Origin of the sequence: uncultured Pseudacidovorax sp. (assembly GCF_913773995.1) — a bacterium.
Classification (GTDB): Bacteria; Pseudomonadota; Gammaproteobacteria; order Burkholderiales; family Burkholderiaceae_C; genus Xenophilus.
This window is the reverse complement of sequence record NZ_CAJYES010000113.1, coordinates 56,776-111,209: the sequence shown is the minus strand read 5'-3', so window position 1 is coordinate 111,209 and position 54,434 is coordinate 56,776. Positions and strand designations below refer to the sequence as shown.

The 54,434-nt window shown below is 67.5% G+C and carries 58 protein-coding genes, 1 tRNA gene and 1 riboswitch (2 of these 60 only partly in view); of the genes, 21 read left to right on the top strand and 38 right to left on the bottom strand.

The window, feature by feature from the left end; translation table 11 throughout:
* Positions 1 to 51, bottom strand: partial view of a transporter gene (locus QZ772_RS10450; protein ID WP_295525592.1) — the beginning only. It extends 774 nt beyond the left edge of the window; the window shows 51 of its 825 coding nt (coding positions 1-51); the start codon lies at positions 49 to 51; its stop codon lies beyond the left edge, outside the window.
* A 204-nt stretch (positions 52 to 255) separates the two neighbouring features.
* Here QZ772_RS10450 and QZ772_RS10445 point away from each other — a divergent pair, with 204 nt between their 5' ends.
* Positions 256 to 1,233, top strand: coding sequence for a tripartite tricarboxylate transporter substrate binding protein (locus tag QZ772_RS10445; protein WP_295525590.1), 978 nt, complete (start codon positions 256 to 258; stop codon positions 1,231 to 1,233).
* Positions 1,234 to 1,327: 94 nt separating this feature from the next.
* Here QZ772_RS10445 and QZ772_RS10440 read toward each other — a convergent pair whose 3' ends face one another.
* The 6 genes from QZ772_RS10440 to ruvB form a co-directional block, all read right to left on the bottom strand.
* A complete protein-coding gene (locus QZ772_RS10440) occupies positions 1,328 to 2,770 on the bottom strand; it encodes an NAD-dependent succinate-semialdehyde dehydrogenase (protein ID WP_295525588.1) in 1,443 nt (480 codons plus the stop codon).
* 120 nt (positions 2,771 to 2,890) lie between these two features.
* A complete protein-coding gene (locus tag QZ772_RS10435) occupies positions 2,891 to 3,700 on the bottom strand; it encodes an HAD-IIB family hydrolase (protein WP_295525715.1) in 810 nt (269 codons plus the stop codon).
* Positions 3,701 to 3,714: 14 nt separating this feature from the next.
* A complete protein-coding gene (locus QZ772_RS10430) occupies positions 3,715 to 5,349 on the bottom strand; it encodes a peptide chain release factor 3 (RefSeq protein ID WP_295525585.1) in 1,635 nt (544 codons plus the stop codon).
* Positions 5,350 to 5,440: 91 nt separating this feature from the next.
* Entirely contained in the window at positions 5,441 to 6,316 is an 876-nt protein-coding gene (locus QZ772_RS10425; RefSeq protein ID WP_295525583.1) for a UDP-2,3-diacylglucosamine diphosphatase, read from the bottom strand.
* 138 nt (positions 6,317 to 6,454) lie between these two features.
* Positions 6,455 to 7,435, bottom strand: a complete 981-nt coding sequence (gene dmeF / locus QZ772_RS10420) for a CDF family Co(II)/Ni(II) efflux transporter DmeF (protein WP_295525581.1) — start codon at positions 7,433 to 7,435, stop codon at positions 6,455 to 6,457.
* A gap of 36 nt (positions 7,436 to 7,471) precedes the next feature.
* On the bottom strand, positions 7,472 to 8,536 hold the full coding sequence (gene ruvB / locus QZ772_RS10415; protein ID WP_295525579.1) for a Holliday junction branch migration DNA helicase RuvB: 1,065 nt from the start codon (positions 8,534 to 8,536) through the stop codon (positions 7,472 to 7,474).
* 109 nt (positions 8,537 to 8,645) lie between these two features.
* Between ruvB and QZ772_RS10410 the strand changes: the two genes are divergently transcribed.
* Genes QZ772_RS10410 through QZ772_RS10385 form a run of 6 tightly spaced genes read left to right on the top strand, consistent with a single transcriptional unit; the run spans position 8,646 to position 14,509 of the window.
* On the top strand, positions 8,646 to 9,254 hold the full coding sequence (locus QZ772_RS10410; RefSeq protein WP_295525576.1) for a CDP-alcohol phosphatidyltransferase family protein: 609 nt from the start codon (positions 8,646 to 8,648) through the stop codon (positions 9,252 to 9,254).
* A 45-nt stretch (positions 9,255 to 9,299) separates the two neighbouring features.
* Positions 9,300 to 11,057: a bifunctional alpha/beta hydrolase/class I SAM-dependent methyltransferase gene (locus QZ772_RS10405; RefSeq protein WP_295525574.1), complete on the top strand. Its 1,758-nt coding sequence runs from the start codon at positions 9,300 to 9,302 to the stop codon at positions 11,055 to 11,057.
* Entirely contained in the window at positions 11,054 to 12,382 is a 1,329-nt protein-coding gene (locus QZ772_RS10400) for a phosphatase PAP2/dual specificity phosphatase family protein (RefSeq protein WP_295525571.1), read from the top strand. Before QZ772_RS10405 ends, QZ772_RS10400 begins: the two co-directional genes overlap by 4 nt.
* Positions 12,379 to 12,864 carry a hypothetical protein gene (locus QZ772_RS10395; RefSeq protein ID WP_295525568.1) on the top strand — a complete coding sequence of 162 codons (486 nt, stop codon included), beginning with the start codon at positions 12,379 to 12,381 and terminating at the stop codon, positions 12,862 to 12,864. The genes QZ772_RS10400 and QZ772_RS10395 overlap by 4 nt, the downstream gene beginning before the upstream one ends.
* Positions 12,861 to 13,565: a 1-acyl-sn-glycerol-3-phosphate acyltransferase gene (locus tag QZ772_RS10390; protein WP_295525565.1), complete on the top strand. Its 705-nt coding sequence runs from the start codon at positions 12,861 to 12,863 to the stop codon at positions 13,563 to 13,565. Before QZ772_RS10395 ends, QZ772_RS10390 begins: the two co-directional genes overlap by 4 nt.
* Positions 13,562 to 14,509, top strand: a complete 948-nt coding sequence (locus QZ772_RS10385; RefSeq protein ID WP_295525562.1) for a phosphatidate cytidylyltransferase — start codon at positions 13,562 to 13,564, stop codon at positions 14,507 to 14,509. Before QZ772_RS10390 ends, QZ772_RS10385 begins: the two co-directional genes overlap by 4 nt.
* Before the next feature lie 16 nt (positions 14,510 to 14,525).
* Here the strand turns inward: QZ772_RS10385 and ruvA are convergent, their stop codons facing one another.
* Positions 14,526 to 15,107 carry a Holliday junction branch migration protein RuvA gene (gene ruvA, locus QZ772_RS10380; RefSeq protein WP_017761470.1) on the bottom strand — a complete coding sequence of 194 codons (582 nt, stop codon included), beginning with the start codon at positions 15,105 to 15,107 and terminating at the stop codon, positions 14,526 to 14,528.
* A 48-nt stretch (positions 15,108 to 15,155) separates the two neighbouring features.
* On the opposite strand from ruvA, the gene QZ772_RS10375 reads away from it, so the two are divergent.
* Positions 15,156 to 16,112, top strand: a complete 957-nt coding sequence (locus QZ772_RS10375; protein WP_295525558.1) for a PhoH family protein — start codon at positions 15,156 to 15,158, stop codon at positions 16,110 to 16,112.
* On the top strand, positions 16,112 to 16,573 hold the full coding sequence (gene ybeY, locus QZ772_RS10370) for an rRNA maturation RNase YbeY (protein WP_295525555.1): 462 nt from the start codon (positions 16,112 to 16,114) through the stop codon (positions 16,571 to 16,573). Before QZ772_RS10375 ends, ybeY begins: the two co-directional genes overlap by 1 nt.
* 187 nt (positions 16,574 to 16,760) lie before the next feature.
* Here ybeY and dtd read toward each other — a convergent pair whose 3' ends face one another.
* Positions 16,761 to 17,201 (bottom strand): D-aminoacyl-tRNA deacylase, encoded by a 441-nt coding sequence (gene dtd / locus QZ772_RS10365; protein ID WP_295525552.1) that lies wholly within the window; start codon positions 17,199 to 17,201, stop codon positions 16,761 to 16,763.
* Entirely contained in the window at positions 17,198 to 18,160 is a 963-nt protein-coding gene (locus QZ772_RS10360; protein WP_295525550.1) for a cation diffusion facilitator family transporter, read from the bottom strand. The genes dtd and QZ772_RS10360 overlap by 4 nt, the downstream gene beginning before the upstream one ends.
* Before the next feature lie 91 nt (positions 18,161 to 18,251).
* On the opposite strand from QZ772_RS10360, the gene QZ772_RS10355 reads away from it, so the two are divergent.
* Both QZ772_RS10355 and QZ772_RS10350 read left to right on the top strand, forming a co-directional pair.
* Positions 18,252 to 18,722, top strand: coding sequence for a FecR family protein (locus QZ772_RS10355; RefSeq protein ID WP_295525547.1), 471 nt, complete (start codon positions 18,252 to 18,254; stop codon positions 18,720 to 18,722).
* Positions 18,722 to 19,342, top strand: coding sequence for an OmpA family protein (locus QZ772_RS10350; protein ID WP_295525545.1), 621 nt, complete (start codon positions 18,722 to 18,724; stop codon positions 19,340 to 19,342). Before QZ772_RS10355 ends, QZ772_RS10350 begins: the two co-directional genes overlap by 1 nt.
* 98 nt (positions 19,343 to 19,440) lie before the next feature.
* Here QZ772_RS10350 and tyrS read toward each other — a convergent pair whose 3' ends face one another.
* Positions 19,441 to 20,673 carry a tyrosine--tRNA ligase gene (gene tyrS, locus QZ772_RS10345; protein WP_295525543.1) on the bottom strand — a complete coding sequence of 411 codons (1,233 nt, stop codon included), beginning with the start codon at positions 20,671 to 20,673 and terminating at the stop codon, positions 19,441 to 19,443.
* Between the two features lie 165 nt (positions 20,674 to 20,838).
* On the opposite strand from tyrS, the gene QZ772_RS10340 reads away from it, so the two are divergent.
* Both QZ772_RS10340 and QZ772_RS10335 read left to right on the top strand, forming a co-directional pair.
* Positions 20,839 to 22,191, top strand: coding sequence for a M23 family metallopeptidase (locus tag QZ772_RS10340; protein WP_295525713.1), 1,353 nt, complete (start codon positions 20,839 to 20,841; stop codon positions 22,189 to 22,191).
* Between the two features lie 99 nt (positions 22,192 to 22,290).
* Positions 22,291 to 23,406, top strand: coding sequence for an anhydro-N-acetylmuramic acid kinase (locus QZ772_RS10335; RefSeq protein WP_295525541.1), 1,116 nt, complete (start codon positions 22,291 to 22,293; stop codon positions 23,404 to 23,406).
* An 87-nt stretch (positions 23,407 to 23,493) separates the two neighbouring features.
* Here QZ772_RS10335 and mdtD read toward each other — a convergent pair whose 3' ends face one another.
* From mdtD to rplM, 4 genes are all read right to left on the bottom strand, one after another.
* Entirely contained in the window at positions 23,494 to 24,921 is a 1,428-nt protein-coding gene (gene mdtD, locus QZ772_RS10330; RefSeq protein WP_295525539.1) for a multidrug transporter subunit MdtD, read from the bottom strand.
* A 90-nt stretch (positions 24,922 to 25,011) separates the two neighbouring features.
* Positions 25,012 to 25,344 (bottom strand): iron-sulfur cluster insertion protein ErpA, encoded by a 333-nt coding sequence (gene erpA, locus QZ772_RS10325; RefSeq protein ID WP_114802529.1) that lies wholly within the window; start codon positions 25,342 to 25,344, stop codon positions 25,012 to 25,014.
* A 156-nt stretch (positions 25,345 to 25,500) separates the two neighbouring features.
* Positions 25,501 to 25,893, bottom strand: a complete 393-nt coding sequence (rpsI, locus tag QZ772_RS10320; RefSeq protein WP_295525537.1) for a 30S ribosomal protein S9 — start codon at positions 25,891 to 25,893, stop codon at positions 25,501 to 25,503.
* 11 nt (positions 25,894 to 25,904) lie between these two features.
* Positions 25,905 to 26,333, bottom strand: a complete 429-nt coding sequence (gene rplM / locus QZ772_RS10315) for a 50S ribosomal protein L13 (protein WP_114802320.1) — start codon at positions 26,331 to 26,333, stop codon at positions 25,905 to 25,907.
* A 197-nt stretch (positions 26,334 to 26,530) separates the two neighbouring features.
* On the opposite strand from rplM, the gene rlmJ reads away from it, so the two are divergent.
* On the top strand, positions 26,531 to 27,430 hold the full coding sequence (gene rlmJ, locus QZ772_RS10310; protein ID WP_295525535.1) for a 23S rRNA (adenine(2030)-N(6))-methyltransferase RlmJ: 900 nt from the start codon (positions 26,531 to 26,533) through the stop codon (positions 27,428 to 27,430).
* A gap of 49 nt (positions 27,431 to 27,479) precedes the next feature.
* Here the strand turns inward: rlmJ and QZ772_RS10305 are convergent, their stop codons facing one another.
* The 5 genes from QZ772_RS10305 to QZ772_RS10285 form a co-directional block, all read right to left on the bottom strand.
* Positions 27,480 to 27,968 (bottom strand): septal ring lytic transglycosylase RlpA family protein, encoded by a 489-nt coding sequence (locus tag QZ772_RS10305; protein WP_366510572.1) that lies wholly within the window; start codon positions 27,966 to 27,968, stop codon positions 27,480 to 27,482.
* 233 nt (positions 27,969 to 28,201) lie between these two features.
* The gene (gene metF, locus QZ772_RS10300; protein ID WP_295525533.1) at positions 28,202 to 29,035 is read right to left on the bottom strand and encodes a methylenetetrahydrofolate reductase [NAD(P)H]; all 834 of its coding nucleotides are present in this window, start codon (positions 29,033 to 29,035) and stop codon (positions 28,202 to 28,204) included.
* 21 nt (positions 29,036 to 29,056) lie between these two features.
* On the bottom strand, positions 29,057 to 29,830 hold the full coding sequence (locus QZ772_RS10295) for a TlyA family RNA methyltransferase (RefSeq protein ID WP_295525531.1): 774 nt from the start codon (positions 29,828 to 29,830) through the stop codon (positions 29,057 to 29,059).
* Positions 29,831 to 29,952: 122 nt separating this feature from the next.
* Positions 29,953 to 31,386 (bottom strand): adenosylhomocysteinase, encoded by a 1,434-nt coding sequence (gene ahcY / locus QZ772_RS10290; RefSeq protein ID WP_295525527.1) that lies wholly within the window; start codon positions 31,384 to 31,386, stop codon positions 29,953 to 29,955.
* Between the two features lie 77 nt (positions 31,387 to 31,463).
* Positions 31,464 to 31,533, bottom strand: a riboswitch (S-adenosyl-L-homocysteine riboswitch).
* A 9-nt stretch (positions 31,534 to 31,542) separates the two neighbouring features.
* The gene (locus QZ772_RS10285; RefSeq protein WP_295525524.1) at positions 31,543 to 33,240 is read right to left on the bottom strand and encodes an adenylate/guanylate cyclase domain-containing protein; all 1,698 of its coding nucleotides are present in this window, start codon (positions 33,238 to 33,240) and stop codon (positions 31,543 to 31,545) included.
* Between the two features lie 26 nt (positions 33,241 to 33,266).
* On the opposite strand from QZ772_RS10285, the gene QZ772_RS10280 reads away from it, so the two are divergent.
* Positions 33,267 to 33,983, top strand: coding sequence for a Crp/Fnr family transcriptional regulator (locus QZ772_RS10280; protein ID WP_295525521.1), 717 nt, complete (start codon positions 33,267 to 33,269; stop codon positions 33,981 to 33,983).
* Positions 33,984 to 34,001: 18 nt separating this feature from the next.
* On the opposite strand, the gene QZ772_RS10275 is transcribed toward QZ772_RS10280, so the two are convergent.
* From QZ772_RS10275 to petA, 8 genes are all read right to left on the bottom strand, one after another.
* Positions 34,002 to 34,442: a DoxX family protein gene (locus tag QZ772_RS10275; protein WP_295525519.1), complete on the bottom strand. Its 441-nt coding sequence runs from the start codon at positions 34,440 to 34,442 to the stop codon at positions 34,002 to 34,004.
* An 8-nt stretch (positions 34,443 to 34,450) separates the two neighbouring features.
* Positions 34,451 to 34,834: a DUF4148 domain-containing protein gene (locus QZ772_RS10270; protein WP_295525516.1), complete on the bottom strand. Its 384-nt coding sequence runs from the start codon at positions 34,832 to 34,834 to the stop codon at positions 34,451 to 34,453.
* Between the two features lie 346 nt (positions 34,835 to 35,180).
* A tRNA-Thr gene (locus QZ772_RS10265) sits at positions 35,181 to 35,256 on the bottom strand.
* Between the two features lie 34 nt (positions 35,257 to 35,290).
* Entirely contained in the window at positions 35,291 to 35,809 is a 519-nt protein-coding gene (locus QZ772_RS10260; protein WP_295525514.1) for a ClpXP protease specificity-enhancing factor, read from the bottom strand.
* A 36-nt stretch (positions 35,810 to 35,845) separates the two neighbouring features.
* Positions 35,846 to 36,457: a glutathione S-transferase N-terminal domain-containing protein gene (locus QZ772_RS10255; RefSeq protein ID WP_058640407.1), complete on the bottom strand. Its 612-nt coding sequence runs from the start codon at positions 36,455 to 36,457 to the stop codon at positions 35,846 to 35,848.
* A gap of 104 nt (positions 36,458 to 36,561) precedes the next feature.
* Complete coding sequence (locus QZ772_RS10250) at positions 36,562 to 37,317, bottom strand: cytochrome c1 (RefSeq protein ID WP_295525509.1); 756 nt, start codon at positions 37,315 to 37,317, stop codon at positions 36,562 to 36,564.
* Positions 37,318 to 37,341: 24 nt separating this feature from the next.
* Complete coding sequence (locus tag QZ772_RS10245) at positions 37,342 to 38,745, bottom strand: cytochrome bc complex cytochrome b subunit (RefSeq protein ID WP_295525507.1); 1,404 nt, start codon at positions 38,743 to 38,745, stop codon at positions 37,342 to 37,344.
* Positions 38,746 to 38,761: 16 nt separating this feature from the next.
* Complete coding sequence (petA, locus tag QZ772_RS10240) at positions 38,762 to 39,382, bottom strand: ubiquinol-cytochrome c reductase iron-sulfur subunit (protein ID WP_295525505.1); 621 nt, start codon at positions 39,380 to 39,382, stop codon at positions 38,762 to 38,764.
* A 239-nt stretch (positions 39,383 to 39,621) separates the two neighbouring features.
* On the opposite strand from petA, the gene mscL reads away from it, so the two are divergent.
* Positions 39,622 to 40,056: a large conductance mechanosensitive channel protein MscL gene (mscL, locus tag QZ772_RS10235; protein WP_295525709.1), complete on the top strand. Its 435-nt coding sequence runs from the start codon at positions 39,622 to 39,624 to the stop codon at positions 40,054 to 40,056.
* A 75-nt stretch (positions 40,057 to 40,131) separates the two neighbouring features.
* Here mscL and pdxA read toward each other — a convergent pair whose 3' ends face one another.
* The 3 genes from pdxA to QZ772_RS10220 are packed head-to-tail and all read right to left on the bottom strand — an operon-like array spanning position 40,132 to position 43,269.
* Positions 40,132 to 41,184 (bottom strand): 4-hydroxythreonine-4-phosphate dehydrogenase PdxA, encoded by a 1,053-nt coding sequence (pdxA, locus tag QZ772_RS10230; protein WP_295525503.1) that lies wholly within the window; start codon positions 41,182 to 41,184, stop codon positions 40,132 to 40,134.
* A 10-nt stretch (positions 41,185 to 41,194) separates the two neighbouring features.
* Positions 41,195 to 41,959, bottom strand: a complete 765-nt coding sequence (locus QZ772_RS10225; RefSeq protein ID WP_295525501.1) for a Nif3-like dinuclear metal center hexameric protein — start codon at positions 41,957 to 41,959, stop codon at positions 41,195 to 41,197.
* A complete protein-coding gene (locus tag QZ772_RS10220; RefSeq protein WP_295525499.1) occupies positions 41,956 to 43,269 on the bottom strand; it encodes an MFS transporter in 1,314 nt (437 codons plus the stop codon). Before QZ772_RS10220 ends, QZ772_RS10225 begins: the two co-directional genes overlap by 4 nt.
* 301 nt (positions 43,270 to 43,570) lie before the next feature.
* Between QZ772_RS10220 and QZ772_RS10215 the strand changes: the two genes are divergently transcribed.
* Positions 43,571 to 44,728, top strand: a complete 1,158-nt coding sequence (locus QZ772_RS10215; RefSeq protein ID WP_295525497.1) for a trypsin-like peptidase domain-containing protein — start codon at positions 43,571 to 43,573, stop codon at positions 44,726 to 44,728.
* A gap of 125 nt (positions 44,729 to 44,853) precedes the next feature.
* On the opposite strand, the gene tatC is transcribed toward QZ772_RS10215, so the two are convergent.
* The 7 genes from tatC to hisI all read right to left on the bottom strand — a co-directional run bounded on the left by tatC (position 44,854) and on the right by hisI (position 48,173).
* Positions 44,854 to 45,669 carry a twin-arginine translocase subunit TatC gene (gene tatC, locus QZ772_RS10210; RefSeq protein WP_295525495.1) on the bottom strand — a complete coding sequence of 272 codons (816 nt, stop codon included), beginning with the start codon at positions 45,667 to 45,669 and terminating at the stop codon, positions 44,854 to 44,856.
* A 91-nt stretch (positions 45,670 to 45,760) separates the two neighbouring features.
* On the bottom strand, positions 45,761 to 46,222 hold the full coding sequence (tatB, locus tag QZ772_RS10205) for a Sec-independent protein translocase protein TatB (RefSeq protein ID WP_295525493.1): 462 nt from the start codon (positions 46,220 to 46,222) through the stop codon (positions 45,761 to 45,763).
* Between the two features lie 35 nt (positions 46,223 to 46,257).
* Entirely contained in the window at positions 46,258 to 46,497 is a 240-nt protein-coding gene (gene tatA / locus QZ772_RS10200) for a Sec-independent protein translocase subunit TatA (protein ID WP_017761020.1), read from the bottom strand.
* Between the two features lie 43 nt (positions 46,498 to 46,540).
* Positions 46,541 to 46,897: a histidine triad nucleotide-binding protein gene (locus QZ772_RS10195; protein ID WP_295525490.1), complete on the bottom strand. Its 357-nt coding sequence runs from the start codon at positions 46,895 to 46,897 to the stop codon at positions 46,541 to 46,543.
* Positions 46,898 to 46,943: 46 nt separating this feature from the next.
* Positions 46,944 to 47,333 carry a hypothetical protein gene (locus QZ772_RS10190; protein WP_295525489.1) on the bottom strand — a complete coding sequence of 130 codons (390 nt, stop codon included), beginning with the start codon at positions 47,331 to 47,333 and terminating at the stop codon, positions 46,944 to 46,946.
* 43 nt (positions 47,334 to 47,376) lie between these two features.
* Positions 47,377 to 47,757, bottom strand: coding sequence for a phosphoribosyl-ATP diphosphatase (locus QZ772_RS10185; RefSeq protein ID WP_295525706.1), 381 nt, complete (start codon positions 47,755 to 47,757; stop codon positions 47,377 to 47,379).
* A 23-nt stretch (positions 47,758 to 47,780) separates the two neighbouring features.
* Positions 47,781 to 48,173: a phosphoribosyl-AMP cyclohydrolase gene (gene hisI / locus QZ772_RS10180; protein ID WP_295525487.1), complete on the bottom strand. Its 393-nt coding sequence runs from the start codon at positions 48,171 to 48,173 to the stop codon at positions 47,781 to 47,783.
* A gap of 492 nt (positions 48,174 to 48,665) precedes the next feature.
* On the opposite strand from hisI, the gene QZ772_RS10175 reads away from it, so the two are divergent.
* The 4 genes from QZ772_RS10175 to QZ772_RS10160 form a co-directional block, all read left to right on the top strand.
* Positions 48,666 to 49,385, top strand: a complete 720-nt coding sequence (locus QZ772_RS10175) for a YjbF family lipoprotein (protein ID WP_295525485.1) — start codon at positions 48,666 to 48,668, stop codon at positions 49,383 to 49,385.
* Positions 49,382 to 52,408, top strand: a complete 3,027-nt coding sequence (locus QZ772_RS10170; RefSeq protein ID WP_295525483.1) for a YjbH domain-containing protein — start codon at positions 49,382 to 49,384, stop codon at positions 52,406 to 52,408. The genes QZ772_RS10175 and QZ772_RS10170 overlap by 4 nt, the downstream gene beginning before the upstream one ends.
* Before the next feature lie 111 nt (positions 52,409 to 52,519).
* Positions 52,520 to 52,954: a low molecular weight protein-tyrosine-phosphatase gene (locus tag QZ772_RS10165; RefSeq protein ID WP_295525480.1), complete on the top strand. Its 435-nt coding sequence runs from the start codon at positions 52,520 to 52,522 to the stop codon at positions 52,952 to 52,954.
* A 26-nt stretch (positions 52,955 to 52,980) separates the two neighbouring features.
* Positions 52,981 to 54,434, top strand: the 5' portion of a protein-coding gene (locus QZ772_RS10160; protein ID WP_295525477.1) for a polysaccharide biosynthesis tyrosine autokinase. The gene runs 778 nt beyond the window's last position; only the first 1,454 of its 2,232 coding nucleotides appear in the window; it begins with the start codon at positions 52,981 to 52,983; its stop codon lies off the right edge, out of view.

Here is a 54,434-nt window from a genome sequence, read left to right as displayed (position 1 = left end):
GAGCGATCGCAGCGGCAAGGCCGCCAGCAGGTTCTGGGTCTTCTTCATCATGGGTCGGGACAGGCGCTGCGCATTGGACGCAGGCGCAGTGAACTCTTCATGAATCCAGCGGACGCAGCGAGTCGGCTCCGAGCTTCGGAGCGCGTCACCTTGGCTACAGCAAAGACCCTTCGCCGGGGCCTGTACCGATTGCCGCGACGCCCGGCCTCCCGCCTAATGGCCGGCCTTACGAAGCAAGATCCGGAGACCTCTTCCATGCACCGTCGCCCTCTCCTCGGCGCACTCATGCTCGCCGCCCTGGGTACCACCGCCACAGGCGCGCAGGCCCAGCAGGCCGCCCGCGCCTTTCCCGAGAAACCCATACGCCTCGTCATCGCCTTTCCGGCTGGCGGCCCGACCGACATCACCATGCGCCAGCTGGCCGAGAACGCCAGCAAGGTCCTTGGCCAGCCGGTCATCATCGACAACAAGCCCGGCGCCGGCGGCACGCTGCCGGCCCAGCAGCTTCAGACCGTGCAGCCCGACGGCTACACGCTGGCGCAGATCCCGCTGGGCGTGTTCCGGCTGGGCTACACCACCAAGATCAACTGGGACCCGATCAAGGACATCAGCTACGTGCTGAACGTCACCGGCTATGCCTTCGGCATCGTCGTGCCAGCCGACAGCCCGTTCAAGAACTGGGCCGACTTCGTGGCCTATGCGAAGGCCAATCCGGGCAAGCTCACCTATGGCTCCACCGGCACGCTCACCAGCCCTCACCTGACCACCGAACTGGTGGCGCAGCGCGCCGGCATCCAGCTGCAGCACGTGCCCTACAAGGGCAGCGCCGACCTGACCCTGGCGCTGATGAGCGGCCAGTTGATGGCCGGTGCCGACAGCACCGGCTGGGCGCCCTATGTGGAGTCCGGCAAGATGCGCGTGCTCAACACCTGGGGCGACAAGCGGCTGCAGCGCTTCCCGGACGCGCCCACGCTCAAGGAGCTGGGCTACGACATCGTGCAGAACTCGCCCTTCGGCATCGGCGCGCCGCGCGGCACGCCGCCCGAAGTGGTCAAGAAGCTGCACGACGCCTTCAAGCAGGCGATGGAAGAGCCCAGCTACCTGGCCTCGCTGGCCAAGTACGACATGGTGCCGATCTACATGGGCAGCGCCGACTACACCCGCTTTGCACGCGAGACCGTCGATCGCGAGAAAGCCGTGATCGACAAGCTGGGCCTGGCCAAGCCGCAGTGAGCTTTGTGCCGCAAGGCTGCCCGCGTTGCGCGGGCGCCGGACGCAAAAAGGGCCGCGCGATGCGGCCCTTTCTGCTGCTGAGCGGGGGTGCAGCTCAAGCTGCCATGATGGTCACGGCCTTGGTGTTGAGGTAGGCCTCCACCGCCTCCGGGCCGCCCTCGGAACCGTAGCCCGAATCCTTGACGCCGCCGAAGGGCATCTCGGGCGTGGGCGTGGCGGGCTGGTTGATCCAGACCATGCCGGCCTCGATGCGCTGCGACAGCAGGTGCGCGTTCTTGATCGAGCGCGTGTACGCATAGGAGGACAGGCCGAAGGGCAGGCGATTGGCCTCGGCGATGGCGTCTTCGAGCTTGTCGAAGCCGCGGATGGCCGCCACGGGGCCGAAGGGCTCGTCGTTGAACACCGAGGCTTCCAGCGGCACGTCGTCCAGCACGGTGGGCGCGAAGAAGTTGCCTTCGCTGCCGATGCGCTCGCCGCCGGCCACCACCTTGGCACCCTTGGCACGGGCGTCCTGAACCACGTTGGCCATGGCCGTCAGGCGGCGCGAATTGGCCAGCGGGCCCATCGACGTGCCTTCGGCGAGGCCGTCGCCGACCTTCAGGCCCTGCGCATGCTTCACCAGCGCGGCGGTGAACTCGGCCTTGATGCTGTTGTGAACCAGGAAGCGGGTGGGCGAGATGCAGACCTGGCCGGCGTTGCGGAACTTGGCGGCGCCGGCAGCCTTGACGGCCAGGGCGATGTCGGCGTCGTCGGCCACGATCACCGGCGCGTGGCCGCCCAGTTCCATGGTGGCGCGCTTCATGTGCTGACCGGCCATGGCGGCGAGTTGCTTGCCCACGGGCGTGGAGCCGGTGAAGGTGATCTTGCGGATCACCGGATGCGGGATCAGGTAGCTGGAGATCTCGGCCGGGTCGCCGAACACCAGGCCCACCACGCCGGCCGGCACGCCGGCGTCGACGAAGGCCTTGATCAGGGCGGCGGGCGAGGCGGGCGTTTCTTCCGGCGCCTTGACCAGGAAGGAGCAGCCAGCGGCCAGCGCGGCGCCCAGCTTGCGCACCACCTGGTTGATCGGGAAGTTCCAGGGCGTGAAGGCGGCGACAGGGCCGACCGGCTCCTTGATGACCAGCGACTGCGCGGCCAGGTTGCGCGAGGGCACGATGCGGCCGTACACGCGGCGGCCCTCGTCGGCGAACCACTCGATGATGTCGGCAGCGGCCAGGGTCTCGATGCGGGCTTCGGCCAGAGGCTTGCCCTGTTCCTGCGTCAGCAGCGGCGCGATCTCGTCGGCACGCTCGCGCACCAGGCCGGCGGCCTTGCGCATGAGGGCGGCGCGCTCGTGCGCCGGCGTGAAGCGCCAGGCCTCGAAGCCCTTCTGCGCGGCGGCCAGGGCGCGGTCCAGGTCCTCCTTGCCCGCATGGGCCACCTTGCCGATGGGCTGGCCGGTGGCGGGGTTGATCACGTCCAGGGTCTTGCCGCTGGCGGCGTCGACCCATTCGTTGGCGATCAGGAGCTGGGTGTTGGGATAGGAGGCGGTCATTGGTCGTCTTTCGCTGAAGAGGAAGGCTGACAGGCGGGCCGGCGACACAAGGGCGGCAGGCAAGCCGCCGCGCCGGGCGCAGCCTTCCATCCTACCGCGGCAGGGCGCCGGCTGCAGCCCTCAGCGGCGAGACGCCAGCACAGCCTGCGCCGCCTGCGCAAAACCGGCGCCGCGCTCGCCCTCGGCCACGTAGTGCGGCAGGTGCGACAGGTGTGGCACGAAGCGCGCCACGTTGGCCACGCCGATGCTGTGGTCGAAGGCCTGGAACATCAGCGCGTCGTTAGTCGAATCGCCCACGTAGGCCCAGCGGGCCATCTCGGCGTCCAGGTCGCGGCCCCAGAGTTCGCGCACGATCCAGCGGGCACCGGACAGCTTGTTGTGCTCGCCGTACCAGCCGTTGATGTGGATGCTGCTCACGGTGGCGTGCATGCCCTCGTGCCGCATGGCCATCACCACCTTGTCGATCTGCGCCTCGGACAGGTGCGTGAACTCGCTGTGGTCGATGGCGATGTCGCATTCGCGGCCCGCGCTGTCGGTGGCCCGGCGCGCGCCCGGAATGCTGGCCTCGATGTGCGCCAGCACGGCCTGCATGCGTGCGAAGTTGGCGGCGCGGGTGGCGGCGTCCTGCTGGTAACGCTTGTGCAGCGCACGCACGCCGCCGGGCTGCCAGGCGCCTTCCGGGACCAGCGCGACGGCGCCGTTCTCAGCCACGATGGCATCGAGCGGCCAGCGTGCCGCGAAGGGCTCGCTCCAGCCCACCGGCCGGCCGGTGATGGCCACCACGTGCAGGCCGGCGGCCTGCAATGCCGCAAGGGCAGCCAGTGCATTGGGCGTGATCGCGCCGTCGGTGGTCAGCGTGTCGTCGATGTCGGTGAACACGCCCACGAGGCCGCGGCGGGCGGCTTCGGGCCAGTCGGCCAGCGGCCGCATCGTCTCGTGCGCCATCAACCGGCCGTCTGCAGCGCCAGTCCGGCGTGCTCGCGCAGCGGGTGGAAGTGGATCTTGGGAAAGCGCTCCTGCGCCAGCCGCACGTCGTACGGGCTGGTGCACAGGAAGGCCAGGGTGTCGGCCGCATCGCGTGCCATCCGCATGGGATAGGCGTTTTCGAACTCGCGCAGCTCGGCCGGCGTGTCGGCGGTGATCCAGCGCGCGCCGGTGTACTGGCAGCCCTCCAGGCGGATGTCGCAGTCGTACTCGGTGTTCAGGCGGTGCTGCACCACCTCGAACTGCAGCTGGCCCACGGCACCCAGCAACATGTTGCCGCCGGCCTCGGGCTTGAAGACCTGGATGGCGCCCTCCTCGCCCAGCTGCATCAGGCCCTGCTGCAGCTGCTTGGTGCGCAGCGGGTTCTTGAGCACCACCGTCATGAACATCTCGGGCGCGAAGAAGGGCAGGCCGGTGAACTGCAGGCTGGCGCCGTCGGTGAGGGTGTCGCCCAGCTGCACGCCGCCATGGGTGGTGAAGCCCACGATGTCGCCGGCGTAGGCCTCTTCCACGGCCTCGCGGCGCTGGCTCATGAAAGTGACGACGCTGGTGGGGCGCAGCTCCTTGGCGGTGCGTTGCACCCTGAGCTTCATGCCCGGCTGGTACTTGCCCGAGGCGATGCGCACGAAGGCGATGCGGTCGCGGTGGTTGGCGTCCATGTTGGCCTGCACCTTGAAGACCACACCGGCGAAATCCTTGTCCTCGGGCTGGATCTCCTTGACCACCGGCTGGCGGTTGACCAGCGTGGTGCTGGTGCGCGGCTGCGGCGACGGTGCCAGGTCCACCAGCGCATCCAGCACTTCCATCACCCCGAAGTTGTTGACGCCGGAGCCGAAGAACACGGGCGTCTGCTTGCCGGCGAGGAAGGCCTCGTGGTCCCACTCGGGCGATGCGCCGGTGGCGAGCTCCATGCTCTCCAGGGCGCTGTCGAACTCGGCGCCGAAGCGGGCGCGCAGCTTGTCGGTGTCGGCGAGCGGGATGGTCTCGAAGTCCTGCGGACGGCGCTCGCTGCCCGACTCGAACACGGTCATGGCCTGCGTGCGCAGGTTGATGATGCCGCCGAAGCTCTTGCCCTGGCCCACGGGCCAGGTCATGGGCACGCAGGGCATGCCCAGCTCGCGCTCCACCTCGTCGAGGATGTCCAGCGGCTCGCGCACTTCGCGGTCCATCTTGTTGACGAAGGTGATGATGGGCGTGTCGCGCTGGCGGCAGACCTCGATCAGCCGGCGGGTCTGCGATTCCACGCCGTTGGCGGCGTCGATGACCATCAGGGCCGAGTCCACGGCGGTGAGCACGCGGTAGGTGTCTTCGGAGAAGTCCTTGTGGCCGGGCGTGTCGAGCAGGTTGACCACGTGCTCGCGGTAGCTCATCTGCATCACCGAGCTGGCCACCGAGATGCCGCGCTGCTTCTCGATCTCCATCCAGTCGGAGGTGGCATGCCGCGAGGCCTTGCGGGCCTTGACGGAACCGGCGATCTGGATCGCGCCCGAGAACAGCAGCAGCTTTTCCGTCAGCGTGGTCTTGCCCGCGTCGGGGTGGGAAATGATGGCGAAGGTGCGGCGGCGGCGCGTTTCGGCGGCGTAGGGAGAGGACACAGGCGGGCTCCAGGGCAACCCGCCATTTTCGCAGACGTCGGTGCGAGCGAGGTCGCGACCCGGGCTTTGCGACCGCAACCGGCGAGGGCGATCAACCCAGGGCGGGCACCGCCTGCGCGGTGCGGCGGCCCTGCTGGCGCACGCGCGGCGTCCAGTCCACCAGCTCCAGCCGGCCATCCGCATGCTCGGCCAGCGCCGTCAGGCTCTCCACCCAGTCGCCGTCGTTGCAGTAGAGGATGCCGTCGATCTCGCGCATCTCCGCATGGTGGATGTGGCCGCAGACCACGCCCTGCATGCCGCGGCGCTCGGCCTCGCGGGCCACGGCCTGCTCGAAGTCGCCCATATAGCTCACGGCGCGCTTGACCTTGTGCTTGAGGTACTTGGACAGCGACCAGTAGGGCAGGCCCAGGCGCGCGCGCAGCGAATTGAAGTGCCGGTTCAGGCGCAGCGTGAATTCGTAGAGCGAGTCGCCCACGTAGGCCAGCCACTTGGCGCACTGGATGACGCCGTCGAACAGGTCGCCGTGGATCACCCACAGCTTGCGGCCGTCGGCGGTCTCGTGTACCCATTCGTCGGCCACCTCGATGCCGCCGAAGTTGTGGTGCAGGTACTTGCGCGCGAACTCGTCGTGGTTGCCGGGGATGAAGATCACCCGCGTGCCCTTGCGCGCCTTGCGCAGCAGCTTCTGAACCACGTCGTTGTGGGCCTGCGGCCAGTACCAGTGGCGCTTGAGCTGCCAGCCGTCGACGATGTCGCCGACGAGGTAGAGCGTCTCGCACTCGGTGTTCTTCAGGAAGTCGAGCAGGGCGTTGGCCTGGCAGCCGGGCGTGCCCAAGTGCAGGTCGGAGACCCACAGCGTGCGAAAGCGCAGCACGGGGCGCTCGCCCCCGCCTCCGTCCTCGCCGGCATCGGACAGGCGGCCGGCGTTGTCTTGCCAGGCGCGCAGGAAGGCGTCGTCGCGTTGCATGGGCCGGCAGCATCGGCGGCATGCGTGACGCCGGCATGGCGTTCGCGTGAAGATGGCGTGACGACGATCGGGCCGGATGCACCGCCGCCGATTGGCGCATCCGCGCCCGCGCTTGCCGCGCCGTGCAGAGACGGCCGCTCAGGCGCTGCAGCGCTGCACTTCGACGGTGGAGTGCCGGATCTCCTCGTGCATCGAAAAGCAGGCGCGCACGCCATCCGCGTCCAGCGTGGGCGAATGCGTGACGACCGTCACCGCGCAGGCATAGGCCCCGCGCCCCACGCGCCAGACATGCAGGTCGGCCACACGCGTGTGCGAATCGGCCAGGCCGGTCTCGATGCCCTCGCGGATCTCCTCGGTGACGGGATGGTCCATCTCGCGGTCCAGCAGCACGGCGCTGGTCTGGCGCAAGAGGCTGCGCGCCCAGTTGGCCACCAGCACGGCACCGACCACGCCCATCACCGGGTCGAGCCAGGCCCAGCCCAGGAACCAGCCGCCCAGCAGCGCAGCGATGGCCAGCACCGAAGTGGCGGCATCGGCCAGCACATGCAAGTAGGCCGAGCGCAGGTTCAGGTCGTGGTGGTGGCCATGGTCGTGTCCGTGCTCGCCGTGACCGTGCCCATGCCCGCCGTGTGCATGACCATGTCCGTGCCCATGGTCATGCCCGTGCGCGCCCGCCAGCAGCCAGGCACACAGCAGGTTCACCGCCAGGCCCAGCGCGGCCACAATCACGGCCTCGCGGTAATGGATCGGCTCCGGCGACCACAGCCGCTCCAGCGAGCCGAAGACCATCAGGCCCGCCACCACCAGCAGGAAGACCGCGCTGGCGAAGCCGCCCAGCACCTCGATCTTCCAGGTGCCGAAGGCGAAGCGCCGGTCGCGCGCGAGGCGGCGTGCCGCGGCGTAGGCGAAGGCACTGACGCCGATGGCCACCGCGTGCGAGCTCATGTGCCAGCCGTCGGCCAGCAGCGCCATGGAGTTGAACCACCAGCCGGCGGCGATCTCCATGACCATCGCGACGGCGGTGATGCCGAGCACCCAGCGGGTGCTGCGCTCGGCGGCGGGATTGCCGGTGTCGAACTGGTGGCTGTGCTGCCAGGGGCTGAGGTCGTGGGTATGCATGGCGGGGGCGATTCTGGCAGCCGCCCCGCCGTCCGGCTAACTGCCGAACAAGTCCCCGTCGGCGCTGCGGCTGCTGGGCGCCGCCACGCCAAGGTGGCGGTAGGCCGCCAGCGTGGCGATGCGCCCGCGCGGCGTGCGCTGCAGGTAGCCCTGCTGGATCAGGTAGGGCTCGATCACGTCCTCGATGGTGCCGGACTCCTCGCCGATGCTGGCACCGATGTTGTCCAGGCCCACAGGACCGCCGTCGAAGCGGTGGATCACCGCTTCCAGCAGCTTGCGGTCCATCAGGTCGAAGCCTTCGGGGTCGACGTCGAGCATGGCCAGCGCCTTGTGGGCAATGAGCTGCGTGATGCGGCCATCGCCCTTCACGTCGGCATAGTCGCGCACACGGCGCAGCAGCCGGTTGGCGATGCGGGGCGTGCCGCGCGAACGACGGGCGATCTCGAAGGCGCCCTCGGGGTCGATGGGCGCGTTGAGCAGGCCGGCGCTGCGGGTGACGATGAGCGTGAGCTCTTCGGCGGTGTAGAACTCCAGCCGCGCCACGATGCCGAAGCGGTCGCGCAGCGGGTTGGTCAGCATGCCGGCGCGCGTGGTGGCACCCACCAGCGTGAAGGGCTGCAGGTCGAGCTTGATGCTGCGCGCCGCCGGCCCCTCGCCGATCATGATGTCGATCTGGTAGTCCTCGAGCGCGGGGTACAGGATTTCCTCGACGACCGGCGAGAGCCGGTGGATCTCGTCGATGAAGAGCACGTCGTTGGGCTCGAGGTTGGTCAGCAGCGCCGCCAGATCCTTGGGCTTCTCGAGCACCGGGCCGCTGGTCTGGCGCAGGTTGACGCCCAGCTCGGCCGCGACGATGTGCGACAGCGTGGTCTTGCCCAGGCCGGGCGGGCCGAAGAGCAGCACATGGTCGAGCGCCTCGCGCCGCTTGCGCGCGGCGCCGATGAAGATCTCAAGCTGCTCGCGCACCTTGGCCTGGCCCACGTATTCCTGCAGCAGCTTGGGCCGCAGGGCGCGTTCGATGGCTTCTTCGTTGGGCGAGGCGGGGGCCGCGGACACCACGCGCTGCGGTACCGGGGCGAAGTCGTCGGTGTGGATGGACATGTCGCGGGGCGAAGCGGCTGATTGTAGGCGGCGCCTGCCGCGACCGAGACGCGGTCAGCCTGCATTCAGGCGGCAGAATCGGCCGCTCCTGCCGCTCACCGTCAACACCTTGTCCATCTACCAGCTCAAGCCCCGCTTCCAGGCCCTGCTCCGCCCCCTGGTCCAACGCCTCGCCCGGGCGGGGGTCACGGCCAACCAGGTCACGATGGCGGCCTGCATCGTCTCCGTGACGCTCGGCCTGTGGCTGTTCTGGGTCGCCCCCGCTCGCGTGGCCTTCGCGCTGGTGCCGCTGTGGATGCTGGTGCGCATGGCCTTCAATGCCGTCGACGGCATGCTGGCACGCGAGCATGGCCAGCAGAGCGCGCTGGGTGCCTTCCTGAATGAACTGACCGACGTGGTGTCCGACGCGGCGCTGTATCTGCCTTTTGCGCTAGTCGCGCCCTTCTCGGGATTCTGGGTCGGTGTGGTGATCGTGCTGGCGGGCCTCTCTGAATTCGCCGGGGCGCTGGGACCGACGGTCGGGGCCAGCCGTCGCTATGACGGCCCCATGGGCAAGAGCGACCGGGCCTTCGTCTTCGGCGCGCTGGGGCTGTACGTGGCCCTGGGCTGGCCGCTGCCGGCCGCGGTCGCCTGGCTGATGCCGCTGCTGGCGCTGGCCGTGGCCTGGACGGTGGTGCGCCGCGTGCGTGCGGCACTGGCCGAACGCACCGCCCGATGAGCCAGCGCCGATGAGTTTCACAACAACCCTGGGGAGGAATCACGCATGACGGCCACACCTCGCACCCCTGCGGAACATCACTTCCAGACGCACGATGGCGAATCGCTCTTCTACCGCCACTGGCCAGCCACCGGCAGCGCGCGCCGGGGCGCGGTGCTGCTCTTCCACCGCGGCCACGAGCACGGCGCGCGCATGGCGCATCTGGTGGACGAGCTGGACCTGCCCGACTTCGAATTCTTCGCCTGGGATGCACGCGGCCATGGTCGATCGCCAGGCCAGCGCGGCCACAGCCCCAGCTTCGCGCATTCGGTGCGCGACGTGCAGACCTTCGTCGAACACATCGCCGCGCAGCACGGCGTGGCCGAGCAGGACATGCACGTCGTGGCCCAGAGCGTGGGCGCGGTGCTGATCTCGACCTGGGCGCACGACTACGCGCCCAAGGTGCGCGGCCTCACACTCGCCTCCCCGGCCTTCAAGGTCAAGCTCTACGTGCCCTTCGCGCGACCGGGCCTGGCGCTCATGCACAAGCTGCGGGGGCTGTTCTTCGTCAACAGCTACGTCAAGCCGAAGTTCCTCACGCACGATCCGACACGCATCGCCAGCTACCAGGCCGACCCGCTGATCACGCGACCCATCGCGGTCAACATCCTGCTGGACCTGTACGAGGCCGCGGAGCGCGTGGTCGATGACGCGCAGGCCATCGTGCTGCCGACGCAGTTGCTGATCTCGGGCGCCGACTGGGTGGTGCACCACGAGCCCCAGCACCGCTTCTTCGACCGGCTGGGCAGCCGCATCAAGGAGAAGCTGGAACTGCCAGGCTTCTTCCACGACACTCTGGGCGAGCGGGACCGGGCCGGGGCCGTGACCGCGGTGCGCGGCTTCATCCTGCGGCTGTTCGACGCGCCGTCGGCGCCGGTCGACCTGCGCAAGGCCGACCGCCAGGGCTTCACCGCCAACGAGGCCCGTGCGCTCGCGGCACCGCTGCCGGCGCTGTCGCTACGCGGGCTGTACTGGGCCGCCACGCGCGCCGGCCTGCGCCTGGGCGGCCGGCTGTCCCGCGGCATCGCCCTCGGTCATGCCACCGGCTTCGATTCGGGCAGCACGCTCGACTATGTCTACCGCAACGAACCGACCGGTGCGCCACTCGTGGGCCGGCTGGTGGACCGGACCTACCTCGACTCCATCGGCTGGCGAGGCATCCGCCAGCGCAAGCTGCATGTGGAAGAACTGCTGCGCGTGGCCATGGGGCGGCTGGCCCACGAAGGCCGCGAGGTGCGGCTGATGGACATCGCGGCGGGGCATGGCCGCTATGTGCTCGATGCCGCGGCTGGAAGCGCCGTGGCGCCGGCCTCGATCCTGCTGCGCGACTACAGCGAGATCAACGTGCGGGACGGGCAGCGGCTCATCGCCGAGCGGGGCCTGCAGGACATCGCGCGCTTCGTGCAGGCCGACGCCTTCGACCGCGCCAGCCTGGCGGCCGTCACGCCGCGACCCACGCTGGCGGTGGTGTCGGGTCTGTACGAGCTTTTCCCCGACAACGACATGGTGGCCCGCTCGCTGGCCGGCGTGGCCGACGCCGTGGAGGCCGGCGGCTACCTGGTCTACACCGGCCAGCCCTGGCATCCGCAGTTGGAGATGATCGCCCGGGCACTCACCAGCCATCGGCAGGGCCAGGCCTGGGTGATGCGCCGCCGCACGCAGGCCGAGATGGACCAGCTGGTGGAAGCCGCGGGCTTTCGCAAGATCGCCCAGCGCGTGGACCGCTGGGGCATCTTCACCGTCTCGCTCGCGCAGAAGGCATGACGAAGCGCCCCTGGAAGCGCGCCCTCGCCTGGCTGACCCTGCTGGGGCCCTTCTTCTACCTGAGCTACGGCCTGGCCAACTGGTGGGCCGGCACGCGGGCCCATGTGCCCTCGGTGGTGTTCGACTGGGAACGAGGCCTGCCCTTCTGGGCCTGGACCATCTTTCCCTATTGGTCGATCAATGCCTTCTACGCTCTGTCGCTGTTCTTCGGGCGCACGCAGCATCTCGTGGACCGGCATGCGGCGCGGCTGCTCACCGCGCAGGTGGTGGCCGTCAGCTGCTTCGTTCTCTGGCCGCTGGGCTTCAGCTTCGGACAGCCCGCGGTGGAAGGCGCGCCCGCCTTCCTGTTCGAGGCGCTGCGCGGCTTCGACAAGCCTTTCAACCAGGCGCCCTCGCTGCACATCGCGCTGGCCGTGATCCTGTGGGACTGGTATCGGCAGCTCATCCGCCCGCGCTGGGCGCGCGCCGTGCTACATGGCTGGGCGCTGCTGATCTGCGCCTCGGTGCTGACCACTTATCAGCACCATTTCATCGACATCCCAACCGGCGCGCTGCTGGGCCTGCTGTGCGTGTGGCTGTGGCCGCTGGAGCGGCAGGTGGCCCTGCCGCGCGCATGGCGGCTGGCGCGCGACGCCGGACGCTGGAAGCTGGCCGGGGCCTATGCGGCGGGCGCAGTGCTGTGCCTGGCCCTGGCGCTGCAGGGAGGCGGATGGGCTCTGTGGCTGGGCTGGCCGGCCGTGTCGCTGGCCTTGGTGGCGCTCAACTATGCAGGCTTCGGCGAGCGCGGCTTTCGCATGGACCGACATGGCCGGATGCACTACGCGGCACGCTGGCTGCTCGGTCCGTATCGGGCCGCCGCCGCCTTCAATGCCTGGGCCTGGACGCGCAAGCTGCCGGCCTGCGTGGAGGTGGCGCCGGGCCTGTGGCTGGGACGCCTTCCCTCGCGGGCGCAGTGGCAGGCCGCAGGCCGGCCGCGTCTGCTGAGCCTGTGCGCCGAACTGCAGCTGCCGCACGTGCCGGGTGCCCGCTGCATGCCGATGCTGGACCTGGTCACGCCTTCGCCGGCCCGGCTGCGTCGGGCCGTCGCGGTGCTGGAAGGCCAGCGGCGCTCCGGTGATGGCGCCGTGTGGGTCTGCTGCGCGCTGGGCTTTTCGCGCAGTGCTGCGACAGTCGTGGGCTGGCTGCTGCGGCACGGCGGTGCGTCCGAGCTGGCCGCCGCGGAGGCGATGGCCAGGCGCGCGCGGCCGCAGATCGTGCTGCGTGCGCCGTGGCGGGCGGCGCTGTCGGCCATGCAGAGCCACGAGCCATTGCCGCGCCATCCATGACCTTGCCGTCGCCACCCCCTGATCCGCTGGCACGCAGCCGCTGCGCCGCCGTGGCCGCGCGGCTGGCCGCGCAACAACCCGTTTCCGCCTGGAGCCTGCTGCTGTCGGGCGCCTGCGTCCTTGCCCTGGCGGCGCTCGCCTGCGGATGGGCCGTGCCGGCCAGCGGTCTGTGCCTTCTCGCCTGGGCGCTCGGCGCAATGCTCGGCCTGACCGAACGCTACCTGGCGCTGCGCCTGCGCCTGGACGAGGGCCTGTTCGCAGCCCTCGCCCAGGGCGCACTGCCCGACCTGGCCGCGCTGGACGACGCGCTGGCCTGGCTGGGCCTGCGCCCCGCGTCGCCGGGCACCCCACGCCCGCTGGACGAGCGCCTGCGCGGCACGCAGGCCCTGATGCGCCGGCATCTGGGCGTCGCGCTGCTGCAGACCCTCTGCGTCCTGATCGCCCTCATCGCCGGCCTCCACGCCGGCCTGCCTTCGCCATGAACGACATCCTCGACTCCGACACACCGCCCGCGCGCGTCCTGCTGCGGCAGGCCGGTGCCTTCGTTGCCGCCCGGTCCATCGTGCTGGTGGCCAAGCTGCTCACCGGCGTGCGCGCCATCTGGAGCGGCACCACGCCGGTGGCCGAGACCACGCTCTACTTCGCCAACCATTCCAGCCATGGCGACTTCGTGCTGGTGTGGGCCACGCTGCCGCCCGATCTGCGGGCGATCACGCGGCCTGTCGCCGGGCAGGACTACTGGCTGGCCTCGCGGCTGCGCCGCTTCATCGGCCAGGACGTGTTCAACGCGCTGATGATCCGCCGCGACGGCAGCGGTGTCGCCGGCAGCGCGGCCGCCAATCCCGTGGACCAGATGGTGCAGGCGCTGCAGGCGGGCGACTCGCTGATCATGTTCCCCGAGGGCACGCGCAACACCGGCGATGCGGTGATGCTGCCGCTCAAGAGCGGGCTCTTCCACATTGCCCGCGCCTGCCCGCAGGTGCGGCTGGTGCCGGTGTGGATCGAGAACCTCAGGCGCGTGCTGCCCAAGGGCCAGCTGGTGCCCGTGCCGCTGGCCTGCTCTGTGCGCTACGGCACGCCGATCGTGCTGGCCGAGGGCGAGGACAAGGCGTCCTTCCTCAAACGCGCCCAGCAGGCCATGCTGGACCTGCGGCCCGATCACGACAAGGCGGAGGCGCCATGACTTCATTCACGCACACCACCTTGATGCTCTTCGGCGGCGTGGCCGGGGTGCTGGTGCTCGCCTCGGCCATCGGCGCGCTGCTCAAGTGGCGCGTGGCGCACGGCGCGCCGCATGCGGTCATCGACAACCTCAACGCCCGCGTCAACGCATGGTGGGTGATGGTGGCCGTGATCGGCGTCGCCTTCGCCTTCGGCAAGCTGGGCGTGATCCTGCTGTTCTACCTGGTCTCGTTCTATGCGCTGCGCGAGTTCCTGAGCCTGACCTACACCCGGCGCGGCGACCACCTGGCCATGGCCGCAGCCTTCTACGTGGCGCTGCCCGTGCAGTACTTCCTGGTCTGGATCGAGTGGTACGGCATGTTCGCCATCTTCATCCCGGTGGAGGTGTTCCTGATTCTGCCCATCCTGTCGGCCCTGGGCGGTGACACGCAGCGCTTCCTGGAGCGCACGTCCAAGGTGCAGTGGGGGCTGATGGTGTGCGTCTTCTGCATCAGCCACGTGCCGGCGCTGCTGACGCTGCACATCCCCGGCTTCGAAGGCCGCAACCTGCTGCTGATCGCCTTCCTGGTGATCGTGGTGCAGGGCAGCGACGTGCTGCAGTACGTGTGGGGCAAGCTGATGGGCCGGCGCAAGGTGGCGCCGGAGCTGTCGCCCTCCAAGACCTGGGAAGGACTCATCGGCGGCGTGGCCAGCGCCACGCTGCTGGGCGCCGCGCTGTGGTGGGCCACGCCCTTCACGCCCTGGCAGGCCGCGCTCATGGCCTTCATGATCTGCATGATGGGCTTCTTCGGCGGGCTGGTGATGTCCGCCATCAAGCGCGACCGCGGCGTGAAGGACTGGGGCACCATGATCGAAGGCCACGGCGGCATGCTGGACCGGCTGGATTCGGTGATCTTCGCGGCGCCCATGTACTTCCACGCGCTCCACTATTGGTGGGTGCCCTGACCCACCCCCGCGCCCCTTACTTGGCCAGCGCCTTCAGCGCCATCTTGATGCCCTCGCTCACGCCCACGTCCTTGGGCAGGGCCTTGAGCGCGGCGGCGCCTTCCTTGTCGTTGTAACCCAGCGCCAGCAGGGCCTGCAGGATGTCGGCCTGGGCGTCGCTCGCGGGCTGGGCGGCAGCGCCCGCGGTGCCCACGGCATCGCCCAGCTTGCCCTTGAGTTCCAGCAAGAGCCGCTCGGCGGTCTTCTTGCCGATGCCGGGAATCTTCACCAGCCGGCCTGGCTCCTGCAGCGCGATAGCCTGCACCAGCTCGCCCACGCTCAGGCCCGACAGGATGCCCAGCGCCGTGCGCGGCCCCACGCCGGCGATCTTGATCAGCTGCCTAAAGGCCGCACGCTCTTCCGCCGAAGCGAAGCCGTAGAGAATCTGGGCATCCTCTCGCACGATGAAGTGCGTGAGCAGCGAGACCTTCGCGCCCACCTGCGGCAGGTTGTAGAAGGTGCTCATCGGCACGTCCACCTCGTAGCCCACGCCGCCGCAGTCGATCACGATCTGCGGCGGGTTGCGTTCGGCCAGGGTTCCGGTGAGTTTTCCTATCATGACTTACGTGCCGATCCTTCGATTCCATCTGCCAGAGAAAAAAGCCGCGTGATTCTCCGCCACAGCTTCACCCCCGCGAACAACACCCGCCTGGCCCATCTGTGCGGCCCCATGGACGCGCACCTGCGCCGCATCGAGGAGGCGCTGGAGGTCAAGATCGCCCACCGCCACGAGCTGTTCAAGATCGACGGTCCCAAGGCCCGCGCCGAACGCGCGTTGGAGGTGCTGCAGGCCCTGTACGAGATCGCCCGGCATCCCCTCGACGCCGCCATGGTGCAGCTCACCCTGGCCGGCGACGGCCAGATGGCCGAGGCCGAGGACGGTGCGCTCACGCTCGCCACCCGCCGCGGCAACCTGCGCGCCCGCACGCCCAACCAGAGCGTGTACCTGGACAACATCGCCAACCACGACATCACCTTCGGCATCGGCCCGGCGGGCACCGGCAAGACCTACCTGGCGGTGGCCTGCGCGGTCGACGCGCTGGAGCGCAGCAGCGTGCAGCGCATCGTGCTCACCCGCCCGGCGGTGGAGGCCGGCGAGCGCCTGGGCTTCTTGCCCGGCGACCTGACGCAGAAGGTCGACCCCTACCTGCGCCCGCTCTACGACTCGCTGTACGACCTGATGGGCTTCGAGAAGGTCACCAAGGCCTTCGAGCGCAATGCGCTGGAGATCGCGCCGTTGGCCTTCATGCGCGGGCGCACCCTCAACAACGCCTTCGTCATCCTCGACGAGGCGCAGAACACCACGCCCGAGCAGATGAAGATGTTCCTCACCCGCATCGGCTTCGGCAGCAAGTGCGTGGTGACGGGCGACATCAGCCAGATCGACCTGCCCAAGACGCAGACCAGCGGCCTGGTGGAGGCCGAGCGGGTGCTGCGCCGGGTGCAGGGCCTGGCCTTCACCCGCTTCGACACCGGCGACGTGGTGCGCCATCCGCTGGTGGCGCGCATCGTCGATGCCTACGACGCCTCCCGCAAGCGCAGCAGCAGCACGAAGGCCGACTGATGGCGATGCCGCCCCTTGCCCTGTCGCTGCAGTTCGGCCGCATCGATGCGCTGGCGCGCCACCGCGCCGCCCTGCCCCGCCATCGCGTGGCCCGCTGCATCCGCCATGCGCTGGAAGCACCCGGCGAGATCACCGTGCGCATCGTCGATGCCGAGGAAGGCCAGCAGCTCAACCGCGAATTCCGTGGCAAGGACTACGCGACCAACGTGCTCACCTTCGACTATGCGCAGTCACCGATGGTGATGGCCGACCTGGTGCTGTGCGCGCCCGTCGTGGCCCGCGAAGCGAAGGAGCTGGGCGTGACCCTGGCCGCCCATTACGCGCACCTGCTGGTGCACGGCACCCTGCACGCGCAGGGCTGGGACCATGAGACCGGCGACGAGGATGCCGAGGCGATGGAAGCGCGCGAGATCGAGATCCTGGCCGGATTGGGCGTGCGCAATCCGTACAGCCGCCGCTGACGGCGCACTACCAGTCAGTGAAGCAAGAGCCGTTCGGGCTGAGCCTGTCGAAGCCAGGGCACATCGCAGTTCGAAGCCCTTCGGCAAGCTCAGGGCAAACGGGCTCACTGGCTGGCGTTGCGCTGACAGCGCGTCTTCACAGGCCCACGCGAACAACAGCCTGAAGGCTAGAGCCCGATTTCAGCCTTCAGCGCATGTCGATCGGAATGGTCACCGGACCATCGTTGATCAGATGCACCTGCATGTCGGCCCCGAAACGCCCCGTGGCCACCTCGGGATGCAGGCTTCGGGCCTGCGCGACGAAGGCGTCGTAGAGCCGCCGCCCTTCGTCCGGCGGCGCGGCCCCGGTGAAGCTGGGCCGGTTGCCGCCGCGCACGTCCGCCGCCAGCGTGAACTGGCTGACGATCAGCAGCCCGCCACTCACGTACTGCACGCTGCGGTTCATCTTGCCGGCCTCGTCCGAAAAGATCCGCAGTTTCAGGATCTTGGCCAGCAGTCGCTCGCCCACGGCCTCGGTGTCGCCCGGCTCGGCACACACCAGCACGAGCAGGCCCGGGCCGATGGCGCCGGCCACCTCGCCGGCGATCTCCACACGCGCCTCGCGCACCCGCTGCAGCAGCGCCTTCACGGCAGCACCCGGCCGACCGGGTCGCGCTCCTGTGCCAGCGCGGCGCGCGACTCGAACTTGAGTGGCAGGAGCTGGATGGTGACGCGCAGGTTGGGCAATACGCCCATCAGCGCCCGCTCCACGTCGTCGCGCATCAGCGCGGCGCGGCGCAGCGTCCACCCGCCCGGCAGGTGCATGTGCAGGTCGGCGAAACAACGCCGGCCGGCACGGCGGGTGACGAGGTGGTCGAAGCGCAGCTCGGTGTCGGCCGGCGTCTCGGCGGCGATCCGATCGAGCACCGACTGCAGCAGCGCCTGGTCGGCCGGCGCCAGCGCCTCGTCCATCAGGCCCTGGGCCGAGCGCCAGACCAGTTGCCCCCCCTCCCAGATGATGTTGATCGCCACGCCGATGGCCAGCAGCGGATCGAGCCACAACCAGCCGGTGAAGCCCACTGCGATCACGCCGACGATCACGCCGACGGACGTCCACACGTCCGTCATCAGGTGACGGCCATCGGCCTCCAGCGCGATCGAGCTGTGCTTCTTTGCCGCGCGGAACAGCAGCCAGGCCAGCCCGCCGTTGAAGGCCGAGCTCACGGCCGAGAGCACAAGGCCCCAGCTCAACTGCTCCAGCGGCTGGGGATTGAGCAGCCGGTGCACGGCCGCGCCCGCAATGGCCAGCGCCGCACCGACGATCAGCACGCCCTCGAAGCCCGAGGAGAAATACTCGGCCTTGTGGTGGCCGTAGGGATGGTCGTCGTCCGCCGGGCGGGAGGCCACCGTCACCATGCTCAGCGCGAACACGGCGCTGGCCAGGTTCACGAAGGACTCCATCGCGTCGGAGATCAGGCCCATGGAATGGGTCACATAGCCGGCGATGCTCTTGAGCAGGATGGTGACCAGCGCGACCCCGATGGACAGCTTCAGCAGGTTGCGCGGCTGCCAAAGTGGCGAATCGTTTCCAAGAGGGAAATATTTCATGTTCTGTTTAAAAAACTCTGCTGGGCGCGCAACAGGACGCTGCGGAGCGCGTCCTATCATCCGCGGTTTGCTTTAGCGCCAGATTAAGGTCATGAGACAGAGGACGCTTCAAGGCCTTCTCGCCGCCGCCCTGTGTGCCGGCATTGTGGGCTCGGCCCAGGCGCAGGACGCCGTAAGCGGCGGACACGCCGGCTTCATCAAATCGGTCCAGGGGAAGGTGCTCATCGTGACCGCGGCCGGGCAGTCGCAGGCCGCCCAGGCAGGCAGCACGCTGCGTGCCAGCGACCGCGTCGAGACGGATGCGCAAGGCGCCGCCGGCCTCGTGCTGCGCGATGGCACCACCCTGGTCGTCGGGCCCGCCTCCCGCGTGGACCTGCGCGATTACCGCTTCGACAGCACCACGCAGGAGGGCAGCCTGCTGGTGGCCCTGCTTCAGGGTTCGCTGCGCATGATCAGCGGCCTGCTCGGCAAGGCCCATCCGGAAGCCGTGCGCGTGGAGACGCAGACGGCCACGATCGGCATCCGCGGAACGGACTTCATCGTGTCCGCCGAGGCCCCGTGATGCGCCGCCTTCTCGCCCTGCTGCGTTGGGCCGTTCCGGCCGTGGCCATGCTGCTCGCGGCCTGCGCGGCGCCACCGCCGCCGCCCTCCACCCGCGTGGTGCTACTGCCGCAGGACGACGGTGCGCCGTCCGCAGTGGTCGTGCAGACAGCCGGCGGCCAGCAGCGGCTGGACAAGCCCTACGAACGTGCCTCCGTGGTCGCCGCCAGCCAGCCGCCCGTGGTCGATACCACCGACGCGGCGACGGTTCAGGCCCGCAACCCCAGCCTCTTCTCGATGCGCCCCGCCCGGCCACAGCGCTTCGTATTGTTCTTCGACACCGGCGGCACGCGGCTGGCCGCCCAGTCGCAGCGCGACCTCGACGCCTTGCTGGGCGATGCCCTCTCCCGGCCGGGCGCCGACCTGGTCATCACCGGCCACACCGACACCCGGGGTGCGGCGGCCGCCAACGATGCGCTGTCTTTGGCCCGCGCGCAGAGGGTGCGGCAGATGCTGATCCAGCGCGGCTTCGCGCATGAGCGCATCGAAGCCGCCGGCCGCGGCGAGCGGGAACTGGCCGTGCCCACAGCCGACGAGGTGGACGAGCCACGCAACCGACGCGTCGTGGTCGATCTGCGCTGAAAGCCCAGGCGCTTCTCTACTGGGGGGCCCGCCCGCCTGACGGGCGACCGGCGCAGCCGGCGCGTTGAAGCAGGCGTGCCGCTCAGCACGCCGGACGCTCAGCCCAGCAGCACCCGCGCGAACTTGCGCTTGCCCACCTGCACCACGTAGCTGCCGGCTTCCAGCTTGAGGCCCTTGTCGCTCACCACGCTGGAATCCACGCGCACGCCGCCGCCATCGATCAGGCGGTTGCCCTCCGATGTCGACGCGGCCAGACCCGCCTGCTTGAGCAGATGGGCAATGCCCAGCGGCGCACCGCTGATCTGCACCTCGGGAATGTCGTCCGGCACGCCACCGCGACTGCGGTTGACGAAGTCCTGCTCGGCCGCGTCGGCCGCCTGGGCACTGTGGAAGCGGGCCGTGATCTCCTTGGCCAGCATCACCTTCGCTTCCTTGGGATTGCGCCCCGCCTCGACCTCGGCCTTCAGCGCAGCGATCTCCTGCAGCGAGCGGAAGCTCAGGAGCGTGAACCACTTCCACATCAACTCGTCCGAGATGGAGAGCACCTTGGCGAACATGGTGTTCGGCGCCTCGCTGATGCCGATGTAGTTGTTCTTGCTCTTGGACATCTTCTCGACGCCATCGAGCCCTTCGAGCAAAGGCATGGTCAGGACGCACTGCGGCTCCTGGCCATGTTCCTGCTGCAGGTGCCGGCCCACGAGCAGGTTGAACTTCTGGTCGGTGCCGCCGAGTTCCAGGTCGCTCTTGAGGGCCACCGAGTCGTAGCCCTGCATCAGCGGATACAGGAACTCATGCACCGAGATCGACTGACCGGCCTTGAAGCGCTTGGTGAAGTCGTCGCGCTCCATCATCCGGGCCACCGTGTATTTGGCCGCCAGTTGGATCATGCCGCGGGCGCCGAGCGGGTCGCTCCATTCGGAGTTGTAGCGGATCTCGGTGCGCGCCGGGTCGAGCACCAGGCTGGCCTGGCGGTAGTAGGTCTGCGCGTTCTCTTCGATCTGCTCGCGCGTCAGGGGGGGCCGGGTACTGTTGCGGCCGGAGGGGTCGCCGATCAGCGTGGTGAAGTCACCGATCAGGAAGATCACCTGATGGCCCAGGTCCTGCAGCTGGCGCATCTTGTTGAGCACCACCGTGTGGCCGATGTGGATGTCGGGGGCCGTGGGGTCCAGGCCCAGCTTGATGCGCAGCGGCTGGCCGGTCTTCTCGGACCGCTGCAGCTTACGGATCCACTCGTCCTGGGGAAGCAGTTCGTCGGCGCCTCGCAGCGAAATTTCGAGCGCTTGTCCTACACCATCCGATAGTGTTTGACCAATAGGAGACTGGGGATTCATTGCGATTTTGAGGGGCGGAAACAACACACGCCGCTATACTCCGCCGGGTTTTGCGCTGTGCATTCTACGCAGCGCCTCTTTTCGCCCCGCCCTGGCATCAGCGCTTACCTACAGCGCCTCAGGACGGCCGCCGAACCCGAGCCCTGGATTCCTACGTTGTCGAAATTGATCAACGGCATTCTGGCCGCCGAGGAAGCATTTGCCTCTCGTGTGGCCCTGGTCATCAGGACCCATCCCCGCCATCTCACCGCCGCCGTCGCGGCGATGCTGATGACCGCCGGCGGCGGCGCCTTCGCCGTCGCCTCGCTGGGTCCCGATGCTGCGGATCTGCCGATCCGCCAAGTCCTCGAAACCGTCACCCCCTTGGCTGTCGAAAGCCAGAGCGAAGCGCTCGACGGCTACAGCTTCACCCTGTTCCGCACCGAGTCCACCCGCGCCAGCGACACGGCAGACGCCCTGCTCGGCCGCCTCGGCGTGAACGACCCGACGGCCGCCGCCTTCGTGCGCGGCAATGGCGAGGCGCGCTCCGCCATGCTCAGCCGCGTGGGCCGCACCATCTCCGCCGAGATCGGCCAGGACGGCCGCCTGCACCGCCTGTCGGCCCGCTGGGTGCCCGACAACGCGGGCGGTTTCCAACGCATCACCATGCAGCCGGACGGCGCCAGCTTCGCCGTGCGCAGCGAGGCCGAGGCGCTGGACATCAACCAGCGCGTGGCTGGCGGCACCATCCAGAGCTCGCTCTTCGCCGCCACCGACGCCGCTGGCATTCCCGACGCCATCGCCAGCCAGCTGGCGGACATCTTCTCGGGCGACGTGGACTTCCGCCAGCTGCGCAAGGGCGACCGCTTCGCCGTGCAGTACGAAAGCCTCGAGGCCGACGGCCAGGCCATGCGCACCGGCCGCGTCCTGGCCGCCGAATTCGAAACCGGTGGCAAGGTGCACCAGGCCCTGTGGTTCGAGCCTGCTGGCCAGAAGGGCGGCTACTACCGCTTCGACGGCGAAAGCCTGCGCCGCGCCTACCTGGCCTCGCCGGTCGAGTTCACCCGCGTCTCCAGCGGTTTCGCGATGCGGCTGCACCCCATCCTGAACAGCTGGCGGCAGCACACGGGCACCGACTTCGCCGCGCCGCCCGGCACGCCGGTGCGCACGGTGGGCGACGGGACGGTCGATTTCGCCGGCTGGCAGAACGGCTACGGCAACATCGTCATCGTCAATCACCGAAATCGCCAGCAGACAGCCTATGCGCACCTGAGCCGCATCGACGTCAAGGCGGGCCAGTCGGTGAGCCAAGGGCAGCGCGTGGGCGCGGTGGGCTCCACGGGCTGGGCCACCGGCCCGCACCTGCATTTCGAGTTCCGCATCGACGGCCAGTACTTCGATCCGCAGCGCATGCTGGCCGAGCAGGATGGCGGCACGCCGATCCCCGCCTCCGCCCGCGCAGCCTTCGCCAAGGCGATGAGTGCGGCGCGCACCGAACTCGCCGCGGCCAGCGCAGTGCTGCAGGCCCGAGCAGACTGAGCTGGCGCGGCCGGCCGCGCACCCGCGGCACGGCCTGTTCCACCCTTCGCAGCGCCGGCCCTCCGGCGCTTTTTTCATGGCGAATTTCGAGACCCTCGCATGACCGCGCTTTTCATCGGCCTGATGTCCGGCACTTCCCTCGATGGCGTGGACGGCGTGCTCGCCTCCTTCGATGGCGGTGTGATGGTGCATGCCCATGCGAGCGTCGGCTTCGACGCCCACCTGCGCGCCGAACTGCTGGCGCTGAATCAGCCACAGGGTGTGGACGAACTGCACCGGGCCGCACTCGCCGCCAACGGCCTTGCGCGCCACTACGCCAAGGTTGTGCGACAACTGCTCGATCAGTCCGATCGGGCCGCAGGGTCGATTCGCGCCGTGGGCGCGCATGGCCAAACGGTGCGTCACCGGCCAGGCGCCTTCGACGGCACGGGCTACACGCTGCAGCTGAGCAACCCGGCACTGCTGGCCGAGCTGACGGGCCTGCCCGTGGCCTGCGATTTCCGCTCGCGCGACGTGGCCGCGGGGGGCCAGGGCGCCCCCCTGGTGCCGGCCTTCCATGCCGCGCTGTTCGGCCGCGCGGGCGAGGCCCGCGCGGCGCTCAACCTGGGCGGCATCGCCAACCTCAGCCTGCTGCCGGGCGATGACGGGCCGGTGCGCGGCTTCGATTGCGGCCCGGCGAACGCCCTGCTCGACCACTGGTGCCAGTTGCACCGAGGGACTGCCTTCGATTCCGGCGGGGCCTGGGCCGCTTCGGGCTCGGTCCGCCCTGCGCTGCTCCAGCGCCTGCTGGCCGAACCCTACTTCGCCCAACCCATTCCCAAGAGCACCGGGCGCGACCTGTTCCATCCGCAGTGGCTCGCGCAGCATCTGCAGGCCGACGACCTGGCGGCGAATCCATGCGATGTGCAGGCCACCCTGGCGGAACTGACCACCCGCAGTTGCGCCGAGGCGCTGCAACTGCATGCGCCGGAGGTCCGACGGCTGATCGTCTGCGGCGGTGGCGCCGCCAATGAAGACCTGATGGGTCGACTGGCGCGGCAACTGCCGGGCGTCGCCATCGACAGCTCCGCCGCGCACGGTCTGCCGCCGCAGCAGGTCGAGGCCACCGCCTTTGCCTGGCTGGCACAGCGCCTCGTGGCCGGCGAACCCGGCAATCTGCCCACGGTCACGGGCGCACGTGGCCTGAGGGTGCTGGGCGCGCTCTACCCGGCCTGAGCGCCCGCAAGAATGCACGGCGGCGCGGCCGCGAAGCGGAACAGCGGAGGGCGCCCTCCATGGCTGGAGCCGGGCGGGCACCCGGCCTCAGTGCCGGCCGGCCGCGTCCGGTTCTTCCAGCTGGGGCGAGCGCGCCTCGGGCGGCACCTGCCAGAAGATGAAGGCCGAGGCCACGGTCACCAGCCCCACCGTCACGAAGGTGGCCTGGAAGGCCGGCAGGGCGTGATCGCCGAAGGCACTGCTGAAGCCCGACAGAACGGCGCCGGCCATGGCGACCCCCAGGCTCATCGCGAGCATCTGCACCATCGAGAAGAGGCTGTTGCCGCTGCTGGCGCTGGCCCCATCCAGGTCCTTGAGGGTGAGGGTGTTCATGGCCGTGAACTGCAGCGAATTGAACGCACCGAACAGCGCGAACTGCAGCAGCCGCAGCCACAGCGGCTCGCCGGGAGAGGCCAGCGCAAAGCTGGTCATCAGCAGGCCGATGATGCAGGTGTTGGCCGTCAGCAGGTTCCGGTAGCCGAACCGCAGGATCAACTGGGCCGCAACCCGCTTCATGCCCATGCCGGCCAGCGCCGTCGGCAGCATCATCATGCCGGCCTGCATCGGCGAGTAGTCCAGCGACACCTGCAGCGACAACGGGATCAGGAAGGGCATGGCGCCACTGCCCAGCCGGCAGAACAGGTTGCCCAGCAACCCGACCGAGAGGGTCTGCACCTGGAAGAGGTGGGTGGAAAACAGCGGCGCCGGATGCCGGACGGCATGCAGCCAATAGGCCACCACGGCCGCGAAGCCGAACACCGCCAGCACCAGGGCTCCGGCGTGCCCCAGGCCCTTTGCACCTTCGATGGCGAGCGACAGGCTGGCCATGCCGAAGGCCAGCAGCACGTAACCCAGCAGGTCGAAGCGGCCGGGCGCATCGGCCCGCACGTCGGGCATGAAACGCTGGGTCGCAGCCAGGCCGATCAGCCCCACCGGCAGGTTGATCAGGAACACCCAGTGCCACGAGGCGTACTCGACCAGCCAACCGCCCAGCGTCGGACCCAGCAGAGGGCCGATCAGGCCAGGAATCGCCACGAAGCTCATGGCTTGCAGGAACTGCGCGCGGGGAAAGGTACGGAGCACAGTCAACCGACCCACCGGCAGGAGCAGCGCACCACCCAGGCCCTGGAGCACACGCGCCGCCACCAGTTCGTCCAGGTGCCGCGACGCCGCGCAGGCCAGCGAACCCAGCGTGAACAAGGCAATGGCGACCATGAACATGCGCCGCGTGCCGAAGCGGTCGGCCAGCCAACCCGAGGCGGGGATCAGCAAGGCCATCGTGAGCGAATAGGACACCACGACGGACTGCATGCGCAACGGACTTTCACCCAGCGCGCGCGCCATCGACGGCAGGGCCGTGTTGATGATGGTGGCATCCAGCGTCTGCATGAAGAAGCCGATGGCCACCAGCCACAGCAGGATGCGTTGCGAGGTGTCGGTGGCCGCTGGGGCAGCTTCGGGTCGGGAGGCGGTCAAGGGCGGGCTCGGGCGCAAAGGGAAACAAAAAGCCGCCCGAAGGCGGCTTTCATGGCGGCGACTGGCGTTGTTGTCGCACGGTGCGGCGGATCAGACCGAGAAGCTCGACCCGCAGCCGCAGGTGGTGGTGGCGTTGGGGTTCTTGATCACGAACTGGGCGCCTTGCAGATCTTCCTTGTAGTCGATCTCGGCACCGACCAGGTACTGGTAGCTCATGGCATCGATGAGCAGCGACACACCGTTCTTGGTCATGGTCGTGTCATCATCGTTGGTCACCTCGTCGAAGGTGAAACCGTATTGGAAGCCGGAGCAGCCGCCGCCCTGGACGAACACGCGCAGCTTCAGGTCGGGATTGCCTTCCTCGGCGATCAGGTCGGCCACCTTGGCGGCGGCGGAATCGGTGAACACGATCGGCTCGGGCATCGCCTGCACGGCGGGCGCGGTGGTTTCGGCAACTGCGGTCATGGGAAATCTCCGTGGAGGGCCGAGCCCGGCGGGCGCAGCCAAGGGGAAGGATGCTAACGCAGGCAAAGAAAAACCGCCCCGAGGGCGGTTTTTCTTTTGAAGCAGGAGAAACGCTCAGCGCTTCGAGAACTGCTTGCGGCGGCGTGCAGAGTGCAGACCGACCTTCTTACGCTCGACTTCACGGGCGTCGCGGGTGACGAAGCCAGCCTGGCTCAGCACCGGCTTGAGGGCCGCGTCGTAGTCGATCAACGCACGGGTGATGCCGTGACGCGTGGCGCCGGCCTGGCCGGATTCACCGCCGCCGTGCACGTTGACCTGGATGTCGAAGGTCTCCAGGTTCTCGGTCAGCGCGAGCGGTTGCTTCGCGATCATGATCGAGGTCTGGCGGCCGAAGAACTGCTCGATCGGCTTGCCATTCACCGTGATCTTGCCGCTGCCCTTCTTGAGGAACACGCGGGCGACGCTGGACTTGCGACGGCCGGTGCCGTTGTTCCAATCACCAATCATCTCGGGACTCCTCAGATTTCCAGCGGCTGCGGTTGCTGGGCGCTGTGCGGATGCTCAGCGCCGCCGTAGACCTTCAGCTTCTTGATCATGGCGTAGCCCAGAGGACCCTTGGGCAGCATGCCCTTGACGGCCTTCTCGAGCGCGCGGCCGGGGTGCTTGGCCTGCATGTCGCGGAAGTTGGTGGCGGTGATGCCACCCGGGAAGCCGGAGTGACGGTAGTAGACCTTGTCGAGGCTCTTGGTGCCGGTGACCTTGAGCTTGGACGCGTTGACGATGACGATGAAGTCACCGGTGTCGACGTGAGGCGTGTAGATGGCTTTGTGCTTGCCGCGCAGACGGAGGGCCACTTCGCTGGCGACCCGACCGAGAACCTTATCGGTTGCGTCAATCACAAACCACTCGTGCTTCACGTCAGCGGGCTTGGCGCTGAACGTAGACATGAGATTTCCTTGGGAAGGAGGTTTGGAAGAGCCCTTTTCCACGGTCGGTCCTTCTCTGGAGGAAGGCTCTTAGGTGGTAGATGCGGCAGGTACCGCGCTTCGCCGCGGGGCTCGGGGAAAACGCTGCGAAGCCCTCTATTATATGCACAGCCTACAGAGACGCGCCAATTGGACGCTCCCGCGGTTAGCATCGCCCCATGTTCAGCTACCGCCATGCCTTCCACGCCGGCAACCATGCCGACGTGCTCAAACACACGGTGCTGATCGCCGTGCTCGACTACCTGCTGGAGAAGGACACGGCCCTCACGATGGTCGACACCCATGCCGGTGCCGGCCTGTATCGCCTGGATGGTGACTATGCCGGCAAGAGCGGCGAGGCCGCCGAGGGCGTGCTGCGGCTGGCCGAGGCGGCCGCCGCGTCCGACACCCCCCTGCCCGATGCGCTCGGTCGCTACCTGGCGCTGGTGCGCGAGTTCAATCGCGGCGAGGCGCTGCGCGTGTACCCGGGCTCGCCTTTCGTCGCCCATCAGCTGCTGCGCGAGCAGGACCGCCTCAAGCTCTATGAGCTGCATCCCATCGACGGCAAGACGCTTTCCGGCAACGTGGCCCAGCTCGACGCGGGCCGCCGCATCGCCGTGCTGCGCGAGGACGGCTTCGGCAGCGCCACCAAGTTCCTGCCGCCGCCCTCGCGCCGCGCGCTCGTGCTCACCGATCCGAGCTACGAAATGAAGACCGACTACGGCCGCACCGCCGCCTACGTGGGCGAGGCGCTCAAGCGCTTCGCCACGGGCGTCTATGCGGTCTGGTATCCGATCATTCCCCGGCCGGAAGCGCACGAACTGCCGCGCCGGCTCAAGACGCTGGCGACCAAGGCCGGCAAGTCCTGGCTCAACGCCAGCCTCACGGTCAAGTCCAGCCGCATGGCTGCCGCGCTGCCGGGCGAAACCAGCCGCCGGCCTGGCCTGCCCGCCAGCGGCATGTTCATCATCAATCCGCCGCATACCCTGGCCGCGCGGCTGCGACCCAGCCTGGCCCGCATGGTGCAGCTGCTGGCACAGGACGCGAACGCCGCCTTCACGCTCGAGCACGGCGGCTGATCCACCCCGGCGGCCGGACGGGCTTCGTGCGCGCAGGCCACGCCCGCACTCAGCGCCGGCCCTTGTTGACCTTGACGACGCGCGCCGGCGCACGGCGCGTCGGTGCGGGACGCGGCACCGCCGCCACGTTGATGGACGCGAGGCCACCTTCGACCCGCTCGCCCGCGCAGCGTCCCCCCTCGTCCGGAATCACCGTCAGCGATACCTGCTTGAAGCCGATGGTGGTCAGCTGGATCTGCTCCGCCGCCGCCTGGCTCAGGTCGATGATGCGGCCCGGCGTGAAGGGACCGCGGTCATTGATGTAGACCAGCACCTCCCGCCCGTTGACCAGGCTGCGCACGCACACCTTGGTGCCGAAGGGCAGCGTCTTGTGGGCGGCGGTGAAGCTGGTCATGTCGAACAGCTCGCCGCTGGCGGTGCGCCGGCGGTGGAACTGCACGCCGTACCAGGAGCCGCCGCCCCGCTCGAATTCCTCGACCTGCAGGTCGTCGGGCGGGCCGTCCGGCGTCTCGCTCAGATCGGGAAAGATCTGGACCACGCGTGAGCGCGGCGCCTCCGCAGCCGCCGGTGCCTGCCGATCCAATGGAATCAGATGGGGCCGCGGTTTGGCGGCGGATGCTGCCGCCCCGGTAGCGCCAGTGACGGCGGCAGCGCCCGCTGGCGGCTCGGCACCCCCGGAACCTGCATCCGGCGTCGTCGGCAGTGGCGCACAGGCCACGGCCAGCAGCGTCGCGAGTGCCGCGCCAGCGGCCCGCGCCGTTGCCCAGACGCTCATTCGCCCAGGCCCAGCCGGTCCAGCAGCGCCAGCGTGGGCGCGGCCTGGTTCATCGTGTAGAAATGAAGCGCCGGGGCGCCGCCCGCCACTAGGCGCTCGCAAAGGGCGGCCACGACGTCCAGGCCGAAGGCCCTGATCGAGGCCGTGTCGTCGCCGAAGGCCTGCAGTCGCAGCCGCACCCAGCGCGGGATCTCCGCACCGCAGGCATCCGAGAAGCGCATCAGCTGCGTCGAACTGGTGATAGGCATGATGCCCGGCACGATCGGCACATCGGCACCGGCGGCGCGCGCCTCGTCGACGAAGCGGAAATAGGCCTCGGGCGTGAAGAAGTACTGCGTGATGGCCGAGTCGGCGCCCGCACGCACCTTGGTCGCGAAGGCCTGCATGTCGGCCTGGGGCGAGCGGGCCTGCGGATGCACCTCGGGATAGCAGGCCACCTCCAGATGGAAATCGCGGCCGGTCTCCGCACGGATGAAGGCCACCAGGTCGCTCGCGTACTGGAACTCGCCGCCGATGCCGTAGCCGCTGGGCAGGTCGCCGCGCAGCGCCACCAGTCGCCGCACGCCCATCGCCTTGAGCTGGCCGAGCTGATCGCGCACCGTTTCGCGCGTGGCCCCGATGCATGAGAAATGCGAGGCGGCGTCGGTGCCTTCTTCCAGGATCTCCTTCACCGTGGCGAAAGTGCCCGCCTGGGTGGAACCGCCCGCGCCGTAGGTCACCGAACAGAACTGCGGCGCGCGGGCACGCAACTGCGCCCGCACGGCCCGCAGCTTGACCGCGCCTTCGGGCGTCTTGGGCGGGAAGAACTCGAAACTGATCGGCAGCGCCATGGGGAACCCTTTTCTTGTCGTCTAGTTGTCGTGCGCGGTCGCCGAAGGCGCCGCGTGGATGAAGAACTCGCGATTGCCGTCGCCGCCGGTGATGGGGCTGTCCAGCCATTGGAGCAGCCGCATACCGGCATCGATGCAGCCCTGCCGCAGCCGGGCCTCGACCTCGGCGTACAACGCCGGATCGCGGACGATGCCGCCCTTGCCGATCTGCGCCGGCTGCAGTTCGAACTGCGGCTTGACCAGCATCAGCAGGCGCCCCGACGGGGCCATCAGCGGCACCAGCGCGGGCAGCACCAGCGTCAGCGAGATGAAGGACAGGTCGCCGACGACCAACCCGAAATCCGCGCCCCCCACCGGCGCGAACTGCGCCGGCTGCAGATGGCGCGCGTTGACCTTCTCCAGCGCCTGCACGCGAGCATCGGCCCGCAGCCGTTCGTGCAGCTGATCATGGCCCACATCCACGCCCACTACGGCGGCGACGCCGCGTTGCAGCAGGCAGTCGGTGAAGCCACCGGTCGACTGGCCCACGTCCAGACAACGCAGGCCCGCGACATCGAGCCCCGCCGCATCGAGTGCGCCTTCGAGCTTCAGGCCGCCGCGCGACACGTAGCGGGCCTCGGCAGCGTCGGCCAGTTCGAGCTCGGCCGTGGGCGGCACGTCGTCGCCATTCTTGGCGACCGCACGCCAAGGCTGGCCGGCGTGCAGCCGCCAGTGCAGGCCACTCGCGATCAGACGCGCCGCCTGCGAGCGTGAAGCAGCCAGGCCGCGTTCGACAAGCAGCTGGTCAGCGCGCATGGGAGAAAACGGGAGCAGGCCGGCTCGCCCCGTGCGAGGCGCCGCGGCCACCGGCTCCGGCGCACCGCCTTCGCGCGCCCTGCACGGGCACCCGCAGCGGCGGCACGAAGCCCGGCGCTTGCTCAGTAGCGGTAGGTGTCGGGCTTGTACGGCCCGGTCTTGGCGACGCCGATGTAGGCGGCCTGCGCGTCGGTCAGCTCGGTGAGCTGGGCCCCGACCTTCTTCAGGTGCAGGCGCGCGACCTTCTCGTCCAGCACCTTGGGCAGCACGTAGACCTTGCCGGCCTCGTAGGCGTCGGGCTTGGTGAACAGCTCGATCTGCGCGATGGTCTGGTTGGCGAAGGAGGAGGACATCACGAAGCTGGGATGGCCCGTGGCGCAGCCCAGGTTGACCAGGCGGCCCTTGGCCAGCAGGGTGATGCGCTTGCCGTCCGGGAAGATCACGTGGTCGACCTGGGGCTTGACCTCTTCCCACTGGTACTTCTCGATCGAGGCGACGTCGATCTCGTTGTCGAAGTGGCCGATGTTGCAGACGATGGATTCGTTCTTCATCGCCAGCATGTGCTCGTGGCGGATCACGTCCTTGTTGCCGGTGGTGGTCACGAAGATGTCGGCCTTGTCGGCGGCGTATTCCATGGTGACGACCTTGAAGCCTTCCATCGCGGCCTGCAGGGCATTGATGGGGTCGATCTCGGTCACCCACACCTGGGCCCGCAGGGCGGCCAGGGCCTGGGCGCAGCCCTTGCCCACATCGCCGTAGCCCGCCACCACGGCGACCTTGCCGGCGATCATCACGTCGGTGGCGCGCTTGATGCCGTCCACCAGCGATTCACGGCAGCCGTACAGGTTGTCGAACTTGCTCTTGGTGACCGAGTCATTGACGTTGATCGCGCGGAACAGCAGCGTGCCCTTGGCGGACATCTCGTTCAGGCGGTGCACGCCGGTGGTGGTCTCTTCGGTCACGCCGATGATCTCGGCCGACTTGCGGCTGTACCAGGTCGGGTCCTGGGCGATCTTGGCCTTGATGGCGGCGAAGAGGATGCGCTCTTCTTCGCTCGACGGGTTGGCGACCACCGACAGGTCCTTCTCGGCGCGCTGGCCCAGGTGCATCAGCAGCGTGGCATCGCCGCCATCGTCCAGGATCATGTTCGGGCCTTCGCCCTTCGAGCCCTTGGGGCCGAAGTCGAAGATGCGGTGGGTGTAGTCCCAGTAGTCTTCCAGCGACTCGCCCTTGACGGCGAACACCGGCGTGCCGCCCGCGGCGATGGCGGCGGCGGCATGGTCCTGCGTCGAGAAGATGTTGCACGAGGCCCAGCGCACGTCCGCGCCCAGGGCCTTGAGGGTTTCGATCAGCACCGCCGTCTGGATGGTCATGTGCAGCGAACCGGTGATGCGGGCGCCCTTCAGGGGCTGCGCTGCAGCGAATTCCTCGCGGATGGCCATGAGACCGGGCATCTCGGTCTCGGCAATCTTGATTTCCTTGCGGCCCCAGTCGGCCAGCGAGATGTCAGCGATCGCCAGGTCGGCGGACGAGTCGGCTTTGAGAACGGCGCTCATGCAATGCTCCAGAACACGGGTTTCAGGGTTTCCGCTGCACGTCGGGGGAGGGAGAGAAAGCACTCACCACGGCGCGATGCGGGTGAGCGTGGTTGCGTATGAATTCCGAGCCTCACGCCTGACGGCGCTGCAACGCTCCTCGGTTGGCCGCGGATTCTACAAAAGCGGCGATGCACCCTGGCCCTGCACGGCCACGGCCAGCGCCTCGGCCGACCAGGCGACCACCTCGATGGGCTCGCGGCGGCCCCGAACCTCGATGCGCCGCATTTCCCCGCCGGCCGGCGACAGGCCCGCTTGCCGCACCGCGAAGCGCGAGGCCACCAGCGCCGCGCCCGCCGCCTTGGTCTGCTCCTGCAGCCGGCTGGCGGTGTTCACGACCTCGCCAACGGCGGTGAAGCTCTGCACGTCCAAGTGGCCGACCTCGCCCACGGCGGCCGTGCCGGCATGCAGGCCCATGCCGAAATCGAGGGACTGGCCGAATTCGCGCTCGAACTCGGCGCTCCACGCGCGCAACCGGGCGCTGATGAGCGCCGCCGCGCGGAAGGCCCGTCGGCAAGCGAGATCCAGCCCTTCCTCCAGGCCGAAGAGGGCCATCACGCTGTCGCCGACGAACTGGTTGGGCACGCCGCCCGCCTCGCGCACCGCCTGGCCGACCAGCGCGAAGTAGCGGTCGAGTACATAGACGAGATCGAAGGGCCACTGGCGCTCGGCCAGGCCGGACCAGCGACGCAGGTCGACGAAGAGCACGGCCACCTCCCGCTCGCCGTCCAGCCGCGGGCGGTGGCCTTCGGCAGCGGCGCCGATTCCCAGCAGGGGTGAGACCGCCAGGTCGCCCGTCGGCCTCAATTGGCAGGCGAGCCGCACTTGGGCGCCCGCGCGCACGCGGGCCAGGGTGCGTTGCTCATCGGGGCCGGGGGCCGGGCAATGGTCGGCCGGCCCCGCCACCCGCACACGGCAGGTGGAACAGCGCGCCCGGCCGCCGCACAGCGACAGGTGCGCGATCCCATGGGCCCGGCTGGCCTCCAGCACGCTCCAGCCGACAGGCACCTGTACGCTGCGATCCGGATAGCGCAGTGTCAGCATGCGGGCGCCGGAGAGCCGGTGCAGCCGCCCTCGTGTCAGGCGGGCGAGCAGCCATGCCGCCAGCAGCGTGACGTAGAGGTCCTGGCCATGCTCGGCGAGCATGCCCAGCCGGTGAGCCTGGACGGCGTCGGGCGCATTCACCGGTCCTGGCGCGAATTGCCACTCCCGCCCCATGGCCACGAAGCCCAGCGCCGCCAGCGTGGGCAGCAACACCGCCGCCGTGAGCAGCAGCGGCTGCGCCCGCCGCCACCGCGGGTCGGCACGCAGGGCGAAATGCAGACCCATGCAGCCATGCAGCCAGGCGGCGACCAGCGCGACGATCTGGAAGGCACCGCCCGCGCTTGCCCACAGGCCCTCGACCACCCGCGCATAGCTGCCGTTCAATCCGAACAAGGTGTAGCCGGCGCGCATGGACGCCAGGTGCGAGGCCAGCAGCAGCGGCAAGGCGAAGCCCAGCACGATGCGCAGTCCCTGCGAAGGCGGCATGCGCAGGCTGCGCCGCTCCCACAGCGCCCCGAAGGCGAGCGCCAGGTGCACCGCCACCGCGCCATAGAGCAGCAGCGTGCCCGGCCAGGAATGCCAAAAGGCGCGAAGCGGTCCCAGCGCCGATTCGGCCACGCGGAGGGAGACGAGCCCCAGCGAATGGTTGAGCAAGTGCAGCGTCACGTAGGCCATCAGCACCAGGCCACTGGCCCAACGCAGGTCGCGGCGCGAACGGAGGGAGAAGGGGGCAGGGGCGGCCGGTGCGGCGACCGGCGGAGGCGGGCTCATGGGCGGCTGAGCATAATCGCGCGCCCATGAGCGACCGGCCCTCCAGTCTCGCGCTTCGGCGCTTCGCCCTCTTCGACGACCTGCCCCCGGCGCGCCTGGACGCACTGGCGGGCCGCTGCGCCTGGCGCCGGGTGGCCGCCGGCCAGCCGCTGCTGCTGCGGCGCCAGCCGCGCGCCGACGTCTACCTGGTGATCGACGGCGCGGTACGCGTGACCACTTATGGCGCCAATGGCCGGCAGGTCACCTTCCGCGATTTGGGCGCCGGCGAGATCGTTGGCGACCTGGCCGCGCTGGACGGCCAACCCCGCTCGGCGGACGTGATGACTGTGGAAGACAGTCTGGTGGCAGTGCTAGACCGTGAGGTCTTCCTGGACCTGCTGCAGGAGGAACCGGCTGTGGCCCGGCGCCAGATGCAGCGTCTGACGACGCTGGTGCGCCAGTTGTCGGAGCGGGTGATCGAGTTGAGCACGCTGGGCGTGCAGAACCGCCTTCATGCGGAACTGCTGCGGTTGGCCCGGACCGCCAGTCCGGAGGCCACTGCCGGCGAGGTGCGGCTGGCGCCGACACCTCGCCATGCCGAATTGGCCAGCCGCATCAGCACCAATCGCGAGCAGGTCACCCGCGAACTCAATGCGCTGGTGCGAGCCGGGCTGCTGCGCAAGGAGGGCGACGCCCTCGTCGTCACCGATGTGGCCCGCCTGGCTCGGGTGGTCGCCGAGGTGATGGGCGACGGCGGCGCCTGAGGCCGCCTCACGCTCTGCTCAGTTCAGCCCGCGCTGCGGGCCGGCGACCGCATAGCGGCCCGCGCCCAGCAGCATCACCGCCAGGGCACCGAACAGGTACAGCCCCTGCAGTTCCAGCGCCCAGCCGCCCTGGCCGGTCAGCGAGAAGAACTGGCTGGTATGCACCAACAGGAAGGCCACGATCATGTTGATCACGACCACGGCCGCGGCCGGGCGGGTCCACAGGCCCAGGATCATCAGCGCCGGCGCCAGCACTTCGCCCACGTAGACGAGGTAGCCGATCGCCCCGGGCAGGCCATGGGCGGCCAGCATCTTCACAATGAAGCCCGGGCCCGTGCCCAGCTTGAAGATGCCGTGCAGCAGCACCAGCACGCCGACCGCCAGGCGCAGCACCAGTTTGCCGGCATCGTCATGGCGGGGAAGCAACACGGCGCCCGTCTCGGAGGAAGCGTAGGACATGGCGGGCCTCACAGGGGTTGCTGGACGGCGCCGTAGGCCTGCTGACGCTGCGGCTCACGCTGCATGTTGGCGGGCAGGCGGCTGTCGACGAAGGCCCGCGGGTCCAGGTTCTGGTTGGGCGCATGGGCGGCGGCCACCGCCTCGGCCTGCACCTGGGCGCGCGTGCGGGCGCTGACGAACACGGGCGGCTGGCCGAAGCTGCTCGCTTCGCCGATGGCGGCCACGTCGCCGCTGCGCTCGGCGGCCACCAGTTGCTGCTGCACTTCGGCGCGCGACAGGGTACTGTGCACCGGCGTGCGGTTCTGCTGGATGTAGTCCTCCTGCGTTTCGGCAGAGGCGGCGCCGGCGGCCAGCGTCAACAGGGCGGCGGCGAGGAGAGCGGTCTTGTTCATGGCGTATCCTTTCGAAGGTCGGGTTGGAGCGATCGATCCCGCAGGTCCTGCCATGCAGCGATCGATGCATGCAGTCTCTGCCCGCCCGTCCCGCACGTCGGTGCGTTTACGCACATGGAACGACAAGTGGGCCGGCGTGCGCAGGTTGTCCCGGCTTTCTGTGGATAAACCTGGGCATAGGTCGTGGAGGAAGCCGCCAAGCCGCGCTGCGCCGTGCCCTCGCGTCAGATTGCCCATTTAGCAGGCATCCACAACGGAAGGCGCCATGAAGAAAGCCCCTGGCCGCGGGGCGGTTCAGGGGCTTCGGGGGCGGCCAGCCGGATGGCAGGACGCATGAACGTTGAGTTGGTGCCGCTTGTCGGAATCGAACTGACGACCTACCGCTTACAAGGCGGGTGCTCTACCAACTGAGCTAAAGCGGCGAGGCCGAGGATTCTATCGGATGGGCGATGGCGGTCACTTCACCCGCTTAAGTGCCGGACGGCCGCCGCCGGGTGGCCGTGGCGGCTCGTCCTCCGGGCGATCGGTGGCCGCCAGCACGTCGGACTCGGACTCGGCGCCCTCGCCCACCAGATGCATGCCAGGACGTGGATCCGGGGTCGCCTGCACAGCCGTGGGCGCGACGATCTCACCCGCCCCGCCTGCCTGCGCATCCAGCGGCGGAAAGGCCATGCCCTGGCCGTTTTCGCGTGCATAGATGGCGACCACACGCCCGATGGGCACGATGATGTCGCGCGCCGTGCCGGCAAAGCGGGCCTTGAACTCGATGAAGTCGTTACCGATCTTCAATGAACTGGTCGCGTCGTAGCTGATGTTCAGCACGATCTCACCGTTCTTCACGTACTCGCGCGGCACCTGGACGGTCTCGTCGACCAAGACCGCGATGTACGGCGTCAAGCCATGGTCGGTGCACCATTCGTAGAGCGCACGCAACAGGTAAGGCCGCAACGATGTGGATTCGAGGGCGCTGATCATGATGGCGCGTCGTTCTCTCTTCCGGCCTCGCTGCGCTTACTTGCGCATCACCTTCTCGGAGGGCGTCAGCGCCTCGATGTACGCGGGACGCGAGAAGATGCGCTCGGCGTACTTCAGCAGCGGCGCGGCGTTCTTGCTCAGGTCGATGCCGTAGTAGTCCAGGCGCCACAGCAGCGGGGCGATGGCCACGTCGAGCATGGAGAAGTTCTCGCCCAGCATGTACTTGTTCTTGAGGAACACGGGCGCCAGCTGCGTCAGGCGGTCGCGGATGTGCGAGCGGGCCTTCTCGATGGCCTTGTCGTTGCCCTTGGCGCTGCGGTTCTCGAGCGTAGAGACGTGGACGAACAGCTCCTTCTCGAAGTTCAGCAGGAACAGGCGCACGCGGGCGCGGTCGACCGGGTCGCCGGGCATCAGCTGCGGATGCGGGAAGCGCTCGTCGATGTACTCGTTGATGATGTTCGACTCATACAGGATCAGGTCGCGCTCGACCAGGATCGGTACCTGACCGTACGGGTTCATCACGCTGATGTCCTCGGGCTTGTTGTAGAGGTCGACGTCACGGATTTCGAAGTCCATGCCCTTTTCGAACAGCACGAAGCGGCAGCGGTGGGAGAAAGGGCAGGTCGTTCCGGAATACAGCACCATCATGGCGAAAGGCTCCAAAAAATCAAAAAAGAGTGGGCCGCTTGAGCAGCCCACTCTGTACGTTCACGCACCCGGCAAGCCCGGGCAACGCCGTCCGCGTTTTCTCTCTACTTCACGTCCTTCCAGAACGCGGCATTGAGACGCCAGACGAAGACCAGCGACACCGCCAGGAACAGCAACACCCACACGCCGACGCGCACGCGGGTGTTCTGCGCGGGCTCTGCCATCCACTGCAGGTAGTTGACCAGGTCGCCGACGGCCTGGTCGAACTGCAGGGGCGTCATCTTGCCCGGCTTGACCTGTTCCCAGCCCTTGAGCACCTCGGTTTCGTGACCGTGCTGTTCCACCTTGTCGTAGACCGGACGGCGCTCGCCTTGAAGCTCCCAGAGCACGTTGGGCATGCCCACGCTCGGGAAGGCTAGGTTGTTCCAGCCGGTCGCCTTGGTGTCGTCGCGGTAGTAGGTGCGAAGGTAGGTGTAGAGGTAGTCGGCACCGGTGCCATTGTGACCTGCGCGCGAACGCGCCACCAAAGTGAGGTCGGGCGGGGTGCCGCCGAACCATTCCTTGGCCTGTCGGGCATCGATGTTGGCCTTCATCGTGTCACCCACCTTTTCGGTGGTGAACAGCAGATTGTCCTTGATCTGCTGTTCGGAGAGACCGATGTCCTGCAGGCGGTTGTAGCGCATGAAGGCGGCCGAGTGGCAGTTGAGGCAGTAATTGACGAACAGCTTGGCACCGTTCTGCAGCGAAGCCAGGTCATTGGTGCGCACCGGCGCCTTGTCCCAGGCGATGCCGCCTTCGGCCGCCAGGGCGCCCGTGGCCACGCCCAGCGCCATCATCAGCGAGAGGATCAGTTTCTTCATGGGGATGCTTCTCCGGCGGCTCGGTCAGTGCGCGGCAAAGGTCACGCGCTCGGGCACGGGCTTGAACTCGCCCAGGCGGGTCCACCACGGCATGAGCAGGAAGAAGCCGAAATAGAACAGGGTGCCCACCTGCGACACGCGCTCGCCGAGGGGCGACGGCGGCTGCACGCCCAGGTAGGCCAGCACCACGAAGACCACCACGAAGACGCCGTAGAGGTACTTGTGCCAGGAGGGACGGTAGCGGATCGACTTGACCGGGCTCTTGTCCAGCCAGGGCAGGAAGAACAGGATGATCACGGCGCCGCCCATGACGACCACGCCCCAGAACTTGGCGTCGATCGACAGCATCATTGCGCAGGCGAGGACGGCAGCCACGACGATCGCGATCTTGACGACGCGCGCGAGCCGCGTCTTCCAGACGCCGAAGACAGCCGCACCGACCACGCAGGCGATCAGCGCATACATCATCTCGCTGGTGATGGCGCGCAGCATCGAATAGAAGGGCGTGAAGTACCAGACCGGCGCGATGTGATTGGGCGTCTTCAGCGGGTCGGCGGGAATGAAGTTGTTGTACTCCAGGAAGTAGCCGCCCATTTCAGGCGCGAAGAAGATCACCGCCGTGAACACGATCAGGAACATGACGACCGCGAAGATGTCGTGCACCGTGTAGTACGGGTGGAATGGAATGCCGTCCAGCGGCCGGCCCTGCGCGTCCTTGTTGGCCTTGATCTCGATGCCGTCTGGGTTGTTAGAGCCCACGTCGTGCAGCGCCAGCAGGTGCGCCACCACAAGACCCAGGAGCACCAGCGGCACCGCGATCACATGAAAGCTGAAGAAGCGGTTAAGCGTGGCGTCGCTCACCACATAGTCGCCGCGGATCAGCAGCGCCAAGTCGGGGCCGATGAACGGAATGGCGGAGAACAGGTTCACGATCACCTGCGCGCCCCAGTACGACATCTGGCCCCAGGGCAGCAGGTAGCCCATGAAGGCCTCGGCCATCAGGCACAGGAAGATCGCGCAGCCGAAGATCCAGACCAACTCTCGCGGCTTGCGGTAGCTGCCGTAGAGCAGGCCGCGGAACATGTGCAGGTACACCACCACGAAGAAGGCTGAGGCGCCGGTGGAGTGCATGTAGCGGATCAGCCAGCCCCAGGGCACGTCGCGCATGATGTACTCGACCGAGGCGAAGGCCTGGGTGGCATCCGGCTTGTAGTGCATCACCAGGAAGATGCCGGTGACGATCTGGATGACCAGCACCAGCAGCGCCAGCGAGCCGAAGATGTACCAGAAGTTGAAGTTCTTCGGCGCGTAGTACTCCGACATGTGGACGCGGTAGGCGTCGAAGGCGGTCGGGAAGCGGTTGTGCAGCCAGTTGCCCAGCTTGGCGCCGGCGGGCGCATTGGGCGAGATGTCCTTGAATTCGGCCATGGGTGTCTCCTCCCGCTCAGGCGTTGGCGTTGCCGTCTTCGCCGATCAACAAGCGCGTGTCCGACAGGTACTTGTGCGGAGGAACGGGCAGGTTGTCGGGCGCGGGCTTGTTCTTAAACACGCGGCCCGCCAAGTCGAAGGTCGAGCCGTGGCAGGGGCACAGAAAGCCGCCCTTCCAGTCGTCGGGCAGCGAGGGCTGAGGGCCGGCCTGCAACTTGTCGGTGGGCGAGCAGCCCAGGTGCGTGCAGATGCCCACGACCACCAGCACTTCGGGCTTGATCGAGCGGTTCTCGTTCTGGGCGTACTTGGGCGTGAATTCGGAGGGATTGCGCTGCGACTGAGGGTCGGCCAGGAGCGGATCGAGCTTGGGCAGTTCGGCCACCTGATCGGGCGAGCGCTTGAGGATCCAGACCGGCTTGCCGCGCCATTCGACGGTGATCTTCTCGCCGACCTGCAGGCCGCCGATGTCCACCTCGACGGGGGCGCCAGCCGCCTTGGCCTTTTCGGACGGCTGGAAGGTGCTCACGAAGGGAATCGCTGTGGCAACCCCACCCACAGCGCCGGCACAGCCGGATGCAATCAGCCAGGTCCGCTTGCTGGCGTCGACCCGCTTCGGGCCGACCGGGATATCACTCATGGGGGTTCCTCGATGTACTTGTGGGCTGTGCCGGGTCAACAAACAATTTTAGCGGAGGGGTTTTAGGTGCTTCAACGCGGGACACCCCCGATATCCAAGCCCCTCGGCCGCCCGTCGCCGAGCAAAAAAGGCGCGTCGGCTGCCGCATCGATTCAGTCCTGGCCTGGGGTTCAACGCCCATCCGACTCCCTATACTTTCCTCTAAAGTGTTAACGCACATGGGAAAGGAGAAACGTTTCATGAGCTTTTTCAGCGAGTTCCGCGAGTTCGCGGTCAAGGGCAATGTGGTCGACCTGGCCGTGGGCGTGATCATCGGGGGCGCATTCGGAAAGATCGTCGACTCTCTGGTGGGCGATGTGATCATGCCGCTGGTCGGCCTGATCTTTGGACGACTCGATTTCTCCAACCTCTATGTCGTGCTCGGCACGATACCTGCCGGCGTCGCGAATACCTTGGCCGATCTCAAGAAAGCCGGTGTTCCCGTACTGGCCTACGGCAACTTCCTGACGATCGTCGTCAACTTCGTCATCCTGGCCTTCGTGATCTTCATGATGGTCAAGCAGATCAACCGGCTGCGCCGCGAGAAGGCGGAACCGGCCGCCGCCGCGCCTGCCGCGCCGCCGGAAGACATCGTGCTGCTGCGCGAGATCCGCGACAGCCTGGCACGTCGCTGAAGACCCGCTCCCCCCGGCCACCCGCGGGCGGCCGGGATCTCCGGGCCGCAACACTGCCGGTCGACGGCCAGTTGCTCAGCAACCGGCCAGGCTGCGCGCCATCCGCACCGCGGCGATCAGGCTGTCGGCGCTGGCGACGCCCTGACCGGCGATATCGAAGGCTGTCCCGTGGTCGGGACTGGTGCGCACGAATGGCAATCCCAGCGTCACGTTGACGCCGGTCTCCACGCCCAGGTACTTCACCGGAATCAGGCCCTGGTCGTGGTACATCGCGATCACGGCGTCGAACTCGCCTGTGGGCTGGCCCGGCCGACGGCGGGCGCGCATGAACACCGTGTCCGGCGCAAAGGGGCCGAAAGCCTCGATGCCTTCGGTTCGTGCGTCGGCCACCGCCGGGGCGATCCGCTCGATTTCTTCCCGGCCGAACAGCCCACCTTCCCCCGCATGCGGGTTGAGGCCCGCCACGGCGATGCGCGGCACGCGACCGAGCATGCGCGCCAGCGAGGCATGCGTGATGCGCAGCGTCTGCAGCACGCTTGCATGGGTCAGGCGGTCGATCGCCTCGCGCAACGACACATGGATACTGACCAGCACGGTGCGCAGTTCGTCATTGGCCAACATCATGCGCACGGGGACCTGCTCGATGCCGACGCCCTGGAAGGCCGCGGCCTCGGCCTGCAGCAATTCGGTGTGGCCCGGGAAGCCGTAGCCGGCAGCGGACAGCGCCTCCTTGTGCAGGGGAGCCGTCACCATGGCGGCGATCTCGTGGCGCAGTGCCGCGCGAGCCGCCCATTCGACCGCAGCGCCCGCGCTGCGACCTGCCTCGGCCGAAATGCGTCCGTAGTCGGGCGGCACCAGCGGCATGCCTACCTGCATCACGGGAATGCAGCGAGGCGGCACCCCCAACGCGTCGACCGGCCGATCGATCTGCGCGACAGGCCAAGCCACACCCTGCGGGTCCGCCACCAGCAGCGCGGCACGACGCATCACGGCGACGTCGCCGGCGACGAAGCAATGCCTCAGCGCTTCCGGCGCCTCCTGCCAGGCACGCACGATGATTTCCGGACCGATGCCGGCCGGGTCGCCCTGGGTGATCGCCAGGATGGAAGACGGATCAGAGGCCAGCATGGCGTGCGACTCAGGCCGGGTTGTCGACGTCGATGAACTCATGCGCCAGCCCGAGTTGCGCCGCCACATGGGCGGCAGCGGCGGAGGCGCCGTAGCGCTCGGTCGCATGGTGGCCGCAGGCGAGGAAGGCCACGCCCGACTCCCGGGCGTAGTGCGCCTGGGGCTCCGAGATCTCGCCGGTGATGAAGGCATCGGCCCCGGCGGCGATGGCCGCCTCGAAGAAGCCCTGCGCGCCGCCGGTGCACCAGGCGATCCGCCGCAGCGGCCGGCCATCGCCAGGGATGGCGGTGACGCGCCGCTCCAGCCGCGCCTCGATGTGCAGGGCCAGTTGCTGCGCGCTCTCGAATTGCAGGCCTGCCCCCGGGGCGCCGAGCCAGCCCAGGTCCTGGTCGCCGAATCGCTGCGGCTGTGGGATCAGCCCCAGTTGCCTGCCCAACTGCGCGTTGTTGCCCAGCTCGGCATGGGCATCCAACGGCAGGTGATAGGCAAGGAGATTCACCTCATGGCCGATCAGCAGGCCCAGGCGCTGGCGCATCCAGCCGGTCACCCGCCCGTCCTGGCCGCGCCAGAACAGGCCATGGTGGACGAACAAGGCATCCGCTCCTGCCGCGATGCCTGCCTCGATGAAGGCGCGGCTGGCGGTGACACCGGAGACGATCTTGCGGATCTCGCCCCGCCCTTCCACCTGGAGGCCATTGGGCCCGTAATCCTTGAACCTTTCAGGGGACAGCAGCTGGTCGAAGGCGTGCAGGAGGGCGGATCGCGAGATGCTCATGCGCGCATTGTCGCGGGCCGCATGGCGTGGCCGCGGGCGGCCAGGGGCAACAATGCCAGCACAAAGCCCAGCACCGCGAGGGCCCCGACATAGTGGGCGGGCGCCATCAGGTCGCGCTGCAACCAGAGCGTCAGGATCACGGGCGTCAGCCCGCCAAAGATGGCGTACGACATGTTGTAGGCAAACGACAGACCCGAAAAGCGCACCGGTGCCGGAAAGGCCCGCACGCTGGCGATCGGCACGGTGGCAATGGTGCCCACGAACAGGCCGACCAGGCCGTAGTGCCAGAAGAGCGAGGCGGTGGTGCCCGGCAGGTCCGTGTAAAACAGGTAGGCCGTGATGAACAGGCCCGCCCAGCCGACCAGCATCGTCGCGCGCGTGCCGAAGCGGTCACAGGCCCAGCCGAAGATGACGCAGCCCAGCGTGAGCATGAGCGTGGCGAGCGCGTTGGCTTCCAGCGCGATGGCGGCGGGAACGTGGTGCACCTTCTGCAGGTAGGTGGGCGTGTACAGCACCACCACCACGATGGCGGCGGACAGCACCCAGGTCAGCAACGCCACGAAGAAGACGGGGCCGCGGTGGTCGCGCACGATGGTCTTGAGGGGCAATTCGGCTGCCACATGGCGACGCTGAGCCAGCTCCTGGAACACCGGAGTCTCATGCAGGAAGCGGCGCAGGTATACCGACACTAGGCCGAACACGCCACCCAGGATGAAGGGAATGCGCCAGGCGAAGTCGCTCACCTCCGCCGGCACGTAATGGGTGTTGATGGCCACGGCCACCAGCGAGCCGAGCAGGATGCCGCCGGTGATGCCGGCCGTCAGCGTGCCCACGCCAAGCCCGTAGCGCTGCGGCGGTACGTGCTCGCCGATGAAGACCCATGCGCCCGGCATCTCACCGCCGATCGCGGCGCCCTGCAGCACGCGCATGAGCAACAGCAGCAGCGGTGCCGCCACGCCGATGGCGGCATAGGTGGGCAACAGGCCGATCACCAGCGTCGGCACCGCCATCAGGAAGATCGACAGCGTGAACATCCGCTTACGGCCGAGCAGGTCGCCGAAATGCGCGATGACGATGCCACCGACCGGACGGGCCAGGTAGCCCGCCGCGAAGATGCCGAAGGTCTGCAGCTGGCGTAGCCAGTCGGGCATCTCCGCCGGGAAGAACAGCGCCCCGATCACGGTGGCGAAGAAGACGTAGATGACGAAGTCGTAAAACTCGAGCGTGCCGCCCAGCGCCGAGAGGGCGAGCGTCTTGTAGTCGCGCGCGGTGAGCGCGCGCGGGTCGGCGGAAGGAAAGGCAGAGGACATGGCAGAGCAAAGCGGCGGAGACGGCCGCCGGCCGGTGCGCCCGACGGGGGGCGGGAGATGAGAAACAGCGAGGGCGTGGACAGGCGCGAGACGCAGACAACCGGATGGGTAGCGCGGGGCCACTGTCGCGGGCGACCGGGTTGGACGCGGCCCAAGATTTTAGGGTTTACCCCCAGCACCGAGCTGCGACGGGGTCTTGTCCGACGCCGAATCAAAAGCCGGCTCTGGCCGTTGGGAGACAATTCCCGGCCTTGCGGAACCCTCCGCCTTCCCTCTGCCACTGCACCCCTCCTCTCTCCTCATGAAGCGCATCTGGCTGCTCTTTGCCCAGGCCGTGACCGTCCTGCTGGCGGGCTATTTCGTCGTCGCCACCCTCAAGCCCGACTGGGTCCGGCGGGGCAGCACCTCTCTGGGCGGGGTCGTCTCCATCATCGAGGCGCCCGCCTCGGCGCCCACCACGCCGGCGCCCGGCAGCTTCGCCGCCGCCGCCCAAAAGGCAGCGCCCGCGGTCGTCAGCATCAACACCAGCAAGGCAGCGCCGCGGCATCCGCGCTCGAACGATCCCTGGTTCCGCTTCTTTTTCGGCGACCAGGACAACGAACAGCCCCAGGTCGGCCTGGGCAGCGGCGTGATCGTCAGCGCGGACGGCTACATCCTGACCAACAACCATGTGGTCGAGGGCGCCGACGAGATCGAGGTCACCCTGAACGACGGCCGGCATGCGAGCGGCCGCCTGATTGGCACCGACCCCGACACCGACCTGGCGGTCATCCGCATCACGCTGGACAAACTGCCGGTCATCGTGCTGGGCAACTCCGACGCGCTGCTCGTGGGCGATCAGGTGCTGGCCATCGGCAATCCCTTCGGCGTCGGACAGACGGTGACCAGCGGCATCGTCTCGGCACTGGGCCGCAACCAGCTCGGCATCAACACCTTCGAGAACTTCATCCAGACGGACGCCGCCATCAACCCCGGCAACTCCGGCGGCGCGCTGATCGACACCGAGGGCAATCTGCAGGGCATCAACACCGCCATCTATTCGCGCTCGGGCGGCAGCATGGGCATCGGCTTCGCCATTCCCGTGTCCACGGCCAAGCAGGTGCTCGAAGGAATCGTGAAGGATGGGCGTGTGACGCGCGGCTGGATCGGCGTGGAGCCCGCCACGCTCACGCCCGAGATGGCCGAGACCTTCGGCGTCAAGGCGACGCAGGGCGTGATCATCACCGGCGTGCTGCAGAACGCGCCCGCCGCGCAGGCCGGCATCCGGCCGGGCGACGTGATCACCGGCGTGGGCGACAAGGCCATCGGCAACGTTCAGGAACTGCTGACCGCGGTGGCCGGACTCAAGCCGGGAACGGCCAGCCGCTTCCAGGTCCAGCGTGGCAATGATCGAATCGAAGTCGACGTCACCGCCGGAACGAGGCCCGCCACGCCGGTGCGGCGGCGCCAGGCCGAGTAGCGGGGGAGCGAATCGAGGGAAGCTGATCGGGTCGACGGCGCGTCCGCGCCGCCACCTCGATCACCCGTTGGCGCCAGGCGTGCTTCCCAAGACGGCAGGGACCGCGCGCCGCCGAAACGCCGGGTCTATTGACCGGCCGACTTCGCTTCTTCGCTCGCGGCCTCGGTCTCTTCGTGCGCCCGCGTGGCGTTGGCGAAGTACCGCGCGGCAACGATGCCGATTTCGTACAGCACACACATCGGCACGGCCAGTGCCAGCTGCGAGATGACGTCCGGCGGCGTCACGACTGCGGCCACCACGAAGGACAGCACGATGAAGTAGCCACGGAAACTGCGCAGCTTCTCGATGGTCACCATCTCGAATCGCACCAGCAGCATAACCACGATGGGCACCTGGAATGCAAGGCCGAAGGCGATGTACAGCGAAAGGATGGACTCCACGTACGAAGAGATGTCTGGCGTCGCAGCCACCGATGCAGGCGTGAAGCGCTGGATGAAGGCGAACATCTTGTCCAGCACAAAGAACTGCACGAAGGCGATGCCCGTGTAAGCGAGGAAGCTACCGAAGATGATCAGCGGCAGGGCAAAGCGCTTCTCATGGCTATACAGGCCCGGCGCCACGAAGGCCCAGACCTGGTACATGAGCCAGGGCAGCGCCAACAGCACGGCGGCCATGGCCAGCACCTTCAGGGGCACGAAGAAGGGCGAGAACACACCGACGGCGATCAGCTTGGCATCGGGCGGCATGTGCGCCTTGATGGGCATGGCGATCCAGTCGATCAACCCCCCGGGTCCCGGCCAGACCGCCAGAAGTGCCGCGGCAAGCGCGATGCCGTAGATGCAGTAGAGCAGCCGGTCGCGCAGTTCGGTCAGGTGGGCAACGAAAGGCTGCTCCGTGCCTGCAAGCTCGTCTTCTTTGTCGTGGGAGGGAGAGTCAGCCATCAAGGTCACCGCGTGGCCGGAATCGGGCGCACAAATGAACGGAAAAGAATAAAGCCGCGGAGCCGGGTCGGTACCGTGCGGGCTTCGCGGTTCAGGCGCCGGGCCGTGGCCGATGACGGGCCACGCGAGCGGCGCCGGACTGCGCGCGGCTGCGAACCTTGTTGCGCGCCTTGTACCAGTGGGGAACGGCGCCCTGCTTGAGGCGCCAGTTCTTCTTCGGATGGCGGTAGACGGGATAGACAGGCGCTGCCTCGTACGAGGTGGCCGGCGTGACGGTGTCCAGACCGGAGAGGTCGTTGTGCACGTCCTGCGCGCCGTCGCGGATGCTCTGCTCTACGTCGCGCGCCGCGCCTTCGACGCTGTCCTTCATCTTGCGCAGCTCATCCAGCTCCATGGAGCGGTTGACCTCTGCCTTGACGTCGTTGACGTAGCGCTGCGCCTTGCCGAGCAGCGTGCCAACCGTCCGCGCCACGCGCGGCAGCTTCTCGGGGCCGATCACGACCAGTGCAACGGCGCCGATCAGCGCCATCTTCGAAATGCCCAGATCGATCACCGGCGTGCTCCTCGCTCAGGAATTGCGCGCAGCACTCAGGACTTCTGACGCGCCTCGACGTCGATGGTGGACTTGTCGGCCGAGGGCTGGCCGGTCACCTGCTGTGTGGGCGTACCCGCGGCGGGGGCGTCGGACGACCCGTCCTTCATGCCGTCCTTGAAGCCCTTGACGGCACCGCCGAGATCAGAACCGATGTTCTTCAGCTTCTTGGTGCCGAAGACCATGACCACGATGAGCAGCACGATCAGCCAGTGCCAGATGGAAAACGAACCCATGGAAGACTCCTAACAATGTTCAAATTTTAGACTGCAGGCCAGCTCAGCCCTTGAGCCAGGGGCGAGGACCGCCCATGACGTGGACATGGAGATGGTGCACCTCCTGCCCGCCTTCCTTGCCGGTGTTCACCACCACGCGGAAGCCGCCCTCGGGATACGCGCCACAGCCTTGCTCCAGTGCCAGGCGCGGCGCCAGGGTCATGATGCGGCCCATCAACGACTCATCCTCGGGCGTGAGCTGCGCCATGGACGCAATGTGCCGCCTAGGGACGATCAGGAAGTGCACGGGCGCCCAGGGCGCAATATCGTGAAAGGCAAACAGGTTGTCGTCTTCGTACACCTTCCGAGAAGGGATCTTTCCTTCGACGATCTTGCAGAAGATGCAGTCGGGCTCAGCCATTCTGTGTTGTCTTGGAGGTCTGGAAATTCGGGGGTGACGAAGGCGCTCAGGTCACCGCAGAGGCGTCCATGGGTCGGCCGGCATTCATCCGGACCATGCCCTTGACGATCCGGTACAGGAACCACAGCGAGATCAGGCTCCAGGCGATCCATCCCGGCACGAGAAAGAGCAGCCAGAGCCACGAGGTCAGGACGTAGAGCAATCCCGCCCACAGCACCGATCGGATGCGCCATGTGAAATGGGAGGCCTGCCAGGTCCCAGCCGCATCGTCGCGCTTGACGAAGTCGATCAACAGGGCAATGAGCAGCAACAGCACAGACACCTGGGCGCCGGGCACGACGGCCGCAATGGCGACGATGAGGTGCAGCACATAGCTCACCCAGCCCACAGCACGGAGCGAATCGCTGCCACCGACTTCGATGATGTCCTTGCTCATTCCATGTTCCTGCTCAATTCAATGGCCCCAGGGCACCAGGTCGTCAATCGCCTGCTGCCTCGCGCGCCTCGGCCTTGCGTAGGGCTTTCTCCTCGATGCCGCTCATCCCTTCGCGGCGCGCCAGTTCAGCTGCCACATCCCGTGGAGAAAGGCCGTAATGCGCGAGTGCAACCATGCAGTGGAACCAGAGGTCGGCGACTTCGTTCACTATTTTTTCGCGCCCGGCGCCGTGGTCGGCATCCTTGCAGGCCATGACCACCTCCGTGGCTTCCTCCCCGATCTTCTTGAGGAAGCCGTCGGGGCCCTTGTGGAATAGCCGGGCCACATAGCTGCGATCGGGGTCTCCACCCTCGGCAGGGCGCCGGCTCTCGATCACGGCGGCGAGACGGTCGAAGGTGTCGGACGTAGGAGAGGTTTCAGTCACAGCGAAAGAGAAGGCAGAGGTCGTCACTTGTAGATGGAAGATGGATCCTTGAGCACCGGCTCGACGGTCACCCATCGCCCATCCGCATATGTCTGAAAAAAACAACTGTGACGGCCGGTGTGACACGCGATGCCGGGATCATGGCCCTGCTGCGTGACCATCAGAAGAATCACGTCTTTGTCACAGTCGAGACGAACCTCATGGACAGTCTGTACATGGCCCGACTCCTCGCCCTTGAACCAGAGCTTTCCTCGCGAGCGGCTGAAGTACACCGCGCGGCCCGTCTCGATCGTCTTTGCCAGCGCATCCCGGTTCATCCAGGCGAACATCAGCACATCGTTGCTGCCTCGCTCCTGCGCAATCACCGGGACTAGCCCGCTGGCGTCCCATCTCACTTCGTCCAGCCAAGTCGTCATAGTGAGATTGTGACTCGAACGCAACGCAGTAATGTGTTGGTCTTCCACACAAGTGCCGGTAAACTCCGCCACAAACGCTCGTTGGCCATGTCGGCGAGGCCGTTTCTATCGGTTTTTTTGGGGAACTGCTATGAACTTTGCTCGCTTTGTTTCCGTGGTCGCTGCTGCGGCCGTCTTCTCCGCACCGCTGGTCGCCGGCGCACAGTCTGGCGCCGCCGCAGGTGCCGCACCTACGACTGGTGCTGCTAGTGCTGGCGCTGCAGGCGGAGCTGCCGCAGCCGGCGCCGCAGCCGGTGGCCTTGGAGCCCTCGGCGTTGCTGGAATCGTTGTCGCGGCGGGCGTCGGCCTTGGCGTTGCCAACGGCGGTGGCGGTGGCGGCGGCGGTAATGTGCCTCTCGTCGGCTTTGGGACGACTGGCACCACGGGCACTACCGGCACGACTCGGTGACGCACGGCATCCTCCCTAAAAGGAGGGTGCGACCCGAAGTTCTCATGCGGCCTTTGATTGTGAATCCAAGGCCGTTTTGTTGCGCTTTCACCGCGCTTCTGCTCACCGCATGCTCAACAGGTGGTGGTGCGATCACAGAAAGCGGACGCTATCTCTTCAACGACTTCTTCGGTCGTACCGACAGCTCCACTCCGTCCTTTGATCCTGCTCTATCCTATTTGCGCGCGACCAAAGGTGGTGCTGTTGCATATCTGGTTCTCGGCTACGTCGATTCAACACCGTCGGGCTCAGTTGAGGTCTGGTACAGCGCTCGCCGGGAGGTTTTGCGGTTGCGCAATGGACGACTAGTCGGCACGACAGGACTCGACCTCGATTGGCGGGCCAGTCAAACCGTTGGTTTGCCCTCATGGCAAACTCTTATGTTGACGCAGCAAGAGGCTAGCTACCGGCGGACGAGGGATATCGAGCCAACGTACCAGTTTGGCATCGATGAACAGATACGTATCGTTCGTCTCGCCTCATACAAGCCTATAGCACTACAAAGCCATCCATCAGCGAGCCTGACGTGGTTCGAGGAGCATGCGGAATCTCTTGTTCCAGGTGCAGCGTCATTGCCGCCCTCCCGCTTCGGCGTAGCAGTCGCTGATGACGGCTCCCCATATGTGGTTTATTCGGAACAGTGTCTGAGCGCCGACGTGTGTTATTCCTTCGAGCGCCTGCAAGCGCCTCCTGCGACCGCTGCGGCAGCGGCGGCCGGCTCATGACGAACGGCCCGTCCACATTTCGCCTCCGCCTTTTTACGGTCCACTTGCTTGCAGCGCTGTTTTGGGGCGGCGCGCACATGGCACTTGCACAGACGGCCACCACAAGCGCCAAGGAATCCGTTGTCCCAACCCTTGAGGGCGAACGACTGAGCCAGTGGCTGCTGCACCAATCTACGGAACCTGCAGACCCCGGCTTGGCTTGGCTCGTACCGCAAGAGAAACTTCCTCAGCAGTACCTGCGCAACGTACTGCTGATCCACCTCGAGCGGTCCGCCGCGGCAAGGTCCGGTCAGGACAGGACCATTCGGGAAGGGCTTCTGGCGCGACTCCACGGAATGCCTGCAACAGGCCGTGTGGCCCTCGGCAATGTCGATCCTCGTTGGTTAGAGGTGAATCCTGGCGAAGACCCCGTCGCGGGAGACCGCGCGCAGTTCGTCCTTCCCCGCCAATCCGGTCGCGATGTTGTGGTCGTTCAGCCAGACGGAACGCTTTGCCATGTACCGCACGCGGCAGGGCGATGGGTGGGGGACTACCTTCGCGCCTGCGGGAGCTTTTCTGGTGTCGATTGGGCCTGGATCGCCCAGCCGGATGGCCGGACGGCCCGCCTAGGCATGGCGCTATGGAACCGTTCGGCAGGTATGGAAGCAGCGCCGGGCGCATGGATTTGGGCGCCGCCTCGGGCGATGACTGACTTGGTCGCCGCGTCGGAAGGCCTAGTCCGCTTTCTCGCCACACAGGGGCCCGCACCGGCCGCGCCACGAGGGGACGACGCAGCGCCCACCCGAAGCTCATCGACCGCAGCGTTCCAGAATGCCGGGACCTTGCCCGTTATTGCTGCGCCTGCTCCCAGACCACTCGATATCAGTGCGAACGATTGGGGGGAAGTCGGCTTACTGCAGACGCCAAGCGCCCGGATGAGCCCTGCCGGCGAATTCCGGACGTCCTATAGCAACGTTTGGCCCTACAGCCGGCTGAATGTGATGTTCCAGCCCTTCGACTGGATGGAAGCCGGCTTTCGCTACACCAGCATTTCCAACCGCGAGTACGGTCCAGAGATCAGCACCCAGGCGTACAAAGACAAAAGCATCGACGTCAAGTTTCGGCTCCTTGGGGAGTCAGCTTACGTTCCTGAGGTTGCACTTGGGTTTCGCGACATCGGCGGCACTGGTCTTTTCTCGAGTGAATACTTGGTTGCCAACAAGCGTCTCGGCGACTTCGATTTCAGCCTCGGACTTGGATGGGGTTATCTAGGCTCCAGCGGCAATGTCAGAAACCCCCTCGCGCTGCTCAGTAGCCGCTTTGAGACGCGTCCCGTGAGTAGTAACAGCGGGGGCGCTGCTGGATCTGCCAACTTCAACAGCTATTTCCGCGGTCCCGCCGCCGTGTTCGGGGGTGTGCAGTGGCGCACGCCCTGGGATCCCCTCGCTCTCAAGATCGAGTACGACGGCAACAACTACCAGAACGAGCCGCTGGCCAATCCATTGCCGCGGCGCACCCCCATCAACGTGGGCCTGTCCTACCGGATAAATCAGAACGTCACACTGTCCGCAGGCGTCGAGCGGGGCGAGAAGTTCATGATCGGCTTTACGCTGGGCGGCAATCTCGCTGCGGCCAAGGTGCCAAAGGTGCTAGATCCGCCACCGCCCAACTTTGCGCCGAATGCGCCCGACACAGCACCTGACTGGCAGAACACTGCGTCTCAGATCGAGGCGCAGACGGGTTGGCGCGTGCTGCGCATCGCACCCAAGGATGATGTTCTTCACGTGTGGGTCATGGACGCGAACACCGTCTATCGGGCCGCCCGAACAGAGCGCGCGGTGGCTGTGCTGCATGCCGCCGCTCCCGCTGCCATACGCGTTTTCGTCATCAATTATGAAGAGCGGGGCATTCCGCTGCACGCACAGGCCATCGTCCGGGACGAATGGGTGCGGGCCAAAGCTCAGCCGCTTCCCCCGCACTTGGCCCGGGATGTGACACGCAGTGACTACGCCCCCACAGACGTGGCCGAGGCGAGCCTTCCTTCCGTCCATGCGACTTTCGTCGCCAATTCGCCGACAGCTCCCAGCGCAGCCCTTTCGGCAACCCAGGAGGCCGCGAGCCTCTCAGGCCCGAACGGGGCGTGGCGGCGGTCCGCAGATACTTTCGAGTATGGGCTGTCCCCAAATTTCAGCCAGGTGATCGGCGGCCCGAATAATTTCGCACTGGTGGAGTTGGGTGCAAAGGCCAACGCCCAGTACAACTTCTCGCGCCAGACTTGGCTGCAAGGCCAAGTGAACCTTCGTCTGGCTGACAACTACAACAGCTTTACGTACGACGCACCCAGCGGGCTGCCCCGAGTGCGGACTGACCAGCGACTCTACCTAACCACGAGCCGGGTCACGATTCCGAACCTGCAGCTCACGCATGTGGGTCAATTGAGCGACAACCAGTTTTACAGCGTCTATGGCGGGTATCTGGAGCCGATGTTCGCCGGTGTGGGGGCCGAATGGCTGTACCGACCATGGGGCAGCCGCGTCGCATTCGGCATCGACGTCAACCATGTCCGCCAGCGCGAGTACGCGCAGCACTTTGCCCTGCGCGACTACCAGGTCAACACCGGCCATGCCTCGCTCTACTGGAACACCGGCTGGAACGGCGTCCTGGTGCGCGTCAGCGCGGGCCAATACCTGGCAGGCGACCGGGGCGTCTCGCTTGAAGTTGCCCGGCGTTTCGACAACGGACTCACAGTAGGCGCCTATGCCACTAAGACGAATGTGTCGGCAGCCCAGTTTGGCGAAGGAAGTTTCGACAAGGGCATCTATCTGGCGATCCCGTTGGACGCCCTCTTGCCCCGCTCGAGCCGCGCCTTGGTCGGCTTCAACTGGTCGCCGCTGACACGCGATGGCGGCGCCCGGCTAGGCCGCGCCGTCCCGCTTTACGACTTGACGTATATCCGCGACCCCGAGGCATTCCGTTTCGGCCCGTCGCCAGATGGCAAGCCCCGGGCAGGCGACAACATTCTGGACTTCGACGCCAAGCGATGAGCGCATCGACACAGTTAGCATCCAAGGCCTGGCGCACCGCGTACCCACTTCACCGGATCGGCACCGTGATGCCCTGCCGACGCCCTCTGGATCCTCTCCCCGCTGTTATCAATGAAGTCCATCCTCGTCATCTGCGTGGGAAACATTTGCCGCAGTCCCATGGCCGAGGCCTTGCTTGCACAGAAATTGCCTGCCTTGCATGTACGCTCTGCCGGCGTGGGCGCACTCATCGGCCACCCGGCCGATCCCATGGCCCAGACCCTGATGGCCGAACGCGGCATCGACATCGCCAAACACCGCGCCCGCCAGGTGAATCGCTCCATGTGTCAGGAGGTCGACCTGGTTCTCACCATGGACGACGCCCAGAAGCGCTTCATCGAACAAAGCTACACGTTCACCCGAGGCAGGGTCTACCGCATCGGCGAAGCCGCCAAGGTAAACGTCCCCGACCCCTACAAGGAAGGCCGCGATGCGTTCGAGAACGCCTTGCGCCTCATCGACGCCGGTGTCCAGATCTGGGCTGAGCGGATCCGCAAACTCTCATGAAGTCTTCAGCCCACGCGGCCAGCCCCATGCAAACTTCCCCCGCTCACGTTCCGCCGCCAGAGAAAGACGATGACGAGATCCATCTGGCCGAGTACTTCGACATCCTGGTGGACAACCGGTGGCTTGTCGCGACGATCACCGCGCTGGCGCTGATCATCGGGGCCGCCTATGCGCTGCTGTCCACGCCGATCTACCAATCCAACCTGCTGATCCAGGTCGAGGATGCGGCACCCGACGCCAAGGGCTTCCTGGGCGATGCATCCAGCCTCTTCGAAGTGAAGACGCCCGCCACCGGCGAAATCCAGGTGCTTCGCTCCCGCCTGGTCCTGGGTGGCGCCGTCGATGCGACGCGCTATTACATCGACGCCCGGCCCGACTACGTGCCCCTGGTCGGCGAATGGCTGTCGCGGCGCGCCAAGTCCCTTTCCAAACCCATGTCCCTGCCCGGCCTGGGCGGGCGCGTGTACGGCACCGAGAAGATCGACGTCAGCCGGTTCGTCGTTCCGGCGGAGCTGGAAGACCAGAAGCCCTTCATCGTCACGGCGCTCGGTCAGGGCCGGTACGAGCTGGAACATCCGGACCTCGACCAGCCCCTGCCGGGTCGCGTGGGCGAACAACTGGAGCACAAGACGCCCTTTGGCGAGATCGAGATCAAGATCGACACGCTGGAAGGCGAGGCCGGCGCAAAGTTCGTGGTGCAGCGCTATTCGCGCCTGCGCACCATCGAAGACCTGCAGCGCCGCCTGCAGGCGAGCGAGCAGGGACGTCAGTCCAACGTGATCAGCGTCGCGCTCGAGGAAAGCAATCGCACGCGCCTGACCTCGATCCTCAACGCCATCGCCGCCACCTACGTCGATCAGAACCGCGAGCGCAAGGCCGCCGAGGCCGAACGTACGCTGGGCTTCCTGGACCAGCAGTTGCCGGAATTCAAGCGTCAGCTCGAGCGCTCCGAGGACGCCTACACCCGCTTCCGCAACCAGAACTCAACCGTGGCGTTCGACGAGGAAGCCAAGGCAACCCTGACGCAGATCGTCGAACTGCAGGGCAAGCTGCTCGAAGCCCAGCAGAAGCGCCGCGAACTGGCGGCGCTGTACACGGGCAACCATCCGCGCATCCAGACCATCGACCAGCAGATCGCGCTGATCCAGAAGGACATCAACGCCCTCAATGCGCGAGTCGGGCGTATGCCGACCATCCAGCAGGACGCTTTCCGTTTCGAACGCGACGTGCGCGTGGGCAGCCAGCTCTACCAGTCGCTGCTCAACAACTCGCTGCAGCTACGCCTCGTCAAGGAGGGCAAGACCGGCAACGTCCGGCTGCTGGACCCGGCCGTTCCGCCGCGCCTGCCGGTCAAGCCCCAGAAGAGCCTGATCGTGGCGCTTGCGGGCGTGCTGGGCCTGCTCGCCGGCGTGGCCCTCGCATTCGTGCGCAGCATGTTCTTCAGCGGCATCCGCAATCCGCAGGAGATCGAGAACCACAC

Coding starts and splice junctions, on each gene's coding strand:
- QZ772_RS10445 (WP_295525590.1), top strand. CDS start 256: ATGCACCGTCGCCCTCTCCTCGGCGCACTCATGCTCGCCGCCCTGGGT.
- QZ772_RS10440 (WP_295525588.1), bottom strand. CDS start 2,770: ATGACCGCCTCCTATCCCAACACCCAGCTCCTGATCGCCAACGAATGG.
- QZ772_RS10435 (WP_295525715.1), bottom strand. CDS start 3,700: ATGCGGCCGCTGGCCGACTGGCCCGAAGCCGCCCGCCGCGGCCTCGTG.
- QZ772_RS10425 (WP_295525583.1), bottom strand. CDS start 6,316: ATGCAACGCGACGACGCCTTCCTGCGCGCCTGGCAAGACAACGCCGGC.
- dmeF (WP_295525581.1), bottom strand. CDS start 7,435: ATGCATACCCACGACCTCAGCCCCTGGCAGCACAGCCACCAGTTCGAC.
- ruvB (WP_295525579.1), bottom strand. CDS start 8,536: ATGTCCATCCACACCGACGACTTCGCCCCGGTACCGCAGCGCGTGGTG.
- QZ772_RS10405 (WP_295525574.1), top strand. CDS start 9,300: ATGACGGCCACACCTCGCACCCCTGCGGAACATCACTTCCAGACGCAC.
- QZ772_RS10400 (WP_295525571.1), top strand. CDS start 11,054: ATGACGAAGCGCCCCTGGAAGCGCGCCCTCGCCTGGCTGACCCTGCTG.
- QZ772_RS10395 (WP_295525568.1), top strand. CDS start 12,379: ATGACCTTGCCGTCGCCACCCCCTGATCCGCTGGCACGCAGCCGCTGC.
- QZ772_RS10390 (WP_295525565.1), top strand. CDS start 12,861: ATGAACGACATCCTCGACTCCGACACACCGCCCGCGCGCGTCCTGCTG.
- QZ772_RS10385 (WP_295525562.1), top strand. CDS start 13,562: ATGACTTCATTCACGCACACCACCTTGATGCTCTTCGGCGGCGTGGCC.
- ruvA (WP_017761470.1), bottom strand. CDS start 15,107: ATGATAGGAAAACTCACCGGAACCCTGGCCGAACGCAACCCGCCGCAG.
- ybeY (WP_295525555.1), top strand. CDS start 16,112: ATGGCGATGCCGCCCCTTGCCCTGTCGCTGCAGTTCGGCCGCATCGAT.
- QZ772_RS10360 (WP_295525550.1), bottom strand. CDS start 18,160: ATGAAATATTTCCCTCTTGGAAACGATTCGCCACTTTGGCAGCCGCGC.
- QZ772_RS10355 (WP_295525547.1), top strand. CDS start 18,252: ATGAGACAGAGGACGCTTCAAGGCCTTCTCGCCGCCGCCCTGTGTGCC.
- QZ772_RS10350 (WP_295525545.1), top strand. CDS start 18,722: ATGCGCCGCCTTCTCGCCCTGCTGCGTTGGGCCGTTCCGGCCGTGGCC.
- tyrS (WP_295525543.1), bottom strand. CDS start 20,673: ATGAATCCCCAGTCTCCTATTGGTCAAACACTATCGGATGGTGTAGGA.
- QZ772_RS10335 (WP_295525541.1), top strand. CDS start 22,291: ATGACCGCGCTTTTCATCGGCCTGATGTCCGGCACTTCCCTCGATGGC.
- erpA (WP_114802529.1), bottom strand. CDS start 25,344: ATGCCCGAGCCGATCGTGTTCACCGATTCCGCCGCCGCCAAGGTGGCC.
- rpsI (WP_295525537.1), bottom strand. CDS start 25,893: ATGATTGGTGATTGGAACAACGGCACCGGCCGTCGCAAGTCCAGCGTC.
- rplM (WP_114802320.1), bottom strand. CDS start 26,333: ATGTCTACGTTCAGCGCCAAGCCCGCTGACGTGAAGCACGAGTGGTTT.
- rlmJ (WP_295525535.1), top strand. CDS start 26,531: ATGTTCAGCTACCGCCATGCCTTCCACGCCGGCAACCATGCCGACGTG.
- metF (WP_295525533.1), bottom strand. CDS start 29,035: ATGGCGCTGCCGATCAGTTTCGAGTTCTTCCCGCCCAAGACGCCCGAA.
- QZ772_RS10295 (WP_295525531.1), bottom strand. CDS start 29,830: ATGCGCGCTGACCAGCTGCTTGTCGAACGCGGCCTGGCTGCTTCACGC.
- ahcY (WP_295525527.1), bottom strand. CDS start 31,386: ATGAGCGCCGTTCTCAAAGCCGACTCGTCCGCCGACCTGGCGATCGCT.
- QZ772_RS10285 (WP_295525524.1), bottom strand. CDS start 33,240: ATGAGCCCGCCTCCGCCGGTCGCCGCACCGGCCGCCCCTGCCCCCTTC.
- QZ772_RS10280 (WP_295525521.1), top strand. CDS start 33,267: ATGAGCGACCGGCCCTCCAGTCTCGCGCTTCGGCGCTTCGCCCTCTTC.
- QZ772_RS10275 (WP_295525519.1), bottom strand. CDS start 34,442: ATGTCCTACGCTTCCTCCGAGACGGGCGCCGTGTTGCTTCCCCGCCAT.
- QZ772_RS10270 (WP_295525516.1), bottom strand. CDS start 34,834: ATGAACAAGACCGCTCTCCTCGCCGCCGCCCTGTTGACGCTGGCCGCC.
- QZ772_RS10260 (WP_295525514.1), bottom strand. CDS start 35,809: ATGATCAGCGCCCTCGAATCCACATCGTTGCGGCCTTACCTGTTGCGT.
- QZ772_RS10255 (WP_058640407.1), bottom strand. CDS start 36,457: ATGATGGTGCTGTATTCCGGAACGACCTGCCCTTTCTCCCACCGCTGC.
- QZ772_RS10250 (WP_295525509.1), bottom strand. CDS start 37,317: ATGAAGAAACTGATCCTCTCGCTGATGATGGCGCTGGGCGTGGCCACG.
- QZ772_RS10245 (WP_295525507.1), bottom strand. CDS start 38,745: ATGGCCGAATTCAAGGACATCTCGCCCAATGCGCCCGCCGGCGCCAAG.
- petA (WP_295525505.1), bottom strand. CDS start 39,382: ATGAGTGATATCCCGGTCGGCCCGAAGCGGGTCGACGCCAGCAAGCGG.
- mscL (WP_295525709.1), top strand. CDS start 39,622: ATGAGCTTTTTCAGCGAGTTCCGCGAGTTCGCGGTCAAGGGCAATGTG.
- pdxA (WP_295525503.1), bottom strand. CDS start 41,184: ATGCTGGCCTCTGATCCGTCTTCCATCCTGGCGATCACCCAGGGCGAC.
- QZ772_RS10225 (WP_295525501.1), bottom strand. CDS start 41,959: ATGAGCATCTCGCGATCCGCCCTCCTGCACGCCTTCGACCAGCTGCTG.
- QZ772_RS10220 (WP_295525499.1), bottom strand. CDS start 43,269: ATGTCCTCTGCCTTTCCTTCCGCCGACCCGCGCGCGCTCACCGCGCGC.
- QZ772_RS10215 (WP_295525497.1), top strand. CDS start 43,571: ATGAAGCGCATCTGGCTGCTCTTTGCCCAGGCCGTGACCGTCCTGCTG.
- tatC (WP_295525495.1), bottom strand. CDS start 45,669: ATGGCTGACTCTCCCTCCCACGACAAAGAAGACGAGCTTGCAGGCACG.
- tatA (WP_017761020.1), bottom strand. CDS start 46,497: ATGGGTTCGTTTTCCATCTGGCACTGGCTGATCGTGCTGCTCATCGTG.
- QZ772_RS10195 (WP_295525490.1), bottom strand. CDS start 46,897: ATGGCTGAGCCCGACTGCATCTTCTGCAAGATCGTCGAAGGAAAGATC.
- QZ772_RS10190 (WP_295525489.1), bottom strand. CDS start 47,333: ATGAGCAAGGACATCATCGAAGTCGGTGGCAGCGATTCGCTCCGTGCT.
- hisI (WP_295525487.1), bottom strand. CDS start 48,173: ATGACGACTTGGCTGGACGAAGTGAGATGGGACGCCAGCGGGCTAGTC.
- QZ772_RS10175 (WP_295525485.1), top strand. CDS start 48,666: ATGCGGCCTTTGATTGTGAATCCAAGGCCGTTTTGTTGCGCTTTCACC.
- QZ772_RS10170 (WP_295525483.1), top strand. CDS start 49,382: ATGACGAACGGCCCGTCCACATTTCGCCTCCGCCTTTTTACGGTCCAC.
- QZ772_RS10165 (WP_295525480.1), top strand. CDS start 52,520: ATGAAGTCCATCCTCGTCATCTGCGTGGGAAACATTTGCCGCAGTCCC.